Annotated in this window: 57 protein-coding genes (2 of these 57 running past the window's edge); 23 read left to right on the forward strand and 34 right to left on the reverse strand. The window is 60.2% G+C overall.

Annotation, left to right across the window (positions count from 1 at the left end; genetic code table 11):
- Positions 1-356, forward strand: the end of a protein-coding gene (locus CAK95_RS17035) for a nitrate reductase (RefSeq protein WP_086088984.1). Its footprint begins 2,347 nt before the window's first position; 356 of the gene's 2,703 nt are visible here — the last part of the coding sequence; the start codon falls outside the window, past its left edge; it ends in the stop codon at positions 354-356.
- Complete coding sequence (gene cysG / locus CAK95_RS17040; RefSeq protein WP_425349707.1) at positions 331-1,797, forward strand: siroheme synthase CysG; 1,467 nt, start codon at positions 331-333, stop codon at positions 1,795-1,797. The genes CAK95_RS17035 and cysG overlap by 26 nt, the downstream gene beginning before the upstream one ends.
- Positions 1,798-1,828: 31 nt before the next feature.
- Here cysG and CAK95_RS17045 read toward each other — a convergent pair whose 3' ends face one another.
- From CAK95_RS17045 to CAK95_RS17095, 11 genes are all read right to left on the reverse strand, one after another.
- Positions 1,829-3,262, reverse strand: coding sequence for an OmpA family protein (locus tag CAK95_RS17045; protein ID WP_183044143.1), 1,434 nt, complete (start codon positions 3,260-3,262; stop codon positions 1,829-1,831).
- 267 nt (positions 3,263-3,529) lie between these two features.
- The gene (locus tag CAK95_RS17050) at positions 3,530-4,429 is read right to left on the reverse strand and encodes a 3-hydroxyacyl-CoA dehydrogenase family protein (protein WP_086088986.1); all 900 of its coding nucleotides are present in this window, start codon (positions 4,427-4,429) and stop codon (positions 3,530-3,532) included.
- Positions 4,430-4,431: 2 nt separating this feature from the next.
- Positions 4,432-5,247, reverse strand: coding sequence for an SDR family NAD(P)-dependent oxidoreductase (locus CAK95_RS17055; protein WP_086088987.1), 816 nt, complete (start codon positions 5,245-5,247; stop codon positions 4,432-4,434).
- 104 nt (positions 5,248-5,351) lie between these two features.
- Entirely contained in the window at positions 5,352-5,693 is a 342-nt protein-coding gene (locus tag CAK95_RS17060) for a cupin domain-containing protein (protein WP_086088988.1), read from the reverse strand.
- Positions 5,690-6,532, reverse strand: a complete 843-nt coding sequence (locus CAK95_RS17065) for a cyclase family protein (RefSeq protein WP_198343729.1) — start codon at positions 6,530-6,532, stop codon at positions 5,690-5,692. Before CAK95_RS17065 ends, CAK95_RS17060 begins: the two co-directional genes overlap by 4 nt.
- A 26-nt stretch (positions 6,533-6,558) precedes the next feature.
- On the reverse strand, positions 6,559-7,353 hold the full coding sequence (locus CAK95_RS17070; RefSeq protein ID WP_086088989.1) for an IclR family transcriptional regulator: 795 nt from the start codon (positions 7,351-7,353) through the stop codon (positions 6,559-6,561).
- Positions 7,350-8,366 carry an amidohydrolase family protein gene (locus tag CAK95_RS17075; RefSeq protein ID WP_086088990.1) on the reverse strand — a complete coding sequence of 339 codons (1,017 nt, stop codon included), beginning with the start codon at positions 8,364-8,366 and terminating at the stop codon, positions 7,350-7,352. Before CAK95_RS17075 ends, CAK95_RS17070 begins: the two co-directional genes overlap by 4 nt.
- A 182-nt stretch (positions 8,367-8,548) precedes the next feature.
- The gene (locus CAK95_RS17080) at positions 8,549-9,310 is read right to left on the reverse strand and encodes an SDR family NAD(P)-dependent oxidoreductase (RefSeq protein WP_157699655.1); all 762 of its coding nucleotides are present in this window, start codon (positions 9,308-9,310) and stop codon (positions 8,549-8,551) included.
- 65 nt (positions 9,311-9,375) lie between these two features.
- Positions 9,376-10,362 (reverse strand): Bug family tripartite tricarboxylate transporter substrate binding protein, encoded by a 987-nt coding sequence (locus tag CAK95_RS17085; RefSeq protein WP_086088992.1) that lies wholly within the window; start codon positions 10,360-10,362, stop codon positions 9,376-9,378.
- 154 nt (positions 10,363-10,516) lie between these two features.
- A complete protein-coding gene (locus CAK95_RS17090) occupies positions 10,517-11,314 on the reverse strand; it encodes an enoyl-CoA hydratase-related protein (RefSeq protein ID WP_086088993.1) in 798 nt (265 codons plus the stop codon).
- Positions 11,311-12,684 (reverse strand): MmgE/PrpD family protein, encoded by a 1,374-nt coding sequence (locus CAK95_RS17095; RefSeq protein WP_086088994.1) that lies wholly within the window; start codon positions 12,682-12,684, stop codon positions 11,311-11,313. The genes CAK95_RS17090 and CAK95_RS17095 overlap by 4 nt, the downstream gene beginning before the upstream one ends.
- Before the next feature lie 129 nt (positions 12,685-12,813).
- Between CAK95_RS17095 and CAK95_RS17100 the strand changes: the two genes are divergently transcribed.
- Complete coding sequence (locus CAK95_RS17100; protein ID WP_086088995.1) at positions 12,814-13,617, forward strand: IclR family transcriptional regulator; 804 nt, start codon at positions 12,814-12,816, stop codon at positions 13,615-13,617.
- Between the two features lie 108 nt (positions 13,618-13,725).
- Here the strand turns inward: CAK95_RS17100 and CAK95_RS17105 are convergent, their stop codons facing one another.
- Positions 13,726-14,664 (reverse strand): hydroxymethylglutaryl-CoA lyase, encoded by a 939-nt coding sequence (locus CAK95_RS17105; RefSeq protein ID WP_086088996.1) that lies wholly within the window; start codon positions 14,662-14,664, stop codon positions 13,726-13,728.
- Positions 14,661-16,112, reverse strand: coding sequence for an oxidoreductase (locus CAK95_RS17110; RefSeq protein WP_086088997.1), 1,452 nt, complete (start codon positions 16,110-16,112; stop codon positions 14,661-14,663). Before CAK95_RS17110 ends, CAK95_RS17105 begins: the two co-directional genes overlap by 4 nt.
- A gap of 149 nt (positions 16,113-16,261) precedes the next feature.
- Here CAK95_RS17110 and CAK95_RS17115 point away from each other — a divergent pair, with 149 nt between their 5' ends.
- Positions 16,262-17,872 (forward strand): AMP-binding protein, encoded by a 1,611-nt coding sequence (locus CAK95_RS17115; RefSeq protein WP_086088998.1) that lies wholly within the window; start codon positions 16,262-16,264, stop codon positions 17,870-17,872.
- A gap of 246 nt (positions 17,873-18,118) precedes the next feature.
- Positions 18,119-18,376, forward strand: a complete 258-nt coding sequence (locus tag CAK95_RS17120) for a hypothetical protein (protein WP_086088999.1) — start codon at positions 18,119-18,121, stop codon at positions 18,374-18,376.
- A gap of 75 nt (positions 18,377-18,451) precedes the next feature.
- On the opposite strand, the gene CAK95_RS17125 is transcribed toward CAK95_RS17120, so the two are convergent.
- Positions 18,452-19,156: a Crp/Fnr family transcriptional regulator gene (locus CAK95_RS17125; RefSeq protein ID WP_198343730.1), complete on the reverse strand. Its 705-nt coding sequence runs from the start codon at positions 19,154-19,156 to the stop codon at positions 18,452-18,454.
- Positions 19,157-19,618: 462 nt separating this feature from the next.
- Here CAK95_RS17125 and CAK95_RS17130 point away from each other — a divergent pair, with 462 nt between their 5' ends.
- The 6 genes from CAK95_RS17130 (at position 19,619) to CAK95_RS17155 (ending at position 25,570) form a co-directional block, all read left to right on the forward strand.
- Positions 19,619-20,443 (forward strand): ABC transporter permease, encoded by an 825-nt coding sequence (locus CAK95_RS17130; RefSeq protein WP_086089001.1) that lies wholly within the window; start codon positions 19,619-19,621, stop codon positions 20,441-20,443.
- Positions 20,440-21,231 carry an ABC transporter permease gene (locus tag CAK95_RS17135; RefSeq protein ID WP_086089002.1) on the forward strand — a complete coding sequence of 264 codons (792 nt, stop codon included), beginning with the start codon at positions 20,440-20,442 and terminating at the stop codon, positions 21,229-21,231. The genes CAK95_RS17130 and CAK95_RS17135 overlap by 4 nt, the downstream gene beginning before the upstream one ends.
- Before the next feature lie 34 nt (positions 21,232-21,265).
- A complete protein-coding gene (locus tag CAK95_RS17140; protein ID WP_086089003.1) occupies positions 21,266-22,027 on the forward strand; it encodes an ABC transporter ATP-binding protein in 762 nt (253 codons plus the stop codon).
- Positions 22,028-22,064: 37 nt separating this feature from the next.
- A complete protein-coding gene (locus CAK95_RS17145) occupies positions 22,065-23,063 on the forward strand; it encodes an ABC transporter substrate-binding protein (protein WP_086089004.1) in 999 nt (332 codons plus the stop codon).
- A gap of 138 nt (positions 23,064-23,201) precedes the next feature.
- Complete coding sequence (locus CAK95_RS17150) at positions 23,202-24,440, forward strand: LVIVD repeat-containing protein (RefSeq protein WP_086089005.1); 1,239 nt, start codon at positions 23,202-23,204, stop codon at positions 24,438-24,440.
- 98 nt (positions 24,441-24,538) lie between these two features.
- Positions 24,539-25,570 (forward strand): CobW family GTP-binding protein, encoded by a 1,032-nt coding sequence (locus tag CAK95_RS17155; RefSeq protein WP_183044144.1) that lies wholly within the window; start codon positions 24,539-24,541, stop codon positions 25,568-25,570.
- 287 nt (positions 25,571-25,857) lie between these two features.
- On the opposite strand, the gene CAK95_RS17160 is transcribed toward CAK95_RS17155, so the two are convergent.
- The 7 genes from CAK95_RS17160 to CAK95_RS17190 form a co-directional block, all read right to left on the reverse strand.
- Complete coding sequence (locus CAK95_RS17160; RefSeq protein WP_086089007.1) at positions 25,858-26,688, reverse strand: sugar phosphate isomerase/epimerase family protein; 831 nt, start codon at positions 26,686-26,688, stop codon at positions 25,858-25,860.
- 8 nt (positions 26,689-26,696) lie between these two features.
- On the reverse strand, positions 26,697-28,232 hold the full coding sequence (locus tag CAK95_RS17165; RefSeq protein WP_086089008.1) for a tripartite tricarboxylate transporter permease: 1,536 nt from the start codon (positions 28,230-28,232) through the stop codon (positions 26,697-26,699).
- A 4-nt stretch (positions 28,233-28,236) separates the two neighbouring features.
- Positions 28,237-28,743 carry a tripartite tricarboxylate transporter TctB family protein gene (locus tag CAK95_RS17170; RefSeq protein WP_086089009.1) on the reverse strand — a complete coding sequence of 169 codons (507 nt, stop codon included), beginning with the start codon at positions 28,741-28,743 and terminating at the stop codon, positions 28,237-28,239.
- Between the two features lie 55 nt (positions 28,744-28,798).
- Positions 28,799-29,803: a Bug family tripartite tricarboxylate transporter substrate binding protein gene (locus CAK95_RS17175; RefSeq protein WP_086089010.1), complete on the reverse strand. Its 1,005-nt coding sequence runs from the start codon at positions 29,801-29,803 to the stop codon at positions 28,799-28,801.
- A gap of 263 nt (positions 29,804-30,066) precedes the next feature.
- On the reverse strand, positions 30,067-30,726 hold the full coding sequence (locus tag CAK95_RS17180) for a TetR/AcrR family transcriptional regulator (RefSeq protein ID WP_086089011.1): 660 nt from the start codon (positions 30,724-30,726) through the stop codon (positions 30,067-30,069).
- Positions 30,727-30,735: 9 nt separating this feature from the next.
- Complete coding sequence (locus tag CAK95_RS17185) at positions 30,736-31,971, reverse strand: acyl-CoA dehydrogenase family protein (protein WP_198343866.1); 1,236 nt, start codon at positions 31,969-31,971, stop codon at positions 30,736-30,738.
- The gene (locus CAK95_RS17190) at positions 31,971-34,061 is read right to left on the reverse strand and encodes a 3-hydroxyacyl-CoA dehydrogenase NAD-binding domain-containing protein (RefSeq protein WP_086091485.1); all 2,091 of its coding nucleotides are present in this window, start codon (positions 34,059-34,061) and stop codon (positions 31,971-31,973) included. The genes CAK95_RS17185 and CAK95_RS17190 overlap by 1 nt, the downstream gene beginning before the upstream one ends.
- A 239-nt stretch (positions 34,062-34,300) precedes the next feature.
- Here CAK95_RS17190 and CAK95_RS17195 point away from each other — a divergent pair, with 239 nt between their 5' ends.
- Genes CAK95_RS17195 through CAK95_RS17205 form a run of 3 tightly spaced genes read left to right on the forward strand, consistent with a single transcriptional unit; the run spans position 34,301 to position 37,036 of the window.
- Complete coding sequence (locus CAK95_RS17195; RefSeq protein ID WP_245303440.1) at positions 34,301-35,095, forward strand: class II aldolase/adducin family protein; 795 nt, start codon at positions 34,301-34,303, stop codon at positions 35,093-35,095.
- Complete coding sequence (locus CAK95_RS17200) at positions 35,092-36,048, forward strand: ABC transporter substrate-binding protein (protein WP_086089013.1); 957 nt, start codon at positions 35,092-35,094, stop codon at positions 36,046-36,048. Before CAK95_RS17195 ends, CAK95_RS17200 begins: the two co-directional genes overlap by 4 nt.
- A gap of 25 nt (positions 36,049-36,073) precedes the next feature.
- A complete protein-coding gene (locus CAK95_RS17205) occupies positions 36,074-37,036 on the forward strand; it encodes an ABC transporter substrate-binding protein (RefSeq protein WP_086089014.1) in 963 nt (320 codons plus the stop codon).
- A gap of 25 nt (positions 37,037-37,061) precedes the next feature.
- Here CAK95_RS17205 and CAK95_RS17210 read toward each other — a convergent pair whose 3' ends face one another.
- The 7 genes from CAK95_RS17210 to CAK95_RS17240 form a co-directional block, all read right to left on the reverse strand.
- A complete protein-coding gene (locus CAK95_RS17210) occupies positions 37,062-37,952 on the reverse strand; it encodes an NAD(P)-dependent oxidoreductase (RefSeq protein WP_086089015.1) in 891 nt (296 codons plus the stop codon).
- On the reverse strand, positions 37,949-38,359 hold the full coding sequence (locus CAK95_RS17215; RefSeq protein ID WP_086089016.1) for a thioesterase family protein: 411 nt from the start codon (positions 38,357-38,359) through the stop codon (positions 37,949-37,951). The genes CAK95_RS17210 and CAK95_RS17215 overlap by 4 nt, the downstream gene beginning before the upstream one ends.
- Positions 38,360-38,391: 32 nt before the next feature.
- Positions 38,392-39,348 carry an ABC transporter substrate-binding protein gene (locus CAK95_RS17220; RefSeq protein WP_086089017.1) on the reverse strand — a complete coding sequence of 319 codons (957 nt, stop codon included), beginning with the start codon at positions 39,346-39,348 and terminating at the stop codon, positions 38,392-38,394.
- A 70-nt stretch (positions 39,349-39,418) separates the two neighbouring features.
- A complete protein-coding gene (locus tag CAK95_RS17225) occupies positions 39,419-40,261 on the reverse strand; it encodes an aldo/keto reductase (RefSeq protein WP_086089018.1) in 843 nt (280 codons plus the stop codon).
- Between the two features lie 6 nt (positions 40,262-40,267).
- Positions 40,268-40,597, reverse strand: a complete 330-nt coding sequence (locus CAK95_RS17230; protein WP_086089019.1) for a DMT family transporter — start codon at positions 40,595-40,597, stop codon at positions 40,268-40,270.
- A gap of 17 nt (positions 40,598-40,614) precedes the next feature.
- Positions 40,615-41,580, reverse strand: a complete 966-nt coding sequence (locus tag CAK95_RS17235) for a catechol 2,3-dioxygenase (RefSeq protein ID WP_086089020.1) — start codon at positions 41,578-41,580, stop codon at positions 40,615-40,617.
- A 202-nt stretch (positions 41,581-41,782) separates the two neighbouring features.
- Positions 41,783-43,126 (reverse strand): esterase-like activity of phytase family protein, encoded by a 1,344-nt coding sequence (locus CAK95_RS17240; protein WP_086089021.1) that lies wholly within the window; start codon positions 43,124-43,126, stop codon positions 41,783-41,785.
- A gap of 278 nt (positions 43,127-43,404) precedes the next feature.
- On the opposite strand from CAK95_RS17240, the gene CAK95_RS17245 reads away from it, so the two are divergent.
- Entirely contained in the window at positions 43,405-43,626 is a 222-nt protein-coding gene (locus CAK95_RS17245) for a hypothetical protein (RefSeq protein ID WP_086089022.1), read from the forward strand.
- On the opposite strand, the gene CAK95_RS17250 is transcribed toward CAK95_RS17245, so the two are convergent.
- From CAK95_RS17250 to CAK95_RS17260, 3 genes are all read right to left on the reverse strand, one after another.
- Positions 43,623-44,384 (reverse strand): ferredoxin reductase, encoded by a 762-nt coding sequence (locus CAK95_RS17250; protein WP_086089023.1) that lies wholly within the window; start codon positions 44,382-44,384, stop codon positions 43,623-43,625. The genes CAK95_RS17245 and CAK95_RS17250 overlap by 4 nt on opposite strands.
- Positions 44,371-44,994 (reverse strand): sulfite oxidase-like oxidoreductase, encoded by a 624-nt coding sequence (locus CAK95_RS17255; RefSeq protein ID WP_086089024.1) that lies wholly within the window; start codon positions 44,992-44,994, stop codon positions 44,371-44,373. The genes CAK95_RS17250 and CAK95_RS17255 overlap by 14 nt, the downstream gene beginning before the upstream one ends.
- A gap of 72 nt (positions 44,995-45,066) precedes the next feature.
- Positions 45,067-45,753 carry a DUF938 domain-containing protein gene (locus tag CAK95_RS17260; protein WP_086089025.1) on the reverse strand — a complete coding sequence of 229 codons (687 nt, stop codon included), beginning with the start codon at positions 45,751-45,753 and terminating at the stop codon, positions 45,067-45,069.
- 70 nt (positions 45,754-45,823) lie between these two features.
- Between CAK95_RS17260 and CAK95_RS17265 the strand changes: the two genes are divergently transcribed.
- Entirely contained in the window at positions 45,824-46,282 is a 459-nt protein-coding gene (locus CAK95_RS17265) for a CopD family protein (protein ID WP_198343731.1), read from the forward strand.
- Positions 46,283-46,401: 119 nt separating this feature from the next.
- On the opposite strand, the gene CAK95_RS17270 is transcribed toward CAK95_RS17265, so the two are convergent.
- Genes CAK95_RS17270 through CAK95_RS17280 form a run of 3 tightly spaced genes read right to left on the reverse strand, consistent with a single transcriptional unit; the run spans position 46,402 to position 48,537 of the window.
- Positions 46,402-47,094 (reverse strand): 4-carboxy-4-hydroxy-2-oxoadipate aldolase/oxaloacetate decarboxylase, encoded by a 693-nt coding sequence (locus tag CAK95_RS17270; RefSeq protein WP_086089026.1) that lies wholly within the window; start codon positions 47,092-47,094, stop codon positions 46,402-46,404.
- Positions 47,095-47,112: 18 nt separating this feature from the next.
- Positions 47,113-47,835, reverse strand: a complete 723-nt coding sequence (locus tag CAK95_RS17275) for a PIG-L deacetylase family protein (protein WP_086089027.1) — start codon at positions 47,833-47,835, stop codon at positions 47,113-47,115.
- A gap of 42 nt (positions 47,836-47,877) precedes the next feature.
- Positions 47,878-48,537 (reverse strand): GntR family transcriptional regulator, encoded by a 660-nt coding sequence (locus CAK95_RS17280; protein ID WP_086089028.1) that lies wholly within the window; start codon positions 48,535-48,537, stop codon positions 47,878-47,880.
- Positions 48,538-48,641: 104 nt separating this feature from the next.
- Between CAK95_RS17280 and CAK95_RS17285 the strand changes: the two genes are divergently transcribed.
- From CAK95_RS17285 to CAK95_RS17315, 7 genes are all read left to right on the forward strand, one after another.
- Positions 48,642-49,511, forward strand: coding sequence for a substrate-binding domain-containing protein (locus CAK95_RS17285; RefSeq protein ID WP_086089029.1), 870 nt, complete (start codon positions 48,642-48,644; stop codon positions 49,509-49,511).
- Positions 49,512-49,770: 259 nt separating this feature from the next.
- Entirely contained in the window at positions 49,771-51,087 is a 1,317-nt protein-coding gene (urtA, locus tag CAK95_RS17290; RefSeq protein WP_086089030.1) for an urea ABC transporter substrate-binding protein, read from the forward strand.
- A 118-nt stretch (positions 51,088-51,205) separates the two neighbouring features.
- Positions 51,206-52,813 (forward strand): urea ABC transporter permease subunit UrtB, encoded by a 1,608-nt coding sequence (gene urtB, locus CAK95_RS17295; protein WP_086091488.1) that lies wholly within the window; start codon positions 51,206-51,208, stop codon positions 52,811-52,813.
- A gap of 169 nt (positions 52,814-52,982) precedes the next feature.
- Positions 52,983-54,143, forward strand: coding sequence for an urea ABC transporter permease subunit UrtC (gene urtC, locus CAK95_RS17300; RefSeq protein ID WP_086089031.1), 1,161 nt, complete (start codon positions 52,983-52,985; stop codon positions 54,141-54,143).
- Between the two features lie 4 nt (positions 54,144-54,147).
- On the forward strand, positions 54,148-54,900 hold the full coding sequence (gene urtD, locus CAK95_RS17305; protein WP_086089032.1) for an urea ABC transporter ATP-binding protein UrtD: 753 nt from the start codon (positions 54,148-54,150) through the stop codon (positions 54,898-54,900).
- A gap of 65 nt (positions 54,901-54,965) precedes the next feature.
- Positions 54,966-55,661 (forward strand): urea ABC transporter ATP-binding subunit UrtE, encoded by a 696-nt coding sequence (gene urtE, locus CAK95_RS17310; protein ID WP_086089033.1) that lies wholly within the window; start codon positions 54,966-54,968, stop codon positions 55,659-55,661.
- A gap of 38 nt (positions 55,662-55,699) precedes the next feature.
- Positions 55,700-55,833, forward strand: partial view of an urease accessory protein UreD gene (locus tag CAK95_RS17315; RefSeq protein WP_086089034.1) — the start only. The gene runs 703 nt beyond the window's last position; the window shows 134 of its 837 coding nt (coding positions 1-134); its start codon is at positions 55,700-55,702; its stop codon lies beyond the right edge, outside the window.

Consider the following 55,833-nt stretch of genomic DNA (forward strand, 5'->3'; position numbering starts at 1 on the left):
CTATCTTCAAGGATGGCAAGCTCGATTTTTGCTTGTTCGTCGGTCCCGCCTCGCAGCGCCCGGAATGGAATGCGGCCAAGGCCGTGCTCGCGGCCGGTACGCTCGAAGAACAACAGCGGCGCGCATTGTTATCAGGCCAGTCGGCCGATGGCATGGCCGATCACGGACCGATCGTCTGCGCCTGCTTCGGCGTCGGCCTGAAACTCATCCGCAATGCAATTGCAACCGGTGAGGCGACGGACGTCGCGAGTGTCGGCAAAGCCTTGCGCGCCGGAACCAATTGCGGTTCCTGCCAGCCGGAACTGAAAAGGATCATCGCTCATGAGCAGCATGAACGCGCCGCGCACGCCGTCTGAGATCACGCCGGCGCGTATGGCGCCACTGGCACGATTGCCGGTGTTCTTTTCGCTGGCGGAAAAGCGCGTCGTTGTGGCAGGCGGCAGTGCCGCGGCTGCCTGGAAAGTCGAGTTGCTCGCAGCCGCCGGTGCGCGCGTCGATGTTTTTGCGGAAGATGTTTGCGAAGAGTTGCTGACATTGGCCGATCAGCCACCGGCTGGCACAGTCAATATCTACCGCAGCCGGTGGCACGACGCGGCTTTGCATGGCTACACGCTTGCGATCGGCGCTTTCGACGACAACACGGAAGCGACACACTTTCACGACGCGGCACGGCTGGCTGGCGTGCCCTGCAACGTGATTGACAAGCCGGACTTTTGCGACTTCTCTTTCGGCGCCATCGTCAACCGCTCTCCGATGGTGGTCGCGATCTCGACCGATGGTGCAGCCCCGGTATTCGCGCAGGCGATCCGCAGCCGCATCGAGGCGATGTTGCCGGCAGGCTTTGCGCGTTGGGCACAAGCGGCACGAAGCTGGCGCGACGCCGTGAAGCAATCAGGTTTGCCGTTCAACGGACGTCGGCTGTTCTGGCAGAACTTCACGCGCGCGGCTCTGCAAAATCCCAACGGCGTCCCGGCGGACGACAACTTCCGGACGTTGCTGCAAGAGACGAAGCAGGAAGCGCCATCCGCCGAACGGGGCTCGGTGACGCTTGTTGGCGCCGGGCCAGGCGATCCGGAATTGCTGACATTGCGTGCGGTACGCGCGCTGCAATCCGCCGACGTCATCCTATTCGACGATCTCGTGGCGAAAGAGGTGCTGGATTTTGCACGCCGGGAAGCAAGACGGATGCTGGTTGGTAAGAGAGGGCATGGCCCGTCCTGCAAACAGTCAGAGATCAACGCATTGATGGTCGGTCTCGCCAAATCGGGACGCCGCGTTGTGCGTCTGAAGGGCGGCGATCCGATGATCTTCGGGCGTGCGGGCGAAGAGATCGAGGCGTGCCGTGCAGCCGGCATCTCAATCGAAATCGTGCCGGGTATCACTGCGGCGCAGGGTGCGGCGAGCCGGCTTGGCATCTCCCTCACCCATCGCAAGGCAGCGCGGCGTGTTCAATATATCACGGGGCACGGCGAGGATGGCGCTCTGCCGTCGGATATCGATTGGCGTAGTATTGCCGATCCGACAGCGACCACGGTCATCTACATGCCGAAGAAGACGCTGCCGGCGTTGGTTGAAAGCGCAATCGCCGCCGGACTTGATCCTGCGACACCCGCGCTTGCTATCGCGCAGGTGACACGGCCGGATGAAACGATGATATCTGGCACGATCGCTGAGCTTGGCAAGGCACAGCTGCCGGCTGGCCCGACAATGGTGATGATCGGGAAAATGTGCGCGTCTTTCCAAAGCGATTATCGAAGGGACATGAAAACGGCGATGCAGACCAGTGCATCGCCGTAAGTTAAATCAAACGCGGCAGGTGTCTTCGGGGCTATTTCCCCGAACCTGTCGTTGCGCGGTTTTGATCTGAAACCTGGTAGCTGATGCGGCGGTTCTTGAACCGGCCTTCTTCGGTATCGTTGCTTGCAATCGGATCTGCGCTGCCATAGCCCTTGGCAACCAGCATGGCAGGATTTACGCCGGATTGTATCAGCGCATTTTTCACCGCGTCTGCACGATGCTGCGATAACTCCAGGTTCTTTGCCGGGTCACCGGTATTGTCGGTGTAGCCCGAGATCTGGATCACCGTCCCCGCTGGGAGCTGCTTGAACGGTCCTGCCGCCCGCTGCAAAAGGGCGCGCCCGGCCTCCGGAATTTCGGCGCTCGCGGTGGGGAAGTTGATGATCGAGTTGTTGAGGATGTTGAGCAGATCCTTCGTCTGGAACTGCGAGCCCAATCCGGCCAGCGCCGTCGTCACCTTGTTATTGGCATCGGAAATCAGGCCCATCAGCGGGTCGGTGGCCGCAAGGCTCATCCCGAGCGGCCCAAAGAGCGATTTCAGCGAATTCATGATGCGATCGCGCTCGGCATCATTCAGTCCGGCAAGATTGATGGTGCGGTCTTCAAACGAGGCCTGAATGCCGGGTGTTTTCATTTGTGCAAGAGCCGCCGGAAGATTGGCGAGCCACGGCGTCGGCGCCGCATTGGCATTCACTGCAATGTCGCCTTTGATCGCGTTGTCGCCGAATGTTTTCTTCAACGTATCGAGGATCGACTGGCGTGTTGCCTGATCCCGAACGGTGCCGGCGACTGTCACGACGCCGTTGTCGTTACGAAGGGTCAGGCGTGACGGTGTCGCGGCTGATGGGGCGGTGGCTGTCCCGCTGCCAGAGGTCGTTGCGGCAGGTTGAGGTGCCGGCGCGGTCGCGACTTGATCCGGTGCCCGATGGGAGAACAGATACCAGCCGAGGCCGGCGAGTGCGAGCAGACCGAGCAAAGGCGCAACCCATCGTCCGGACGATGCCGGTTGTCTGGCGGCGGCGGTGCCATAGGGCATTGCTTCGTCCAGGTCGTAAGCTGGCATTGACGGCGATGTTCGAATGAAGTCCGATACGGCACTCGGGATTCCGGAGCCGATAACGCCGTTGGGGGTCAGCTTACCGACTACTTTCGGGGTGAGATAGCCAAGAGCGGCAGCCGCTACGCCGCCGGGGATGCCGACTTTCCGTGCGATCATGTCGATGGTACTGCTACCCATGGCCTGTTCGACCTGCGAAGAGGTCAAGGGCGCAGCGTCGGCTTTTCCAAGCCACTTGTTGGCCTCATGCGAGAGGCCGGCGGTTTTAAACTTGTCGATGAAGCCACCGATCCCGCCCGGTGACGTCGTCATATATTTCAACAACTCACGCAGCAAAGTGCTCGCCTTGGCGCCATCGAGCCCAAACCGGCCGGCGACGTCGTCGATGATCGTGTCGAATTGCGACATAACATTCTCCTCTGCAGAACCCGTCGTCAGAATGGGAGTGACCGCGAAGAGGACGACGTGTCCTTCCGGGCCGGGTCTGCCGATCATGTCGCGTGGAGTGTAAAGCCAACTTTGCCCCTTCACTCGCAATCGTAATTTGATAAGCCTCGATATGGAGCGGATATCAGCGGCAATGTTTATGCAGTTGCAGGACAATAACGGTGCAAATGTTGTTAGAGATGATGCCAAAGGTGCCGCCCTTTGCAGATAGGCGGTGAAGCTGACGCGTCAGCGCGCCTGTTTCAGATGACGTGTCACCTTGGTGCGCAACTCTTGCTGCTGTTCCGGCGTCCACTTGCGAAAACCTTCGCCGGACTTGAAGCCGAGTTTTCCTTCGGCAACCAGTTGTTCAAGATAGGGGGAAGGACCGGGCCGGCTCTCGATGGCGGGCAATACTGTTTTGTGGATGGCGAGCGTCAGGTCGGTGCCGACAAGATCGGCATTTTCCAGCGGACCCAGTACTGCGAGCCGGCGGCCGAACGAGGCCTTGATCACAGTATCCACGGTTTCGGCATCGCAGATGCCATGTTCCACGAGGGCGACGGCCTCGCGCCACAGGGCATGCTGAAGCCGGTTGCCGACAAAGCCGGCGACATCCTTCTTCACGTGCACCGGTGTTTTGCCGATCGCCTTATGGAGAGCCATCGTCGTTTCAATGATCTTTGGCGATGTCCATTCCGTGCCGATAACTTCGACCAGCGGCACAAGATAGGGCGGGTTCCACCAGTGTGTGCCAAGTGCGCGCTGGCGATGCTGGAGCCCTTTCATGATCTCGGTGATCGGGATCACCGAGGTATTGCTGGCGAGGATGGTGTCCGGCCGCACATGCTTTTCGATTTCGGCGAACAGCGTCTGCTTCAGCGGCAGATCTTCCAGCACGGCTTCGACAACGTAGTCCGCATCACGCACGGCTTCAGCAAGATCGGCATTCGGGGTGATCCGATCTGTCGCCGCCGGATCGTCACCAAGATCGCGGAGGTTCGCGCTGACACGTTGCTTCACCGTATCCAGATTGGCGGTGAAGGAATCGGTGATCGCCACATCATGACCGGCAAGCGCAAACACCTGCGCGATGCCGTGACCCATCAATCCGGCGCCGATGACGGCAATGCGCGTCTTGTCTGCCATGGTCAGCCCGCCGTATAGCCGCCGTCGGCATAGAGGATATGGCCCGTATAGAAATCCGATGCGGCCGAAGCGAGGAAAAGCAGCGGACCCGCAAGATCGGAAGGCTCGCCCAACCGGCCTTTCGGCACGCGCGAGAGAAAGCCCTTGCGCACGTCTTTAGCCTTGTCGGTGTCCTCATACATCCACGCCGTCAACGCCGAGCGGAACACGGTCGGCGCGATGGCATTGACGGTGATGCCGGTATCACCCCATTCGCAGCCAAGCGCCTTGGTGATGCCATCCACCGCCGATTTCGATGCGCAATAGGCTGTGTACCCGGCCGGATGACCGAGCAAACCACGCGCCGACGACATCAGCACGATCTTGCCGGACGTCTTGCCGTCCTTGCCCTGGGCTAGCATCTGCTTGCCGGCCGCGCGCGCCATCAGCCAGGATTGCGTGACATTGGCGTCCATGACATCGAGAAAGCGCTCGGGTGCCATATCGACGATTTTGGAAACGTCATTTTTGCCGGAACCGACGACGAGAATGTCGAGACGGCCGAATGTGTCGACGGCGGCTTTGACGATCTTTTCGCAGTTGGCTTCCGAACTCGGCCGCAGCGCGATGCTCTCGACCTTTGCGCCCAGCGCTTCGCAGTCGGCAGCCGTCTTTTTTAATTCATCGGCTTTCCCTGCGGCGATCACGACATTGGCGCCGGCACCGGCGAGCACCTGTGCAGCCAAGGCACCGAAAGCGCCGGATGCGCCGGTAACGATTGCGGTCTTGCCGCGGACATCGAACAGGGAGAGGGGATTTTTGAGAAAGGTTTCTGACATGACGATGTTCCTCCATCGTCATGCCCGGCCTTGCGCCGGGCATCCACGTCTTTGTTCATATCAAGGCGTGGATGGCCGGGTCGAGCCCGGCCATGACGGAATATTTAGACGCGCGGCGGCAGCATTGCCACCACGATGGTACAGACCTCGTTGCTGCGATTGATGATCTCGCGGGTCTCGTTCGCGCCGATATAGCAACTGTCGTTCGCCTTCAGCACGTGTTCCTTGCCGTCGACGATCACCGTCAGTTCGCCCGAGATGACGAAATAGACCTTCTCAGGCGGCGATGCATCCGGACCCGCGCCACCGCCGGGCAGGAAATGCGACAGCCCGACGATCATCTCTTTCGATCCGCCGGCTTCGGCGCCGAACAGGCGCAATGACGAATAGCCGCGATGGTTCGGCGCCTCGTAAGGTTTCGCGTCGGAAAATCTGCGGACGATCATGCGAATGTCTCTCCGCTTTCGATGCGGTACGAACCCTTCGGATCAATCATCGCGACAAGACGGATAATGCAGCCGTCGCCGCGATCCCAGTTCCAGGGGAAGAACGCGAAAGTGCATCGGCGGCCGGTGACCTTGTCGAGATCGCCGCCGACATTCTCGATACCGAGAATACCGTTGTTGAAGAGAATGCGGTGCACCGGCTCCCATTCCGGGAAATCGTCCTTCCAGTCGCGACCGCCGGACCATTCCTTGTATTCTTCCGCGAGATGCGGATGCAGCGGGCCGTTGCGCTGCGGACCGATCGCCGTCGCGAGCGGATGGTCGTTAGCCTGGGTGTCGTGGCCGACCACTTTCACCTGCTTTTCGACGAACCATTCGCCGGCCGATTTCACGAAGCCGGGTGCGCGGCAGAAATAGTCTTCCGAGTCCTCGTATTGGTGATGCCAGCCGGTATTGACGATGACAACATCGCGCGGCCGCACGATCTTGCCGGCCGCTTTCTCCATGTCGTCATAGGTGATGGGTTCCCACTTCTTCTTCGGGATCGAGACTACGATGCCGGAGCCGAAGAAGTGCGGCAGCGGCACTTCATCGATGAACGGCGTGCCCTGAACCACATGCGCCGGCGCGTCGATATGCGTGGTGTTGTGCATCGATGTCGTGATGCGCTGCGACAGCACGCCGGACTTGGCCATATAATGAATGCGCTCAATCTTCACGTCTTCGAAGTAAGGCCAGTTCGGGGACTGGTAGCCGAAGCGATGTGACAGGTTGTAGAATTCCAACCCCATCGCGTTGTGCAGGTTTTCTTCGAACTCGATGCCGCGGATCTTCGCCATGCATCATCCTCCCTTTTTACAGTGTTCTATGTGTTGACGGTGGAAAAGCGGTCTTCCAGCACGCGCTTGGTGGCGAGCAGTCGAGCGCAGATATTTGCGCGTTCGCTCTCGAACCGTTGCGTCGGTACCGGCACTGAGATCGCAACATAATTTCCGAGCATGTCGCGCATCGCCACGCCTGCGGCGCAAATGCCAAGGGCGTGCTCCTCGCGATCGATGGCGTAGCCATCCCGGCGAGCGGCTCGAATATCGTCGAGCAATTGCGAAAGCTTGGTCAACGTGCTCGGCGTGCGTGCCTTATAGATTTTGCCGATCAGAGTCTCGATCTGTGCATCGTCCAGCTGGGCGAGATAGGCTTTGCCATTGGCCGTGCAGTAAAGCGGGAATGCTTCGCCAACGGCGGAGACGGTGCGCAGGCGCTGTGACCCGATCACCTGATCGATGAAGACGAGGTGATCACCCTTGATCGAGGCCAGATCGACCGTCTCGTGCAGTTCCTTCGAGAGTTCTACGAGGAATGGTTTGGCAATCGTGGCGAAATCGGTGCGCACCGAACCGGCAAGGCGCAGGATCGTCGGACCAAGCCGCACACGCCCGGCCGGCGAGGCCGCTACGACGAGTTTCTCGGTTTCCAGTGCTGCGACGATCCGCTGAACGGTTGAGCGGGCGAGGCCTACCTTGAGCGCAATCTCACCAAGGCTGAGGCCGGTCGTCGTATCCTCCAACGCCCGCATGATCGCTGCCGCACGCGCAATCACCTGCACCTGACTTTTTTCGATGGTGGCGGTTTGATCGGAGATGGGCTTGGCGGCGACAGTCATGATGTTTTTCCGATCCCGAACAGCCGACTGGCATTGTTATAGGCGATGTCTTCCAGGACCTTGGGATCGAGCGGCAGCTCATTCATGAAGGCGCCGGCCTCGACCGGATTTTCGAACGGATAATCGGCCGAATACATCACGTGCTCATGGCCAAGCGCCTTGATCGCGCAATCGATCGGTTCGAACGAGAACATGCCCGATGTCGTCACGACGATATTCTCGCGAATATAATCGGACGGCCGCCTCTTCAGCTTCACGCCATAGAGCTTCGCACGGCTGTCGAAGCGCCAGAGTTGATAGGGAAGGGTTTCGCCAAGATGGCCGAGCGCGAGTTTGGCCTTTGGAAAGCGATCGAACAATCCGCTGAAAACCAATCGCAGGGCATGCGAGCCGGTCTCGACCGTCCATTCCCACGTTGCACGTTTGAGGCCGCGATAGCCGTCCAGGACCGGCATCGGCGAGACGGGGTCGGCCGGATGCAGATAGATGACGGCACCCAAAGCTTCGGCGCGTTCCCAAAGCGGATAGACCGCCGGATCGTCGAGATACAGGCCATTGGTATGGCCATTGATCATGGCGCCGCAGAACTTGAAATCGCGCACGCAGCGCTCGAGTTCGTCGGCGGCCGCTTTTGCGTCTTGTACGGCGAGATGGGCGAAGCCGCGATAGCGGTCCGGTTGCTTGCTGATTTCTCCGGCGAGGAAGTCGTTGGCTGTGCGGGCCCGTTTTGTTGCGACGGCTACGTCGTGCTCAACCTGAACACCGGGACCGGCGAGCGACAAGATTGCTGTTTCGATGCCCGATGTTTCCATCGCGCCGAGACGCTGCTCGCCGAAATCCTTCAGCCGCGACAGCACCTGGCTATAGAGCGCGGGATCGACATCCTCGACCGTCTTCAGCCAGTAGTCCTCGAAGCCAGGTGCAAGGAAATGCTCTTCAAGCGCGATCTTTTTCATGCCGTTGACACGGATGGCGCCGGGAACGTGCCCGCAACCGCCATCAACCTCCCTCATTCTAACTGTACCGAATTGCGATACATCTGTATTGTTTTATGGTCATCTTATGCAGGAGGCCGCCTTTGTCAAATCGGGCTTTGGCGGCGGCATGGAAGTCGCGGTGGCAGCCAAAATGAAAATGCCCGCGCGAACGCGGGCATCATGGGCGGAAAGCGGAGGTCGAGAGACGTCAGATCACATCAGATCATATAATGGCCGCCATTGACGTGCGTCGCTTGCCCCGAGATGAAGCCGCCACCGGGAGAGGCGAGGAAGGCAACGGCTGCTGCAACCTCGTCAGGATCGCCGAAACGGCCGAGCGGAATTTCGGATTCGATCTTTTGCTTGGCCTGATGCGGATACTGGCTCCAGTCGCGCTCGGTATCGATGGCGCCGGGAACGACGGTGTTTGCGGTGATATTGTCCGGACCGAATTCGCGGCCGATGGCCTTGGCAAGACCGTGCATGCCGGCCTTGCAGGTAATGTTATGGGCGCGGTGCGTCACCTGCCCCCAGAAGCCATCGAAGCCGGAAATGAAGATGACGCGGCCCCATCTATTCTTCTGCATATGCGGGATGGCATTGCGGCTGAGATAGAAGGCAGAGCTGAGATTGGTGCGCAGCACATTGTCCCATTCGTCCGGCGTGATTTCGAGAAACGCCTGATAACGGCGGATACCGACATTCGACACAAGGATGTCGACCGAGCCGAAGGCATCGGCGCAGGCTTGTATGAGTTCTTGCGTTTCCTCAGGCTTTGATACATCGGCCATGACTCCGATCGCCTTGCCGCCGGCCGCGTTGATCTCTGCAACGACATTGTCGACGGCGTCCTTATTTGACGAGCCGTTGACGACAATCGCCGCACCCTTCCTGGCAAGAGCGTGCGCGATGGCGCGGCCAATATTGCGGCCCGATCCGGTGACGACCGCAGCGCGGCCTTTGAGGTCTTGCTCAGACACTTTGCAACTCCAATAGAGACGGCGCCTCACAGTGTGGGGCGCCGCAGTTGAGAAAGTCCTTCTTTCTATTCCGGTTTGAGGCCGATAGAAGGAATGACCTTTGTCCAGTGGGCGTATTCGGCTCTCATGGATTTTTCCAAATCCGCAGGCGAACCGCCGGCCGCCGTTGCGCCTTGAGTCTTCAGCTTGGCGGCGGATTCCGGTGTCTTGATCGCCTCTGCGATGATGCCATTGATCCGATCGACGATCGGCTTCGGCGTTCCGGCCGGTGCGAACACGCCGACCCATGTGTAGGTGACGACGCCCGGCACCGTTTCCGCGATGGTCGGTACACCTGGCAGATCGGGCGAGCGTTTCTCTTCGGCAAGGCCGAGCACGCGAATGGTGCCGCCCTGGACCTGCGGCAGCACCGCTGGCGTCGTTCCGAAGCTGATCGGGATGTGACCGGCGACGAGATCCTGAATGGCTGGACCGCCCCCGCGATAAGGCACGTGCACCATGTTGAGGCCAGTCTTCTGCTTCAGCAGTTCGCCGGCAATGTGATGCGCCGAACCGATGCCGGCGCTGCCGAAGCTCATCTTCTGATCGGGATGTTTCTTCGCGTAATCGATCAGCTCCTGCACGGTCGTGACCGGGAGTTTTGCATTCACTGCCAGCGTCATCACGACATCGGCGACCTTGATCACCGGCGTGAACGCCTTCATCGGATCGTATGGGAAGTTCTTCTGCATGAAGGAGTTCATTGTCACCGGCGCATTGACCGTGACCAGCAGCGTGTAACCATCCGGTGCCGAATGCGCGACCTGCGCGGCGCCCGTCGTGCCGCCGGCGCCGGGGCGGTTTTCAACGACGATCGTCTGGCCGAGTTTCTCGGCCAGCGGATCGCGGATCAGCCGTGCGATGAAGTCGGTCGATGCGCCGGGCGGGTAGGGCACGATGAGGGTGACCGGCCGTGTCGGCCAGTCCGGTGTCTGCGCTAAGGCCGCGCCTGTTGCCAACAGCAAGCCAGTCAACGCCACGCCGTAACGCGCGGCGCGATTGAAAAGCGTCATCGTTATTCCTCCCGATGTCCGCGGCTTTGCGCCACTGGACTTGATGCCGGCGTCTTGTCGCGCCGTTCGTTATTGTTAGAGGCATCTTATCAGTGCATCTTGCAGCATCAATCAAGGTGTTGGCTGATCAAACACCTTGATTGCGTGCCCAATGTCAGCGCCCTTTGAATTGCGGCTTGCGTTTCTCGTTGAAGGCCAGAACGCCTTCATGCCGATCTTCGGTCGAGATCATGCGCTCGTAGCATTGCACCTCGAAGGCAAGGCCGGTCGTGAGATCGGTTTGCGTTGAGACATTGATCGCCTTTTTGATCTGGCGGACTGAAATAGGCGCATTGTCGCAGATGGTGCGCGCGAGTGAGAGCACTTGCGGCATCAGTTCGGCCGCATCGCAGATCTCATTGACCATGCCCCATTCGTAGGCCTGCTCTGCGGTGAAGGGCAGCCCGCTCATGATGATCTGCTTGGCTCTGCGGACACCAACGGCACGCGGGAGATTCTGCGTCGCGCCGGCACCGGGCATGATGCCGCGCGTGACTTCCGGCAAGGCAAAGCGTGCATGCCGCGCGGCGTAGATGAAGTCGCAGCATAAGGCGAGTTCGCAGCCGCCGCCAAAGGCGACGCCGTTGACCGCCGCAATCACCGGCACCGAGCAATTGATGATCGAATAAGCCGCTTCCTCAATGATGGCGTGTTGCGCGCGCCAGGCATCGTCAGTCATGCCCTGACGTTCCTTCAGATCGCCGCCGGCGCTGAAGGCTTTCTCGCCGGATGCCGTGAGGATCACGCAACGCAGATCGCCCCGCGTGAAGGCAAGTTTGCCGAACACTTTCAGCAGGTCTTCCGAGGTCGCGGTGTTCAGCGCGTTATGCACCTCCGGCCGGTTGAACCGAACGACCATCAGGCCGGGTTCAGGCCGCTCGACCAGAAGATGCGCCAGCCCGTCACTGCTCATGCCGCATTCACCGCGCGTTTGTCAGAGGGAAACAATCCGAAATCCGCAACCGAATTCATGCGGTCGAGATTCAGGCATGCGTCGAACAATGTACGCGCGCCGCGCTCGCCAAGCGTCGGCTTGGTGCAGTCCGCGAACTTTTCCCACATTTTCTCGGTCTCGACGCCGCGCTGGAAATGACCGCGGGGCCGGGTGACCGCCTCGGTCGTCAGGACACTGCCATTGCCCAGCACCAGCGAGACGCGATCGAACGGCGAATGCGCGGGTTCGTGCTCGTCCTTTTCGGCGATCGTGCGGACCCGCACCTTGCCGATGAGATCCTGGACGTCGGGCCGGTTCACGAATTCATCGGTCAGTTCGGCATGGCCGCAGGCGCCGGCGACGATGGCGGACGCCATGGCGAATTCGCCGGAGATCTTGGCATCAAGCCCGTTGGTTGGGCGATGAATCCGCAGGATTTCCGCCTGTGTTTCGCCGATTTCCAGATCAATCGTCTCCACATCCTCCGGCTTAACCTGTGTTTTCGCGCGCATGTCGATGACGGCGTCGAGTGCGCGATGAATGGCGTAACAGACCGGATAGAGCTTGATATTGATGCCGCTGCGCAGGATCGCCCAGTCCTTGCCGAGTGCCGATGGGCTCTTGGTATCCACAAATCCCTTTGGCGAGATCGCGCGCATGAAGCCAAGATCGTCTTCAATCGCAGTGTCCGTCGAGGTCAGTCCCGCCTCAGCAAGGCGAGCGGCCAAGAGGCCCGACTGCGCCGCACGGCCGACCTGATAGGGTTTGGTCATCGAACCGAAATTGCCGACGATGCCGCCGGCGAGCGAGGCGGCGATGCCGATGGTGCGCGTCGCCATCTGCGCGTCATGCCCGCGCAGGGACGACACCGCGCCTGCGGCGGCGATGGTTCCGAACATGGCGGTCGGATGCCAGCCCTTGCGGTGATGCTGATCGGGATCGCGCCGCATCATCTCGGCCCAGAGTTCGTAGCCTGCCACATAGGCGGCGATCATCGCGCGGCCGTTGGCTCCCGTTTCAGCGGCCTCCGAAAGGATGGCGGGAACGAGGATCGCGCTGGGATGACCGGCAAGGCCGGTGTCGTCGTAATCGATCGCATGCGCGGCAACGCCGTAGATCAGCGCGCGTTCGGGTGCAGGCGCCTGTAATGCAGAAATCGGCGTGTTATCGCCATCATGCACGATGCCAAGCCCGCGCGCGGTTGTGCGTGTGACGGCCATTGGCCAGCCTGTAACCATCACTGCGATGCAGTCAGTGAAGCCGAGGCGTACCGTTTTCACCGCGTCGGGCGGCAGGGTTTCATAGCGAACCGAGGCGATGAAGCGCCCCATCTCGACCGTCAGTCCCATGCTGGCGCTTTCCGTTTTTCCAAGCTTCAGCGCTCCTAGAGATGAGGGTTTGTCATGTCAACGTTGTGTTTGATATAGGAAACATCGAGTGTGCAGTGATGTTCGGGACTTGAGGGAGACGCGTCCATAATGCCGAGCCGTACAGAACAGACTTCAGACCGCATTGACCTCCGCTACATCGTGCCTGGTCTTTCGCGGGGACTAGCGGTGCTGCAACTGTTCCCGCGCAGTAAGCCGGCCAAGACATTGGCGGAGCTTGCCGCCGGTCTCGGACTTTCACGTTCGGCCGCCTACCGGCTGGTCTACACACTCGAAGCCGATGGTTTCATCGCGCGCGATTCCGAAACGCGCCGCTATCGGCTGACGTCGAAGGTCCTCGATCTCGGCTTCGAATATCTGCATGCGCAGCCGATCACGGAAACGGCCCAGCCTTTCCTGCGCGTTCTCAGCGATCGCAGCAATGCAGCCGCGCATGTGGCAATCCTTGATGATTGGCACGCCGTGTATCTCGCGCGCGCGTTGCCGAATGCCGGTCTCGTCAGCAACCTTCAGCTCGGCGCCCGCTTGCCGGCGCATACGACGTCCAGCGGTCGTATCATGCTGGCCTTTCAGGACGAGGCGCGCCTGAATTCAATCTATGAGAAACTGAAGAGCGAAACGCACGGTGCGCTGGCAGCTCCGCCGCGGGAAGATTTCAATGCGCAGATTGCCGCTGATCGCAAGCGCGGTTATGTCTTCCACCGCTCGACGGTCGATCCCGGTCTTGTCAGCCTTGCCTTTCCGATCCGCGATCATGACTCGCTTGTGATTGCCGCTGTCACGGTGATCGTGCCGGAAAAGATCGCCAATGCGATGGGCGGTGAAAGGGCGCTGCGGCCGATGGTCCAGGAAACGGCAGCCGGGATTTCAAGGAAGATCGGGTATCGGGGATAGACGACACTATCGCATTTTACTCCGCTCATTCCCGCGAAGGCGGGAATCCAGCGAGAGACTCTGGGTCCCCGCCTATGAGCGGTGGAGAGATCGCTGTTACGGCGAAGTCTAGTCCACCTTCACCCGTTGCGCGTCCATGGCGTGCAACTCCGATGCCTTGCCGGACTTCATCACCATGCCGGGCAGGGTGCGGCCGAGCATCTCCTGCGCCATCCGCGCGGCATCGATCAGCGCGTCAAGATCGATGCCAGTATCGATGCCCATTTCATGCGCCATGTGCACGAAATCCTCGGTGCAGATATTGCCGACCGCACGGGGAGCGAAAGGGCAACCGCCAAGCCCGCCGATCGATCCTTCGAAATGGCGAATGCCGCAATCGAGCCCGGCCAGGGCGTTGGCGATGCCAAGGCCCCGCGTGTTGTGCAGATGCAGCCCCAATGTCGCGTCCGGGAAATGCTTGTTCAGGTCCTCGATTGTCCGCCGGATCCGATCCGGATTGGCGACGCCGGTGGTGTCGGCGAGATAGATGATCGGCGCATCATGGCCGAGCAACTGATCCATCATGCGATGCATGCGGTCGCGTGACACTTCGCCCTCATAGGGGCAGCCGAAGGCGGTGGCGATCATACCGACAAGGCGGCTCTGCGTGCCTTTCGTAGCGGCGGCAATCTCGTCGGTCGCCTTCATGCCCTCTTCGGTGGTCATGCGAACGTTGAGGCGGTTGAAGCTGTCGCTCACCGCGACGCCGGCTTTCAGATCGTCGATGCCGGCCTTGATCGCGCGCTCGGCACCGCGGGCATTCGGCACGAAGGCGGCATAGCGTACGCCCGGCTCACGCTTGATCCCCGCAGCAACCGTTTCTGCATCGGCCAGTTGCGGAATCACTTTCGGATGCGCGAAGCCGGTGATCTCGATCTTCTTCAAGCCCGTCTTCGACAATGTGTCGATCAGTGCGATCTTCTGCTCGGCCGGAATCATCGTGCGCTCGATCTGCAGACCGTCGCGCAATCCCACCTCGCTGACGTCGATCGTGCGCGCCGCGCTCATTGCGGCGGCGTCCAGTCCGGCGGCGTCAGGCGGCGCTTGCCGTCCGATGTCCTGCTGACATTCGGATTCTTGAGATCGTCCTTGTCCCAGAGCTGGCAGGTCACTGTCTTGTGCTTCTGGTCGAGGCCTTCGCAGTAATTGGTGAACTCGCACATGCGGATGCTTTGGCCCAGGCCCAGTTTGGTTTTCAGGAACCAGTCCGGATCGGCCAGCGTCTGCCGCGCGGAGCCGACAATGTCGCAGACGTCGTCTGCCAGCATCTTCTCGGCGAATTCGAAATTGTGAACGCCGCCGGTGCAGACGATCGGCGTTTCCAAACCCTCGGCATGAATAGCTTTGCGGATCGCCGATGTCGCATCGACGTTGCGGCCGAAGGGGCCGCGCTCATCTGAGATATATTGCGGCATGCATTCATAGCCGCTCGGCCCCGTATAGGGATAGGCGGCGCCGCCGACGCCAGGCTGCTTGGCATCGTCGAACTTGCCGCCGCGCGAAGTGGAGATGAAATCCATGCCCGCTTTCGCGAATTCAACGCCGAAATAGACGGCATCGGTGACATCGCTGCCGCCTTCGATGCATTCATCGGCGAGGAATCGACAGCCCACGGCGAAGTCGGCATTGGTGCGCTCACGCACGGCCTTGAATACCTCAAGTGGCAATTTCACACGGTTCTCGCGCGGGCCACCGTATCCGTCCTCGCGCGTATTCTTGCGCGAGAGGAAGGATGACATCGTATAGGCATGCGCATAGTGAAGCTCGGCGCCGTCGAAACCGGCCTCCTGCGCGCGCCATGCCGCATCGGCAAACAGGTCCGGCAGCACCTTCGGCAGGTCACGAATATGCGGCAGGTCCATGTCGGTGACACGCTCGCGATAGCCGAATTCCAGCGACTCGAGCTCCCGCTCATTCAGGATCTTGGCGAATTCGTCGCGCTTCATGCCGGCGAGTGTGGCGCGAATATCAGCATCGCTCAGCCCGGGCAGGGCCGCGCGGTGTTCGTCAGTGATGGCAAGAAACCGCTCGAAATATTTCTTCGCATCGGGCCGGCGGCGGATGCTCAGAAAATCGATGAGCTGGATGAACAGCCGGGTTTGGCCGTCGCTCGCCTCGCGCACCGCGTCGGCGAGCCGCTTCAGGCCCGGGATGAACCGATCGTCGCCGATCCGCATCAGTGGCCCGCTCGGAACATCACGAATGCCGGTGGCTTCCACCACAATCGCGCCGGGGCGCCCCTTCGCGAAACGCGCATACCATTCAACAACGGCGTCGGTGACGAAACCATCCTCGGTGGCGCGCCAGGGGACCATGGCGGGAACCCATGTGCGCTGTTCGAGTGTCACAGGGCCGGTCGTAACCGGTGAAAACAGGCGTGAACCCTCCGCCTCGGCCCGGGTCGGGATCCGGCCATGCTTCGGTTCGAATTGGATTCGCTCTGGTGGGCGCCACATTATTCGCTTCACTCACATTCAGGGGGCCAGCCTGTAGTCGATCTATGCGGGTGGAACAGGGGCGTCAATCGTGCTTTCCGTTATCGCGGGTTGTCATGGTGCAGTGCGGGCGGATAGGTTGGTTCCATCGTCCTGCCCGGCAAAGCCCCATGCTCGATCCCAGCGTTTATCCCGACACGTTCGCTCGCGACGGCCTGCCGCCTTTTGCACTTTGGCCGGAATTCGAGGGACTGGAGGCGCTAGGCTATCCGAAGCGGTTCAATGCCGCTGTCGAACTGCTGGACAAGGCCGTTGACGCGGGATTCGGGTCTCGCCTTGCGATCCGTACGTTACCCGCGACCTGGACCTACGACGAATTGCTGGACAAGGCGAACCGCATCGCCGCGGTGCTGGTCAATGACCTCGGTCTCGTGCCGGGAAACCGTGTGCTGCTTCGCTCGTCCAATAACGCGATGAAGGCGGCCTGCTGGCTGGGCGTGCTGAAGGCCGGCGGGATCGCCGTGGCAACCATGCCGCTGCTGCGCGCGCAGGAATTGTCCTACATGCTCCGCAAGGCGAAAGTGCAATTCGCCTTTTGTGATGCGGGGCTTGCTGATGAACTTGAGCAAGCCGCATCGCCCGATCTCAAGACCGTCTATTTCCACACCAATGCCGCCGATGGCCTTGAAGCCCGCATGGCGAGGCAGAGTGGGGCGTTTGAGAATGTCATTCCCTCGCATGACGATGTCGCGCTGATTGCCTTCACATCAGGGACAACCGGTCTGTCCAAGGCAACGGTGCATTTCCACAGGGATATTCTGGCGATCGCCGATAGTCTGCCGCGCCATGTGCTGAAGCCGACACCGGACGATGTCTTCCTGGGCTCAGCGCCATTCGCCTTCACCTTCGGCCTTGGCGCCATGCTGGTGTTTCCGCTGCGCTACGGCGCGTCGGCGGTGATGCTGGAAAAGCCGACAGCTGAAAACATGCTGTCAGCGATCGAACGCGAGGGCGTCTCTCGCCTCTTCACGGTGCCGACGCTTTATCGCGGCATGACGCCGCTTGCCGCTGGCTATGATGTTTCGACGCTGAAGACCTGTATTTCCTCCGGCGAGCATATGCCTGTTGCGGTGTTTGAAGGCTGGTTCCGTGCCACCGGCCTCCGGCTGGTTAACAGCATCGGTTCGACGGAGATGTTGCACGCCTTCGTCGCCAATCTCGAGACCCACCGTATCCCCGGTTCCGTCGGCCAGCCAATTGCCGGCTATCGCGCCATGGTCGTTGACGATGATATGAAGCCGTTGCCGGCCGGGCAGGTGGGACGTCTCGCCGTGCGCGGACCCACCGGCTGCCGCTATTTCGATGATCCCGAACGGCAGGCGAGATATGTGCGCGATGGCTGGAATCTCACCGGTGATGCATTCGAGACAGATGACGAGGGGAACCTCTGGTACCACGCCCGCACCGACGACATGATCATCAGTGCCGGCTACAATATCTCCGGTGCCGAGGTGGAAGGCATTTTGTTGCAGCACCCGCTGATCGCCGAATGTGCGGTGGTCGGACTGCCGAACGAGGAGCGCGGGCAGATCGTCGCTGCTTATGTCGTGATGCGCGACGGTGCGCAGACCGACGATGCGATGAGGCGCGAATTGCAGGATCTCGTGAAGTCGCAGATCGCGCCCTACAAATATCCGCGTTCGATCGATTTCGTTGCCTCATTGCCGAAGACGATCACCGGGAAAATCCAGCGCAGCGCGCTGCGCAATGAGAGGCAGTGATTTTTTCTGCCGCAATTTTCCTCATCCCTTCTGTCATTGACCACGAGAGTAGAGAATCAATTCTACGGGCGGCCTTTTGCGCAGCATGATTGATCTCTCACTCATGGGAGCGAGAGCATAAGCTGGACTGATCCAGGCCTGACTCATTCTGTCATCGACGGAGTGTGTATTTTCGCACACTCGATCATCACTCAAGACACTAGCTCCGTGGCACAGGCAAAAGCCCTCGTAAAACGGAGATACATCATGTCGAAATTATCAACTGCGATTCTTGCAGTGGCGATTGTCGCTGGGACAACGGCTGCGTCATATGCCCAGACGCATGCGACCCGGCACGATCATCATCGGATCAGCGGGCCGGCCGCCAAGTCACGGGCGCAGGCCGCACCGCGCTACACAAATGGCGCGGCTCGATCCAACGAAGTCTACGAGTGGGGAAAGTATCAGGGCCAGGATCCGGACATCAATGTCCGCCTGATGCTGCGGAGAGATGTCCACAATTGATGCAACGTGGCTCGCTGCTTATTGCGTTGTCACACAAGACGGATGGCCGGTTTTCGATACCGGCCATCCATCCTGTTAAACAAACTCCACGTCGAAATCCGTGTCGTCGCCGGTGCAAGCGCGTTTGATCATTCGGCGCAACTGAACTGTATCGTTCAACAGAAGCGCGCCGCGCGTTCGTTCGATCAAGCCGGCCCGCTCCAGTGCCTTCATTTCGCGCGCGACGGCCTCGCGGCGCGTGCTGACGCGTGCGGCGATGGCGGCCTGGGTCGGCGGCGGCGAGATAGAGGCCCGATTCTCTGCACCAGCTTTGGGCTGCGCGAGCCGCAACAGCTCCGCATAGATCCGGTGCCGGACGTCGAGCATTGAGAAGTCGCGGACGCGATCCGTAAGGGCGTGAATGATTTTGGCCGCGCGGAGCAACACCTGATCGCGCACATCGGGATGATGATCGAGAACGGTGCGGAACACGCCTCGCGGCATCCGTGCGATCACCACGTCAGTATATGCTAGAATTCCGGTCGCGCTGGGCTCGCCATCGATAGCGGCGATCTCGCCGATAAACCCGCCCGCGTCGAGGTCCTTGAACAACACCTCGCGCCCGGAGGCTGCAGGGATCTTCAGGCGTACAACACCGCTCAGGACAAAGAAAACGTCGGTTGTGGCTTCATGATATTCCACGACCCATTCATTGCGGGAATATTTGCGCCAGGTGCATTGCGTGTCCAGGATTGCGATCGCCTGGGGACCGAGCGAACGGAATAGATCGATCTTCGCCAAAGTTTCGCTTCGGCGGCTTGGTCTCACGCCGCGTCTGGAGGGCTCGGAACTCGGGACCGGTGAGCCGGTCACAGCGTCTTCGAGGATCATGCAGTCAAGTCATCCCTTTTACCGGCGCTTCAACAGGAAGCCCGGTGAATCGCCGCCGATATGGCGATCGGTCGGCCATCGTGTAAGTGGCGAGTCTGCCGTGCACTGCCGCTATGCAGAAAATGCGGCTGTCCCGATGCTTTTATGTCACGGTGAGTTCCGTCTATTCGGGTACAGGTCTGGCAACGCCATGACCGATCGGGTAGCCGTCCGCGTTTCACCATGTCGCAGCGGCGTTTGGGGCAAATAGAAAAAATTGCCGCAGGCGGTTCGAGCGGTTGTCCGCCGATCGTTTGGTGAATATCCTGTTAACCGATCCGGTTCGCCGCCAGAGCATCCAATGAGGCCGGATCGTGGAAACGCCAGATCGCCATGACCGATGCTGTTCAGGCTGCATCCGTGCGCGAGGCCGCCTCAGCCGGTTCGGCCGAGGCGTGGTGGCGTCCCGTTGCGCGCAACGCATTCCCGTTCATCGTCGTCGGCATCGCCTGGGAAATCGTGGCGCGGTCCGGCATGTTCCCGCGCAAATTGTTCCCGACGCTGGGCGACATCGCCGAAACATTCTGGGCGCTCACCATCTCCGGTATCCTGCCGCATCACGCCGCTGAAACGATCCTGCGTCTGATCGCGGGATTCGCGCTGGCCGCCGCTGTCGGCGTTCTGATCGGCATCATGATGGGACGCTCGCGGCGCGCCGAGGATTACACGCTGCCGCTGGTGGCTATTCTCGCGCCGATTCCCGGCATTGCGTATGCGCCGTTGTTTCTTCTCTGGTTCGGACTCGGAAATTTCTCAACGATCTTGCTCGTCGCCTTCGTCTCCTCCTTTCCCATCGTGTTCAACACCTGGACCGGCGTGAAAGCCGTGAAGGAAATCTGGCTGCGCTCCGCGCAGGCGATGGGCGCAAATGACCGGCGGTTGTTCCGCCATGTCATCCTGCCCGGCGCATTGCCTTACATCCTCACCGGCTTGCGGCTCGGTCTTGCGCAAGCGTGGCGCGTTCTCGTCGGCGTCGAAATGCTCGCCGCCGTGTCGTGGGGGCTTGGCTGGCTGATCTTCGGCGCCCGCGAATTCCTCAATACCGATGTGATGCTGTGCGGTGTCGCGGTGATCGGCCTGATCGGGCTCGCGCTGGAGAAACTCGTCTTCCAGAAACTGGAAGACTACACGCTGGTGCGCTGGGGGATGATGCGATGACGCTGACGTCCGAACGCCTCACATCGTGGCGCAGAGCGGCAACATCGATTATCGGCGTGCTCGTCCTGTACGAGATCGTGGCGCGCAGCGGCTATTTCCCGGCCGTGCTGTTGCCGCCGTTATCGAAGGTTGTCGTCACATTGTACACCTCGCTGATCGACGGCACGATGCTGCATCACGCGGCTGCGACGCTCTATCGTGTGCTGTTCGGCATGGTGCTTGCGACCATCGTCGCCGTGCCACTCGGCGTATTGATGGCGCGCTTCAAGCCGGTCGAGAATTTCTGCCTGCCGCTTGCCAGCGCATTGATGCCGATCCCTTCGCTCGCCTGGGTCCCGGTTTTCATTCTTTGGTTCGGCCTTGGCAACACGGTCGCGATCCTGATCGTCTTCTATGCCTCGACATTCCCGATCCTGCTCAACACCTGGTCCGGCGTGCGCTCGGTCAATCCTTTGTGGCTGCGAGCAGCGGGCGCGATGGGGGCGGGCGGGCAATCGCTGTTCTGGAAGGTGATGATCCCGGCGGCGTCGCCTTTCATCATCACCGGCATCCGTCAGGCGTTCCTGCGTGCCTGGATCGCCGTTATCGGCGCGGAGTTTCTCGCGGCGTCCGACTTCGGTCTTGGCTGGGTGATCTTCGACGCCAAGGAATTCCTCAATGCCGATCTGATGCTCGCCTCGCTCGCAGTCATCGGTTTCATCGGTTTTGTGTTCGAACGCATCGTCTTCGGATCGGTCGAGAAAGCCACTGTCATGCGATGGGGCATGGTGCGCGCCGCCAAAACTTAGCTTCCGATACTGAGCGACTTTATTGGGAGAAGACATGTCCGAGATTGAAATCCGCGAGGTCTCCCTGAGTTACGACACGCCGGCCGGCCGCGTGCAGGGCGTGCAGGAAGTCTCGCTCGATATCGAGCGGTCGGAATTCCTGTGCCTCGTCGGTCCCAGCGGCTGCGGCAAGTCCACATTGCTGAATATCATTGCCGGTTTCATCCCGCCGAGCGGCGGCGAAATCCGCATCGGCGGCAAGGCGGTGAACGGCCACGGCATGGATCGCGGCGTCGTGTTCCAGGATTTTGCGCAACTCTTCCCGTGGCGCACGGCGCTCGGCAATGTCGCCTTCGGTCTTGAGATGAAGGGCGTTGCCAAGGACGAGCGCGAGAAGATCGCGCGTGAGCAATTGCGTCTCGTGAAACTGGAGAAGTTTGTCGCGTCCTATCCGCATCATCTCTCTGGCGGCATGCAGCAGCGTGTCGCGATTGCGCGGGCGCTCGCTTACAATCCGGCCGTTCTTCTGATGGACGAGCCGTTTGCGGCACTCGATGCCCTGACGCGAGATGACATGCAGCGCCTTCTGGCTGATGTCTGGCATGAGACGAAAAAGACGGTGATCTATGTCACCCACAATGTCGCCGAAGCCGTCTATCTCGCCGATCGCGTGATCATCATGACGCCGCATCCCGGCACGGTGAAATCGGAAATCAGGATCGATTTGCCGCGTCCGCGGGATCCGCTGAGCGTCGAATTCCTCGATTACCAGAAGCGTCTTTTGCGTGAACTAGGACAGGACAAGGCCAACAACTGACACGATAAAGGCGAAAACGCCAAAGGGAGGATAACGCATGACGACCGACAAGAACGGGATCACCCGCCGTCACTATCTCGCCGGCACGGGCGCCGGGCTCGTTGCTGCGGGCCTCGGCATCACGCCCTCCGCTGCGGAGGACATGATGGTGCGGCAAGGTTACCAGACCAACATCTGGGGCATGCCGACCTATTATCTCATGCGGTCCGGCCTCCTTGAAAAACGTGGCGTGAAATTCCAGGAATTCGCGGTGCCGTCCGGCAACCTGACGATGCAGCAGATGGTGGCGCGTCAGGTCGACCTTGGCACCTATGCCGCGCAATCGCTGATCCTTGGTCACGACAAGGGCGGCATGATCGGCATCGCCCAGATCGAATATGTCGGCAAGACCGCCGCCGTGCTGGCGCGCAAGGATCTCAACATCACCAAACTCGAGGAATTGCGCGGCAAGAAGATCGGCAATCAGGTCGGATCATCCGTCGGCAATGTCTTCACCGATACCATCGGCCCGTCGGCCGGCCTGAAAAAAGGCGACTGGCAGGAAGTGCGCATGAACGTCAATGACATGGTCGCGGCGCTGGCTGCCAAGACCATCGATGCCGCGGTGCCCGTCGAGCCCTACAACTCCATCGCCGAGGCGGACGGCATCGCCAATATCGTCACCGACTTCTCGCCCTATGACAGAATGCCGGTCTTCATGGCGGCGACGCCGGATTTCGTCGAGAAGAACCCGAAGGCCATGATCGCTTACCTGCAGGCTTGGCTCGACGTGGCGAAGGATTTCAAGGAACAGCCGAAAAAGGTCGCTGAGGTGATCTACAGCTTCTACACCGAGAAGGGCTACAAGATGTCGCCGGAGACCTTTCAGAAGGCCTTGGCGCGGGTGGAGGTCAATCCCGGTTTTCCAAGCGATCTTGCGCCCTACATGCAGCAGCAGGCGGAAGTCCTCCTGCGCGAGAAAAAAATCTCCGCAATTCCCGATTGGAAGAAGGTGCTGCGGCCGGATTTGATGGAAAAGGCAAGGGCGGCATCGTAATAGTCCTGCCATCTAACAAATCCGCTCGTCCCCGTGCAGGCGGGGACCCAGGCCTCCATGCGACACAGGTCGTGTCATGCTGGGTCCCCGCTTTCGCGGGGACGAACGGACCAATGATGCTTGTGTCTGGAGAATGCCATGTCCGAATCCCCCCTGAAGTCCCGCGCCTCCGATTCCATCCTTTGGAATTTCAAGCTGCTGGCTCACCATGAACTGGCCGGCTTCGGCGGCATGGGCGAGGGCATGTCGATCCAGATGACCAAGGATGGCCGGCGCATCATCTATCTCGCGCATGAAAGCGCGCCGAAGAATTTCACCGGCGTTGATGTCACCGATCCGCGCAATCCGAAGATCGTGGTGCAGACCGAATTGCCCGAGGCCTTCATGCGCTCCAATTCGCTCGAGGTCGTCGGCGACATCATGGCGGTCGCTTACCAGACCCAGAAGGTCGGCCAGAAGCCGGCGGGGTTCGAACTGTTCGACATTTCGGTTCCGGAGAATCCGAAGTCCATCGCGCGTGTCGATCGCTCCGGCCCGCATTCGCGCGGCGCGCACCAGTTGTGGTTCGCCGATGGGGAGTATGTGCACATCGCTTCGGGCGCGCCGGACTTCGAGCCGACCCATCCGCTCGACGACCAGTGCTACCAGATTTTCGATGTGCGCAATCCGTCCAAGCCGGTCGAGGCCGGGCGGTGGTGGATGCCCGGCACGCGCAAGGGCGACGATGTGCCGCCGCCGGTCCGCCACAAGGTGTTCGACATGGGCTTTCGCGCCCACAACACCAATGTCTATCCGCAGCGGCCGGACCGTTGCTATCTCGGCTATATCGATGGCGGCATGTACATCATGGACATTTCCGACATGTCGCGGCCGAAGCCGATCGCCCATTGGGACAACTCGCCGCCCTATCACGGCTTCACGCACACGATCCTGCCGCTGTTCGATCGCGGATTGCTCGTCGTCACCGATGAATCGGTGGTGGACGATGCCGCCGACTGGCCGAAGCTGATCTGGATTCTCGACGGCCGCGACGAAACCAATCCGGTGCCGATTGCGACCTGTCCGCTGCCCTACGACGCCTTCAAGAGCCGTGGCGGGCGTTTCGGCGCGCACAACATCCACGAGAACAAGCCGACGCCGTATACTTGGATGTCCGATCAGGTGGTGATCGGCACGTTCTTCAACGGCGGCATCCGCGCCTACGACATCTCCAATCCCTACCAGCCGAAGGAAATCGCCACCTTCGTGCCGGAAGCCCCCGCGCTGGCGCCGCAGGGCACGATCCAGCTCAACGACGTGTTCGTCGACGAACGCGGCATCGTCTACACCGTCGATCGCCATGTTGGCGGGTTGTATATTCTGGAGATGGGGTTCTAGTTTGGCCCGCAACGGGCAAACACTTTCCGTTCGTCCCCGCGAAAGCGGGGACCCAGAATCTGGATTCCCGCTTGCGCGGGAATGAACGGAGGATGGAAATGAACGATCTCTTCCGCTCAACTGACGCCGGATTGTTCGGGCGCAGGTTGCGCCATGAACGCGGCGCGCGAATTCCTGTGATCGTGGTCACGGGCTTTCTCGGCGCCGGCAAGACAACGCTGGTGAAGAACTTCATCGAGAGCGAGGCGGGCCACGGCACCGCCATCGTCGTCAATGAATTCGGCGCGGCTGGGATCGACGATGCCCTGCTGCGGTCGAGTGCCGACGAGACCGTGCTGCTCGGCAACGGCTGTCTGTGCTGCAACGTGCGCTCCGATCTTCAGGTGGCGTTACGGAAACTGGTGACGGATCGTGAGCGCGGGCTCATCCCGCATTTCCAGCGCGTTGTCATCGAAACATCGGGGCTTGCCGATCCCGGTCCGATCCTGCGCACGTTCGCGACCGACCGCGCGCTTGGCGGTGAATATTATGTCGAGGCTGTCGTCACCGCGGCCGATGCCGTCAACGGCGCAGCGACACTCGATGCATTTCCCGAGGCGCGGCGGCAGGCGATCATGGCCGACACGATTGTCGTGACCAAGACGGACATTGCGTCGTCAGGCCAGGATGCGGCGCTTGTCGCGCAATTGCGGTCGCTCAATCCACGCGCGCGGGTCGTGACGTCGGATCATGGCGATGTCGATGACAGCGTCTTCGCGAGCGATGGTGCTTCATCCTTGCATGACGGTGAGATTTTTATCGCCGAGGCCATGCATGCAGACAGGATCGTCAGCTTCACGCTGACATGGGACCGGCCGCTGGCATGGCCTGTGGTGGCACGGACGATGGAAACGCTGATGGCCCTGCGCGGCAGCGACATTCTGCGCGCCAAGGGCATCCTGAATGTGGAAGGCTGCGCCGGGCCTGTGATCGTGCAATTCGTGCAGCATCTGGCGCATCCGCCCGCTGAACTTCAGACCTGGCCGGATGGCGATCGCATCAGCCGGCTTGTCTTCATCACCCGCAATATCGGCGAACAGGATGTCAAATCGCTGTTTGAGGCGGTCGCCCGGTTGAATCCGTCACCTTGAAGGTGGGGGGTGGCGAGCATGAGCGAGAGGGTGGGGGTACATCGGCGTGACGTTGCACGACGAATGCCGCTGTCCGTCAGAGGATGCGCACGTCTACGAGCATGACAAGGCCGGCCAATGCCACGTAAATAGGAATATTTTCACGTGAAACGCGACTGCAAAGGACTGCATTTTCAAGCGTTTTGCGCCTTTCGTCCTGTCCACATCGGTCCGGCGACAACCAAAACAAAAGGGCCCGGCTGATCGCGCCGGGCCCTTTTTTCAATCCTTCAGAACTTATCCCCGCGTCAGAGCGTTTTTGCCTCCAGAACCCCGCGCATATAGCCGATCGCTCGCGCTGCGCAGGTTGCGCCATCCGGGATATAGATAAACGGCTCGATCGAGGCATCGCCGCGATAGCCGCTCTCATGCAATGCCCGCGCGATGGGTGCGAAGGCGAGTTCGCCTTCGCCGGGTCCGCGGCGGTTCGGATCGTTAAAGTGAATATGGGCGATCAGCCCCGTCGGCACCCATTGCCGGATCAGGTCGGGCACCGATTGCTTTTCCGTCAGCGCCGCGGCCGAGCAATCGATCATCGTGCGGACCGCCGGACTGCCGATCTGGTTCACGATAGCGGCGGCCTCCTCGACGGTGTTGACGAAATTGGCTTCCGGCTGATGCAGCGCCTCGATGCAATAGGTCACGCCGGCCTGTTCGGCGTCTTTCGCGATCGCCTGCCAGCAGGCGACACCATGTTTGCGGCCTTCGTCTTCGTGTCCGGTTTCGAGTCGCCGCTGCGCCGGCGAGCCGTGCACGATGATGCCGGTGCCGAGGTCATGGGCGAGTTCGATCAGCCGCCGGATGACATCGACGCTGCGAGCGCGCTGCGCGTCATCTGACGATGTGATCGATAATCCCTCCGGCGCGCGCAGGAGATAATGCAGGCCGGTGATGGCGATCCCCTGATCCGCGGCAATCTTGCGGATTTCGCTCCGTCGCGCCGCCGGCAGAAGATGCGGTTCCGGCGAAAGCGTGAAGGGCGCAATCTCCAGCCCGTCATAGCCAAGATGCCTGGCGAGATCGCATTGCCGCGCGAAATCGAATTCGGCCAGCACTTCGTTGCACAGGGAAATTCTCATATCGGTTCTTATGCGCCGCCGCTGGATTTGCCGCGCAAGCTTCCGGTTGCGCTGGTCCAGATGCGGCTGACGGCGTTTGTCACGGCGGGGACATTCATCAGGATCGTGCCGGCGACAAGGCAGAACAACGCGAGACTGATCGGCCGGGTGAAGAAGGGCGAGAGGTCGCCGTCCGACAATGTCAGCCCGCGCCGCAGATTCTTGTCCAGCAGGTCACCCAGCACAATGCCAAGGACCAGCGGTGCCATCGGGTAATTAAGCTGGCGCAGGAAGAAGCCGATGATGCCGAAAGCCAGCATCACATAGATATCGAAGAAGCGCGATGCGATGGCGAATGAGCCGACGGCACACAGGACGAAGATCACCGGCATGACCAGCGTCTGCGGCACCTGCAGGATCTTCACCATCAGCTTGGTCAGCGTGAGGCCATAGATGAGGATGCAGATGCTGGCGAACAGCATCATCGCCACGACGTCGTAAACAAATTGCGGGTTCTGCACCATGATCAGCGGACCAGGCTGAACGCCGTGGATCAGCATCGCTGCCAGCAACACAGCGGCCGGCGCCGAGCCGGGGACGGCCAGTGTGAGCACCGGGATCACCGCGCCGGGAATGCAGGCATTGTCGCCGGTTTCCGCCGCCATCAGTCCTTCGACCGAGCCCTTGCCGAATTTCTCCTTTTCCTTGCTGGCGCGCCGCGCGGCGGCATAGGAACTCCATGCTGCGACATCTTCGCCGACACCGGGGACGATACCGATGCCGGTGCCGATCAGACCGGAGCGGATGATGGTGCGCCAGTATTTCAGCACGTCCTGGAGGCGCGGGATCACCGTGTCGAAGGTGTTGATGACGAATTTCGGTGGCCGATCCTTGATCACCGTCAGCACCTCGGCGAAACCGAAGGCGCCGACCAGCGCCGGGATCAGCGAAATGCCGCCGGACAGGTCGTGAATTCCAAAGGTGAAGCGGTCATAGGCATACATGCCTTCCTGGCCGATCGCGGCGACAAACAGGCCGAAGAAGCCGGCGATCCATCCCTTCAGCGGATCGTTGCCGGTGAGGTTGCCGGAAATGACAACACCGAACACCGCCAGCCAGAAAAATTCATAGGCGCCGAATTTCAGCGCCATTTCCCCCAACACGGGCGTGAACAGCGCCAGCGCGATCATGCCGATCCATGTGCCGAGGATCGAACCCGAGGTCGCGATACCCATCGCCCGGCCGGCAAGTCCCTGACGGGCCAGCGCGTACCCGTCGAGACAGGATGCGGCGGAGGCGGGGGTGCCGGGAATGTTGAGCAGGATCGCACTGCGGCTGCCGCCATAGATCGCGCCGACATAGGTACAGATCAGGATCAGCAGCGCTGTGGCGGGTGGCAAAGCGATCGTCAGTGTCGTCATCAGCGCGACGCCCATCGTGGCGGTCAGGCCGGGCAGGCCGCCAATGATCAGCCCGACGAGCGAGGCGCCGAGTGCATAGAGAATGGTCGTCGGTGTCGCGAAATTCGCGATTGAATGGCCGAAAAGAAAGAGACCGTCGAGCATCGGATTACGGGAGCCGGACCAGGAATAATTCCTGGAAAATGTAGTGGATGGTGCCACCGCAGATCAGCGCGAATACAATGGCGACCGCCGCGCCGCGCAGGATCGTTCCGGCACGCTTGCGATCTTCGAATTGGAATATGAACACAAAAACGGCGATGAAAATCGCCGCAGCCAGCCAGAATGGCAGGCCGCTGCCGAGCAGGCCGAGCGAAAAGGCAAGGCATAAGGCCAGTGCGGTCAGCAATCTCCAGTGTTCAAGCGGGTTCAAGGCCGGAATTTGCATTTGAGCCAACGCGCCGGCCCGCAGCGAACGCACGATCAGGAGAATGCCCATGATGGCGATCGCAATCCCGAGCAGGCCAGGAACGACACCGGGGGCGGTATAGGTGCTGACTTTCAGGTGCTCGAGCCGGTCCATCGTCCAGCTTCCGATCACGATGCTGATGGCGAGTGCAAGCCAAAGGCACCCTGAAAGCAAATCGGCAAATGGCGTTGGTTTTTGGTCTTCCATGCTGTCCCGTCAGGAAAAAGGCCGCGCTGCGACGCGCGGCCTGTAACGTCTGTCGTCAGGGCTTGGCGATACCGACTGTGTCGGGCGAGACCTTCGCTTTTCCGGCGGCATGAAGCTGCCACGCCGTCGACTGGATGGCAGGCATCGCCGCTTTCGTCCCTTCGTCGCCATAGACCGGCGAGAATTGGGCACCGTTGGTTTGCGCGTATTTCTTGATCGAGTCGGATTTTGCGATCACGTTCTTCCAGACCATATCCATGGTCTCGCGCACATTGGCCGGCACATCCTTATGGATGAAGATGCCGAAGTAATTTGCATCCGGCTTGAAGCCCGACACAGATGACGTCACCGCAGGAATTGTGCCAAACCCCTCCAGTTCAAGCGGCTTGTCTGAGAGAACGGCGAGCGGACGAAGGCGCTTGGCGCGGATCATGGCTGCCTGTTCGACTGCGAGCTGGGTGGTGAGCTCGGTCTCGCCTGCCACCGTTGCATTCACGGCCGGATTGCCGCCGTCGTAACTGACGTGTTTATAGGTGACGTTCAGCGCGCGGGTGAAACCTTCGATTGCCGCATGTCCCGACGAGTTGATGCCGGCCGTGGCGACCGACACACCGTTCGGCTTCGCCTGCATCGCCTTCACAAGATCCTGCGCATCCTTATAGGGTGCGCTCGGATTGGCGCCGAGCACCGACACATTGATCACGCTGAGATAGGGACGCCAGTCGGCGAAACGCGTGTCGAGCAATCCGCTGACCGCATAGGTGCCGATATCCTTCGCTGCTCCAGACGTCCAGGTGTAGCCGTCCTTGGCTGCTTCCAGCGCGCTCTTCGTCCCAATCGAACCGGAGGCGCCGGGTTGATTGATGACGACGATTTTCTGACCGAGCGCCTTCTCGACCTCGGCGGCGGTGACGCGCACCACCTGATCGGTCGAGCCGCCGGCAGCCCAAGGTACGATGATGGTGATCGGGCGTTCTGGCTTCCACGGATAGTTTTGTGCCGATGCCGTGCCGGCCATTGCCAGAACGGCAGACGCAATAAGGGCGCCTGTTCGCAACATCGAAAATCCTCCCAAAATCCTTTTGTCCGGCTTTTGCCAGTTTGGATCAGGTTACCCAGCGGCCGCAGCGATGGGCAATCCCGCCCACTACGACCTTCCGCTAAGTAACCGTCTAGTTAAAAGTGCAACATGCCGGCGGAAAGTGCAAGAGGGAACAGGCTGGCAAAATGCTGTTCGTCCCCGAGAAAGCGAAAAGCCTCTCTGGATTCACGCTTTTGTGGCAGTGAGCGGAGATCGGACGCGTCCGCCTCTAACGCTGGAGGTTAAGGCCGCAAATAACCCAGCACGACGTCTTCGATATGTTTGCCGCGTTCGGCCAGAGCCTCGCGTTCGCTGAGATCTCGCCCGAAAATCGTCGACAGCGTGAAGCGGTTCGACATGTAGAAAAATCCAAGCGATGCGATGCTGACGTAAAGCTGCACCGGATCAACACCGGTCCGGAATACCTTCTCCCGCACCCCACGCTCCAGCAGGGCGGTAATGATTCCGACCAGCGGCGAATGCAATTCGCGGATTTTCTTTGACGTCTTCAAATGGCGTGCACGATGCAGATTTTCGGTATTCAGGAGGCTGAGAAATTCCGGATGTTCGATAAAGTAATTCCAGGTAAAAGCGACCAGTTCGCGCATCGCATCGGCAGGATCGCGATCAGTTAGATGCATGTTAATCTCGGCGTTGCGGATATCGGCATAGCTGCCTTCCAGCACGGCGAGATAAAGCCCGTTCTTGTCGCCGAAATAATAATAGATCATCCGCTTGTTAACGCCGGACCGCCGGGCGATCTCATCCACCCGTGCGCCGTCGAGGCCATGCGCGGTGAATTCTCCGGTCGCGGCGGCAAGGATCGAAGCGCGCGTTCGCTCGGGGTCGCGCTCGCCAGGCGGGCGGCGTGCCGCCTTGGTTTTCGGAATGGCAGCGTCCATCAGTGAACTCTATACGTTAGAGCCAGCGTCGACACCACCCGTCGCGTGCTTGCGCAATTCCATCTTGGCAATTGTCTCGCGATGCACTTCGTCCGGTCCGTCGAGAATGCGGATCGAGCGGGCACGCGCATAAGCGTAGGCCAGATGAAAGTCCTGAGATAGGCCGCCGGCGCCACAAATCTGGATGGCGCGGTCGACGACTTTCTGCGCCATGTTAGGCGCGACCACCTTGATCATCGCAATCTCAGCGCGCGCAGCCTTGGTACCGAACTCATCGATCATGCGTGCTGCATGGAGTGTCAGCAGCCGGGCCTGATCGATCTCCATTCGTGATTCGGCGATCCAGTGCCGCGTCACACCCTGATCCGCCAGCGGCTTGCCGAACGCCTTGCGCGTCAGTGCTCGCCGGCACAGCGTTTCCAATGCGCGCTCCGCCAGCCCGATCGTGCGCATGCAATGGTGGATGCGGCCGGGACCGAGCCGGCCCTGTGCGATTTCGAAACCACGGCCTTCGCCAACCAATATGTTCGAGGCTGGCACGCGCACATTCACGAACGAAACTTCCGCATGGCCGTGTGGCGCGTCGTCATAACCGAACACCGTGAGCGGCCGGATCACCGTCACGCCGGGGGTATCCATCGGTACAAGGATCATCGATTGCTGCTTGTGCGACGGGGCGTCCGGCTCGGTACGTCCCATCATAATCGCGATTTTGCAGCGCTTGTCCGGTGCACCTGTGGTCCACCACTTGCGGCCGTTGATGACGTAAGTGTCGCCGTCGCGCGTGATCTCCGTGCGGATATTGGTGGCGTCGGACGACGCAACGTCCGGCTCGGTCATCGCAAAGCAGGAGCGGATTTCTCCCTCCATCAAGGGCGGCAACCAGCGCTGTTTCTGTTCCTCGCTGCCGTAGAGGATCAGCGTTTCCATGTTGCCGGTATCGGGGGCGGAGCAATTGAATGTCTCCGGCCCGATCGGCGAGCGGCCCATGATTTCACACAAGGGCGCATATTCGAGATTGGTCAGGCCTTCGGCGAAATGTGCCTTTGGCAGCCACAGATTCCAGAGCTTCGCCGTTTTGGCCTTGGCCTTCAGTTCCGTCGTAATCGGCAGTTCAGACCAGTGGTCCGATGCTTCTTTCAACTGGCGTTCGAAAACAGCCTCTGCCGGATAGACATGCTCGTTCATGAACGCTGTCAGCCGCTTCGCCAGATCATCGGCTCGCGGTGACGAAGCGTTCATGATCAATCGTCCTTGCCTAAAGAACCAAAGCCGCGGCCTTCGGTAGCCAGCTTCACCAGCAGCGGTGCGGGTTCGTGCTTCTTGTCGCCGGTCTGCTTGGCGAATTCGGTCAGCCGGTCGCGGATATAAGGCAAGCCAACCTGATCGGCATAATACATCGGACCGCCGCGCCAGATCGGGAAGCCATAGCCATAGACCCAGATGACGTCGATGTCGCCCGGCCGCTGCGCAATGCCCTCTTCAAGGATGCGTGCGCCCTCGTTGATCATCGGGAACAGCAGGCGTTCGAGGATATCATCGCGCGAGAGCGTGCGCCGTTCGATGCCGAGCCGCTTCGATGTTGCGACAATCAAGGCTTCGACTTCAGGATCGGGCTTTGGCGTACGCGAGCCGGCCTCATAGAGATAGAAGCCTTTGCCGGTCTTCTGACCGAAGCGGCCCATTTCGCAAAGCTGGTCGGCGATCTCGGCCTTGGCGCCTTGGGCCTTGCGCATCCGCCAGGAGATGTCGAGGCCGGCGAGATCGGTGACGCCGAAGACGCCGAGCGGGAAACCGAACCATGTCAGCGCGCCGTCGATATCCTGCGGTAGCGCACCTTCCAGCAGCAGCCGTTCCGCCTCGGTCGAACGCACGCGCAGGATGCGGTTGCCGACAAAGCCGTGGCACACGCCGACCACAACCGGCACCTTGCCGATCTTGCGTGCGACGGAGATGGCAGTTGCCAGCAATTCCGGCTTGGTGTCGGCGCCGCGCACGATTTCGAGAAGGCGCATGACATTCGCCGGGCTGAAAAAGTGCATGCCGAGCACGGACTCGGGCCGCTTGGTGAAATGCGCGATCTCGTTGACATCGAGATAGGAGGTATTGGTCGCGAGGATCGCGCCCGGCTTGCTGGTGGCATCCAGCCTGCCCATGACATCGCGCTTGACGCCAATATCCTCGAATACGGCTTCGATCACCATGTCGGCGTCGGCCACGGCGCTCACATCGGTCGTACCGTTCATCAGACCGAGACGGATATCGACGTCTTCCGAGCTCATGCCGCCGCGCTTGGCGGACGCCTGGTAGTTTTTCGCGACCAGATCGAGGCCGCGCTTCAACGCTTCGTCGCTTGTTTCAAGAATCGTCACGGGGATGCCGGCATTGGCAAAGCACATGGCAATGCCGCCGCCCATCGTGCCGGCGCCGATCACCGCGGCGCGTTTGATATCGAGCGGCTTTACGCCCTTTGGCAGATCGGCGATCTTTGCCGCCTCGCGTTCCGCAAAGAAGATGTGGCGCTGCGCCTTGGATTGCTCGCCGGTCTTCAAGTCCTGGAAAACCTCGCGCTCGCGCACGAGTGCCTCATCCACCGGGACATCGAGCGTCCAGCGGAGTGCCTCGATCGCCTTTGCTGGAGCATGCAGTCCGCGCGATCGCTTCAGGTAGGGCGCCGCCAGTTCGTCGAATTTCGAAGGGGTCGCGCGCAGCTGCGTGAGCTTGTCGTCACGGTCGCGCGCGCGAATGAGAGGGCGCTTCTCGGCGACCACACGTTTGGCGAACGCAATCGCAGAGCCGACCAGATCATCGGAGACAATCTCATCGACCAAGCCAGAACTCAGCGCGTCCTCTGCGTCGATCGGGTCGCCAGACAGGATCATGGCCATCGCCTTGTCCATGCCGACGAGGCGCGGCAGACGCTGGGTTCCGCCCGCGCCCGGCATCAGGCCAAGCTTGATTTCCGGCAGGCCCAATTTCGCACCCGGCGCTACGACACGGAAATGGCAACCAAGGGCGATCTCCAGCCCGCCGCCCAAAGGCGTGCCATGCAGCGCCGCCACGACCGGCTTTGGCATCGCGTCAATCGTGTCGATCACATCGCTTGTTGTCGGCACCGTCGGTGGCTTGTTGAATTCGGTGATGTCGGCGCCGGCGATGAAGGTTCGGCCCGCGGCCGTCAGCACCACGGCATCGATGACAGTATCCTCGCGGGCTTTGGCTAGCGCTTCGGCGAGACCTTTGCGCATCGCCGAAGTGAGCGCATTCACAGGCGGATTGTTGACGGTGATAACCGCGACTGAATCTTCGCGGCGAAACTCGACGATTTCAGACACAATTTGATCCCGGACAGAGCGGCCATGTAGCCGCAGCAAGGCCATGGGGCCGGTGGGCCGCATGTTTATGAACGAGGGGCGGCGGTGTCAAACCGGCTCTCAGCCATGCAGGTCCGGTATCTTAGTGTCCTAAGTTTCGTGGCATATAGCAATTGCCGTTCCGGTACAGGCGTGCATGATCCGCGCCGTCGTGAGAATGAAAGGGAAGGCCAGTGGCTTCGATAATAGAACAGACACGGGTGGATGTCGCCCTCGGCAACCGGATCCTCGCCAATGAAGGCATCCTCGATGCCTTCGGACATGTCAGCATCCGCAACCCCACCAATCCAAACCGCTATTTCCTCTCGCGCTCGCGCTCGCCGGAACTGGTGGAGCCGGGCGACGTGCTGGAATACGACCTCGATTCGAACCCCGTGAAGTCGACCAAAGAGCGCCTCTACGCCGAGCGCGTGATTCATGGCGAGATGTACAAGGCGCGGCCCGATGTGATGGCGGTGGTGCATCACCATGCGCCGGCCGTGATGCCCTTCGTCATCGCCGGTGTGGAGTTGCAGCCGGTGATGCATCTTGGCGCGGTAATTGGTCCGAAGGTCCCGTTCTGGGATCAGTATGACGAATTCGGCGATACGAACCTGCTGCTGGTCAAGCCGGAAGAGGGGGCCTCGCTCGCTCGCGCGCTCGGCCAGGCGCCGCTCGTGCTGATGAAGGGGCACGGGGCGACCGTGGTCGGCAGCAACGTGCAGGAACTGGTTTTCCGCACGATTTATTCCTGCCGCAACGCCGAGTATCAGTTCCTTGCCAAAATGCTGGGCAATGTTTCGACCCTGCGCCCGGGTGAGGTGGAGAAATCGGCGCAAATCCATTCCATGCCGACCTCCAGTTTCAGGACCTGGGAATATTGGACGACGCGACTTGAAAAGGCCGGCAACGGTCTGCGGGCCCGCCGCAGCGGCAAAAAGCCGGTTGGCGCCAGCCGCAAGCGTGCTAGCGTCGCGAAAGCGAAAGCAAAAAAAGTAAAAGGGAGGAAACGATGAAGTCCGCCAAGGCGCTGATCGGCGCAGCGATACTCGCTACACTGGCTAATGCTCCAGCATTCGCGCAGGACGCGCTGAAAATCGCCATCGGCCAAATCAATAATTGGGAAAACCAGCCGCCGACCCTCGGTCAGGACGCTGGCATTTTTGCCAAGCAAAATCTCAAGGTTGAGGCGGTCGGTACTGCCGGTGCTGGTGAGACCATCCAGGCGGTGATCTCCGGCAGCGCCGATCTCGGCGCGGGCGTCGGCGTCGCCGGCGCAATGCGTGCGTTTGCGAAGGGCGCTCCGGTGCGAGTCCTGCTGCCTGCGTTCACCGGCACTGGTGACCTTTATTGGTATGTGAAGGCAGATTCGCCGATCAAGTCGGTGAAGGATATCACCGACAAGAATACGATCGCCTATTCGACCAACGGGTCGTCGACCAACAATCTCGTGCTGGCGTTCGGACAGGAACTGGGCGTCAAGGCAAAGCCAACGGCGACCGGCGGCCAGCCTGGTACACTGACATCAGTGATGAGCGGCCAGATCGATATCGGCTGGGCCGCGCCGCCATTCGGCGTCAAGGAGATCAAAGATGGCAAGATCCGCATTGTTCTGCGCGGCAGTGATGTGCCTTCGCTGAAGGGTCAAACAGTGCGCGCCATCATCGTCAACGCCGATGCGCTGAAAAACAAGAAAGACGCGATCATGCGGTTCGTGAAAGCCTATCGCGAGAGCGTGGACTGGATGTATTCCGATCCCAAGGCCGTCTCGATGTATGCACAGAAGATCAAGTCGGATGAAGGCTTGCTGAAGGAATCGATCGCCGAATTCCATCCGAAGGAGACGATGCAGTCCGACAAGATGGCCGATCTCGACGGTGCAGTCGCCGATGCGGTGAAGCTGAAATTCCTTGAGGCTCCGCTGACAAAGGAACAACTAGTTGAGTTCTTGCAAATTCCTCCGCGTTAAACGCTGGGATAGCAGGAGAGCGAACATGATCCGTATGGTGACGGCCGCCGCAGCACTTGCTGTGCAAGTCGTGTGCATGTCGGGGGCGTTCGCCGCCGACACGCTTAAAGTCGCGATCGGCCAGATCGATGCGTGGGCGAATATGGCGCCCACGCTCGGCATGAAAGCCGGCATTTTCCAGAAGCACGGTATCGTGCTGGAAAATTTTGGTACACAGGGCGCTGGAGAAACACTGCAAGCGGTGATCTCCGGCTCTGCCGATATTGGTATTGGTGTCGGCACCTCCGGCGCGATGCGCGCTTTCGTCAAAGGCGCGCCGATTCGCGTCATCTCATCCAGCTATACTGGCGTTCAGGACCAGTTCTGGTATGTGCCGGCCAATTCGCCGATCAAGAGCATGGCGGATGCGACCGACAAGAACACGATGTCGTATTCCACCAACGGCTCGACCTCGCACAACATCGCCCTCGGTTTCGTCAAGCAGCTTGGTGTGAAAGCCAAGCCGACCGCGACCGGCGGGCCACCCGCAACACTGACCATGACGATGAGTGGCCAGATCGATATCGGCTGGGCTGTTGTGCCGTTTGCATTGACGGAAGTGCAGGAAGGCAAGATTCGCATCATCGCCCGCGGCAATGATGTGCCCTCGCTGAAGGATCAGACGGTGCGGGTGCAGATCGTCAACGCCAATGCGCTCAAGGCAAAGAAGGATGTCTTTATTCGTTTCATGCGGGCTTATCGCGAAGCGCTGGACTGGATGTATACCAGCCCCGACGCGGTGAGAATGTATGCAGAGATCATCAAGAAGCCCGAGAGTCTTGTGATCCTGCAGCGTGACCAGTTCAATCCGAAGGAGGCGATGTCGCCAGACCGGCTTTCGGATCTGGACGGCGTCATGAAGGATGCCGTTGACGTGAAGTTCCTCGACGCGCCGCTGACCAAGGAACAACTCAACGAGTTGTTCCAGATCCCGCCGGCGGGGTCATAACCCGGAAAGGTGAGCCGACGAAAACTTACTTGCGGTTCCCAGCCGCTTCGCTGATCGCCGCCAGCATGTCGTCACGGCCTTTGGCAACCGCGTCCTTGACCTGTGGCAGGCGGCCGATCTCGCCGAGTTGCTGCTGGCGTTCGATCGTGCCGTCCGTCATGAGCGGCGCGACGCCGAGCTCGCGCAATGTCTCCGCGACCTCGCGCATCTCCGCGGCCCGCCGAATGCCGTGGCTCGCCATGCGCTCGATGTTGTATTCGGACAGCTGGTTCCAGTCGAGCGTCGGGTAATTGTTTTTCAGTGACGCTGCGACCTGATCGACTACGCCAGCACGTGTTGCAGCAAGGAAGCATTCCAGCGTCAGCGCCTCGATACCCTTGATCATCACGCTGCGCACCATCTTGATCGCCGCCGCAGCACCGACCTCGTCGCCGACGATCTGCGTGCGCATGCCGAGCGGCGTCAGCAGCGGCTCGACGGCTTTGGCATAAGGTCCCGCCAGCATCATCGGCGACTTGTGCCGCGCCGGATAGACCGCCGCAACGATGGCGACGTCGACATAGCGTGCGTCGTCGCCCAGCAGCTTTGCCGTCGCCAGCTTGCGTCCGGGCGAAACCGAATTGACGTCGAGATAGAAAGGCTTTCCCTTCAGATGCGCGGCCACCGACTGCGCCGCGTCATAGCTCGACGCCGCGGTGACGGCGGCAATCACCATCTCGGTATCGCGCACGGCCTCCTCCGCAGAGGTTGCGACCCTCACACCAATGGCTTTGGCGGATTCGACCAATTTTGCGCCGGCGGCTTGCGGAAACAGGATGTCCCAGGCGGCGATGTTCGTCACACCTTCCTCGCGCAGGCCAGCGGCGATCGCCTGACCCGCCTCGCCAAAACCGATGAAGGAAATCCGTGGACTCATACCTCGCCCTTCAGTTTCTTCTGGATGCGCAGATCGAAGCGCTCGACATTGACGACCACGCGGCTATGCGTGCCGTCGCCGACGCGTTCCCGGTCATCGAAGGCTTCGACCCGGAAGGTGACGTTACGGCCATCGACCTTGGTGACTTCAGCCGTAGCCCGTAATGTCATGCCGACCGGGGTCGCCGCGTAATGGCCGACGTCAAGATGCGTGCCGAGACTTTGATGACCGGGCGGTAGCAGGCTCTCGATCGCATCCAGCGCCGCCGCTTCCATCATATTGATCATCACCGGCGTCGCCAGCACCCGTACGCGGCCGGAGCCGACGCGCGGCGCCGTCTGCTCTTCGCCAACCAGAATCTGCGCGTGCCCTGTGAGGCCGGGCTTCAGCTTCGAATAATCTGTCATTCGGAGGTTATGCGCGGTGCCAAGGACCGTCGTCAATACGATCCGGGCAACTTCAGCAATTCGTCGAGCTGCTGCTGGGTGAGCGGCTGGGGGATGAACTTGAGGGCAATCGCATCCTGCATCATCTCCGGGATGCCGTGGATCTTGTCCAGTTGCAGCATCGACTTGGGATAGAATTTGTCGCGCACCAGTTGCGCCATTTGCGGGGTGATCTTGGCATACTCCGCGAACATCGACGGTGCCTTGGGATCGGAATACATCCAGTCGATCGTTTCCTGATAGGCCTTGATGAAGCGCTTATACACATCGGGTCTGCGTGCCAAATCGGTCGCATTGGCGATAGTGACCCTTACGGTCTGCGTGCGCACGCTTTCGAGATCATTGGCCAGTGAGATGATGCGGATTTCACCCTTTTCCTGTGCCTCCAAGCCAAAGGGCGGAGTCGAAAAACCGACATCGACCTGACCTGACATTACCGAAGTAAACGTGGCCGGCACGTTGCCGGTCGCAACCAGCCTGGCCTGTACGTTGTGCTCCTTGAGCAGCCGCTGGGCGGTGAGGAAGGTTCCGGAGCCTGCCGTCGAATAGGCAAGCGTGTTTGCGGCTGTGATATCCTTCGGTGTTTTGATAGGCGACGACGCTTTGACGAAATAATATTCGGCGGTGCCGGTCGCTTCGCCGGCGATGATGCGGATCGGCGCGCCTTTTGCGAAAGCGCCGAAGACGCCGAGGGTGCCGGGAGACACGCCGATATTGGCACTTCCGGATATGATGGCTTGCAATGTCTCGCCACCGCCGGATGTATAGAACAGCTGCAATTCGAGATCGTATTTCTTGAAGATGCCGATCTTCTGGCCGATCTCGCCAAAGGAGCTGTCCCATAAGCCCGGCTGGCCGACCGCCACGGTGAGCCTATCGGTTGCATGTGCGGACATGACCAGCATCGATGAAAGACTGGCAGCCGCAAGACAGGCGTTCATAGTCCTCATGCTGTTCCTCCATCGTTTGTTATGTCGTGGCTTGTTTGCGTCAGCCCGATCAAACGTCGCGCGCCATCCTTCAGAGCATTTCGAGGCCGTATTTCTTGTGTGGAGGCGGGAAGGCGCGGTCGAGCGCGGCGAGGTCGTCGGCCGTCAGTTGCAGGTCGAGCGCTGCGCGGTTCTCGCGCACATGCGCCGGGCTGGTCGCCTTTGGAATGACGATTGTATCAGGTTGCCGCAGCAGCCAGGCGAGCGCGACCTGCGCCGGTGTCGCGCGGCGTTGTTGGGCAATGGCCTTGAGAATGGCCGCATTCAGCAGCCGGCCTTGTTCGATTGGCGAATAGGCCATGATTGGTATTTTGCGCTCGCGGCACCACGGCACCAGATCGTATTCGATGCGACGGCGCTTGAGATTGTAGAGCACCTGATTGGCAGCGCAGGCATCGCCGCCCGGCAGCGCAAACAATTCTTCCATGTCGCCGGTGTCGAAATTGCTGACGCCCCAATGCCGGATCTTGCCCTCGAATTGCAATTGCTGGAAGGCGTCGAGCGTTTCGGTGAGTGGTTCACCGCCACGCCAGTGCAGAAGGTAAAGATCGATACGATCGGTCCGCAGCCGCTTCAGGCTGCGTTCGCACGCGGCAATGGTGCCTTTGCGGGACGCATTGTGCGGCAGCACCTTGCTAACGAGAAATATGCCGTCACGTCGCTTGGCAATGGCTTCACCGGTGATCGTCTCGGCTTCACCATCGCCATACATCTCAGCGGTGTCGATCAGTGTCGCGCCAAGATCAAGCCCGAGCTTTAGCGCTGCGATCTCGTCTGCGCGCTTGCTTTTGCTCTCACCCATCATCCACGTGCCAAGACCATAGACCGGGATTTTTTCGCCCAAAGGCAAGGTCGTGGTCGGGATCGTTGCCATGCGTCTCTAATGGACAGTCGATTGCGAAAGTGTGTTGATGACGATTACACCGACAATGATCAGCGCAAGGCCGATCAAGGCCGGCGTATCGAGGGGCTGGCGAAACCAGAATACGCCGACCAGCGAAATCAGCACGATGCCAAGCCCGCTCCAGATCGCATAGGCGATGCCGACGGGGATGGTCTTGAGCGTCAGCGCCAGGAAATAAAAGGCGATCGCATAGGCAAGGAGCGTCACCAGAGCCGCGAGCGGTTTGGTGAACGATTCCGAAGCCTTTAGCGCGGACGTGCCGACGACCTCTGCAACGATCGCGACTGATAGAAAGACGAAGTTCACGTTCGCGCCCTTTATTCCTAGTGGTTCTTTACCTCGACAGGCGGTGTGCCATGGGTGTGGAACGACTCGATGGTCTTCAGCCCCCAGGCCTGACCCTTGGCGCGCTCGGCCGTGGTCCAGCGGATCGGCTTCCAGTCCGGCGCGAGGATCAGACGGGCGCCGGCATTGGCCACTTCGACGCGGTTACCGCCTGGTTCGTACACATAGAGGAAGAAGGTCTGCTGAATCGCATGCTTGTGCGGGCCGGTTTCGATGAACACGCCGTTCTCCAGAAAGATATCGGCGGCGCGCAGAATTTCCTCACGGCTGTCGAGGGCGTAGGTGACGTGATGGAAACGGCCCTTGGTGCCGGTATGATCCTTGGTATAGGCAAAATCGTAGGATTTATTGGTCGCGGTCATCCACATCGCAGCTTCGGTGCCATCATCGAGCACGATCTGTTCGGTCAGCCGGAAGCCGAGATAGTCCTCATAGAATTCACGGTTCGCCTTGATATCGACTGCGAGCCCATTCCAGTGATCGAGCCTGCGAACATTCACCCCCCGGGCCGGGAACCGCTGGGCCTGGTTTTTCAGCGCCGGCTTTTTGTCGGCAGGAGCTTCGTACCATTCGGTCTCGTAATAAAGTTCGATCGTATGATCGTCTGGATCCTTGCAGACGAAGGTCTTGCCGTGGCCGAGATCGCCATCGGTCCAGCCCACGTCGAAGCCGGAACCCTTCAAGGCGGCGGCGCGGCGTTCCAGCGCCTGCGGCGAGCGGACGCGGTAGGCAACGTGGGCAAGCCCCGACGTCTTGGATGCGGTGAGCTTCAGCGAATAGCGCTCGTAATCATCCCACCCGCGCAGATAGACGCTGTCTCCCTTCTCGCCGCTCTGGGTCATGCCGAGTACGTCGATGAAGAACTTGCGACTCTCCTCGAATTTGGGCGTGAGGATTTCGAGGTGGGCAAGGTGGGCAATATCCAGGATGGGTTCTTTGATCATGGGCCGTGTCGCATGCGTTGAAATGACGACAGCGACCTAACACGCGCGGCGGCGCGCGTCGATGGTCGAGATAACCGATAAACTGCACCCACCGCCCTTATCTTGAGGAGGCTGCGAAGCAGACGTTTCGAAGGAGGAGGGCGGCCCCCTTCGAGACGCATCGCTGTGCGCTGCTCCTTGGGGGGGAGCCCGATTTAAGAGTTTACTTCGCCTTCAAGAAGTCCGTCACCTTAAGCAGCACGAACTCGTTATCATCGACCGTGTTGGGGGCGCGGCTTGAGGAGAAGGGAAGATTGTTGTCGTTGCCGACGACGATGTGCTCGGCATCGACGATGTCCACATTCTCGATGGTGAAGAACGGAAAAGTCAGCACGCCACCGTTTAATGCTTTTCGCGCCTTCTTGTCAGGATCGGCGATCTTCATCAGGTCGATATGTGCGATCTTCCGCACCGGGCTATTGGCATTAGCGTCCGACATCTCGATCTTGTAGATGCGCTTGAACTTGGCGATATCGTCAAAGCAGTCCGTCCGCTTTTCGCCCGCGGGGCAGGCCTTGTCCGCTGTGCCTTCGCCATCGTCACGCTCGATGATCAGACCGGTCGTGCCGTCGATCATGTTGAAATCGCCGATCGCGTTGCCGTTTTGCTCAAGCACGTATTTCCAGTGCCGGCCGGTCCAGCGCTCACCGGTGACATCGAATTCAAGAATCCGGAGATACGGCTTGCCGTCGGCGGTCTTTTCCCAATCCTTTTTCTCCGCATCCCAGGCCGGACCTTCCAGCAACGCGTAAAGAAATTTGCCATCGGGCGAAGCGGCCATGCCTTCGTAGCCTTTGGAACGGCGTACCGTGAAATTCGCCGGGCCACCGGGTACAGCAGGCGTCGTGACAGAGGGATGATCGGGTGATCGTGCGGGTTTTCCATCGATCATAGTTTCGAATACGGCTTCGATCTTGCCGCTCTTGTCGGTGCGAATGAGATAGGGACCGAACTCTTCCGCGATCCAGAACTTGTCGCCGATCGGCTGAAAGCTTTCGAGGTCGAAATCGGAGCCTGTGAGATAGCGCATGTCCGTGCCCTCATTGGCGATGCGGAATGGCACCTTCTTGTCGGGATCGTGCAGGAAAACAGTCGACAGTCGATCGGCGCTGCCGTTGTCCCAATTGAAACGAAACTGACTCAAAAACAGCATTGCATCGGGTGAATTGGCTTTGCTGCCGAAGCCGTTATCGGTAAGCACCCAGAATGTGCCATCGGGCATACGTTTGATGCCGGAATGGCCTTGTGCCGGCTGCCCTTTGAACGGCAGCTTCACGCCGGTCGGGCGTCCTCTGGATTGGCCTTCGATTGTGGCAATCACATCCACGCGTTTGCCGCTGGTGAATTTGCCGGAGACTTTCAGATCTGATGGTGCGTCCGCTGGCGCATCGATGAAGGTCAGCGCCGGAATGATGATATGCCCCGCAAGGGTTGCGTTGTTTGCATCTGCGAAAGCGGGCGGTGCGACGAATACCGACAGAGCCGCAACGAAAGTTGGTGCGCGCATCGAAGGCCTCCAATGAGAATGTGGCCGTTCTGCATCGTCTCTCGTGTAGTGCCGGTGACATTTGCATGACATCCGCGCGACAGCCCACAAACTGAAACAAAGCTGTTCATCGTTTGTGAACAAGACTCACGTATGCGTGACGCGCGTCTCGCTTCTGACACGTTGTCGACATTGAACCGTCTGGCGCGATGCCTAACACCTCGCGCATGCCGCCATAAGATTCGTGCGGTGATCGACGTACAGGTTTTAATTGTTCTCAAATGGACCGAGGGTGTGGCATGAATTACGTCAAGGCAGCAATTGGGGCTCTGGCCATCATGATGGCGTCTGGCATGATCGCGGATTTCGATGTGTCGGAACGCGATAACGATCTTTACATCACAGTCTGGTCTGTGGACGACCAGCCTGCCGGAAAGCTGCGAAAACATGTCGCAGCCATGCTGCCAAGCAACATCGATGAAGCGAGGATTTCTGTGCTTCGCGACAGCGTTGTCGTCTAGCGGCCCGTGGGGCCGAAGCGTTCGGTCTTGATCAGGGCGCGATCATGTCCGAAAGCGAGCAGGGCATTCGCGGCAGCTTCAACAAAGCCGGTCGGGCCGCAAATGAAGATCTTTGGTCTTTGATCGACGGTAAATCCGGTTTCAGCCAACATCGCAACATCGATGCGCCCTGAATGGCCGATCCATCCCGCTGGTTTTTCGCGGGTCAATGTGTGTGTCACCGCAAGACCGTCATTCCTTGACACCAGACGGTCCAGTTCGTCGCGATAGATGATGTCGCTTTGGGTGCGTGAGGAATAAAGGAGCCTCGCTGGTGTGTTGCTCGCATGTGCGGCCCGGTGGCGCAGCATTGCCATCAGTGGCACGATGCCGGAGCCGCCACCGATGAGAAACAGCGGGCCCTCCAATTTTACCGTCCAGACAAAGTATCGCCCGATCGGTCCGCGCATTTCAAACTTGTCGCCGGCGCGGACTTCATCGGTGAAATAGGGCGAGACCTCGCCGTCCTCGATGCGTTCGACAGTCAGCGCAACATGCTTGTCTTCCGGCGCCGAGGCGATCGAGTAGCTTCGCTGCGCCTGATAGCCATCGTCGGCGGTCAGGCGCACATCGACATGCTGGCCGGGCAGATATTTGGTGAAATCCGGAAGTTTCAGCAGCAGCGTTTTGACGCGTGCCGTTTCGCCGATGACGTCCAGAACTTCGGCGGTCTGCCAGCGCAGCGCCGGCCGCGGCGCCGCTGTATCAGTCACCATCATAACGCTGCTCACGCCACGGATCGCCGTAATTGTGATAGCCGAGCTGCTCCCAGAAGCCAGGCTCGTCCTCTTCGCGAAATTCGATGGCGCGCACCCATTTTGCGCTTTTCCAGAAATAGAGATGCGGCACCAGCAGCCGGGCCGGACCGCCATGCTCTGGCGAAAGCGGCTGACCGTCGAAATGCGTCGCAATCATCGCCTTGCCGTCAATCAGATCTTCCGACGGAACATTGGTCGTATAGCCGCCTTCGCAGGTGATGACTGCGAATGGCGCGGGCGGTTCATTCAAGCCAACGGCTTCCAGCAGGGTATCGATACTGACACCGCGCCAGCGCGTATCGAGCTTCGACCAGCTGGTGACGCAATGAATGTCCACGGTGATGTCGGTTTGCGTCAGCGCGCCGAATTGCGCCCAGTCCCATTCGCAGAGCTTTGTGTCGCCGTCGCCGAGCGAAAATTGCCAGTTGACGAGGTCAGGTTCGGGTGTCGGTCCCGCCGATAAAACAGGAAAGTCCGATGTGAGATGCTGGCCGGGAGGAATGCGCTTGGCATCGGCATCAGCGCGCCGGCGGCCGGAAAATCCACGTGAGATCGGTGTGTCATCATTCATCGGCTGGGCTCATGATCTATTTTTCAGTGGCAGATTACCGCATCTGCGGATGCGTGCCCAATAAGACTTGCGTTAAACTGAATCGTCTTGCGCAGATTCGAAGATCAGGATCATGTTATTGGCCGGCATGGGTGCAATATTGGCCAGCACCAGATTATATTTGTGCGCTTCGTCACGGATGTCGTTGATGTCGCGGACACCCCATTGCGGGTCGCGCGCACGGAGCGAGGCGTCGAAAGCTTCGTTGCTGGGCGCAGTATGCTGGCCATCCTGCTTGAATGGGCCGTAAATGAAGAGCCGTCCGCCGGGATGCAGCCGCTGGGCTGCACCCTGCATCAGGCCTTCAGTCGTTTGCCATGGAGAGATATGCAGCACGTTGGCGCAAAAGATCGCGGTAAGATCGCTGAGCGTCGCTGAATCGTCATCACTTAGTCCCCAATCGGGTGCTGATAGATCGATCCGTCGCGCCGCTTCGATATTCTGTACATGCGCAAGCTGCCGCCAGGCTTCGATACTTTCGAGGTTGCGTGGATGAAGATCACTCGGCCACCAGAGCAGATGCGGCGATCGCCGCGCAAATTCCACGACGTGCTGTCCGGTACCGCTGCCGACTTCGAGCACGTTGCCGGGCTTGTTGTGCAGCCATGGGGACAGCACGCTCCAGATCGGTTCGCAATTGCGATGGAAAGCCGCCGAATCGAGGCGAGCATCGCTCGCCCCAATGGGTGTCGAGGGATTCTGCGGTGGGACTTTGGTCATGCGCTCTTTGTAGACATTTCAATAAGGTTGCATCAAATAGGTCAGCAACGACGTCCGGGACGAGGATACCATGATGCTGATTTTTCTGCTTGGTGCGCACATCCTCGCCGCTGTGTTTTGGGTCGGGGGAATGGCCTTCGCCTATACTATTCTGAGGCCGGCTGCAGGCGCGATTGAGCCGCCGGTTCGGTTGATATTGTGGCGTGACGTCTTCAAACGATTCCTGCCCTGGGTTGCGCTTGCGATCGTTGCGCTGCTGGCGAGCGGTTACGGCATGATGTTTCTCACCTTCGGCGGTTTCCACAAAGCGCCGTTATTCGTGCATGTCATGCAGGGGACGGGCGTCGCTATGATGCTGATCTATCTGCATCTTTACTTTGCGCCCTGGCGGCGGATGCAGGTCGCGGTGCAGGATGCACAATGGCCGTTGGCCGGTCGGCAACTGGCCTCGATCCGCAAACTCGTAGCGATCAATCTCGTTCTGGGGATCGTCACCGTTCTGGTGGGCTCGACCGGCCGCTATTGGTGACGCCCCACTCTCGTCATTCCGGGACGTTCGCCGAAGACGGAAGAGCCCGGAATCCAGTTGTAGTGATCAGAAATGGCTTCCGGGCTCACTTGCTTTTGGCAAGTGCCCCGGAATGACCATCAGACATCTTCCGGATTGTCGACGTAAACGAGACCGGCTTTTTCCAGCGCCGGCCGCATGTTGTACATGTCGAGGCCAAGCACGCCGGAGGCGAGCTTCTCGCGCTTGGCCAATTCGTCGGCCTCGCGCTTCTGCGCCTTCTCGGCCACTTCACCGACCAGCTTGCGCGGGATGACGACAACGCCGTCATCGTCGGCGACGACCGCATCTCCCGGGATGACATTGACGCCGGCGCACACCACCGGAATGTTGACCGAGCCGAGCGTCGCCTTCACCGTGCCTTTGGCCGAAATCGCCTTCGACCAGACCGGGAAGCCCATCTCCTTCAGCGTCGCCACATCGCGGCAGCCGGCGTCGATAATCAGGCCCTTCACGCCGCGCGCTTTTAGCGATGTGGCGAGCAGATCGCCGAACATACCGTCGGTGTTGTCGGCGGTGCACCCGACCACCAGCACGTCGCCGGGTTTGCATTGCTCGATGGCGACATGGATCATCCAGTTGTCACCGGGCTGCGCGAGGATCGTCACGGCCGGGCCGCAGATCGACGCGCCCGCCCAGATCGGCCGCATATAGGGCTTCATCAGACCGGAGCGGCCGAGCGCTTCGTGCGCCGTGGAGACGCCAAGGCCTTCGAGCACGCCGCAGGCATTGGCATCGGCGCGTTGAATGTTGCGAACAACAACGGGTTTCATGTCGATGTTTCCTTAAGCTCAGCCGAGCGTATCGGTGACGACGCGCGGGAATAGCGTCTGATAGGCTTCGCCGTAGGTCATCGGGATGCCGGTGTTGCGCGAGCCCTGGATGCCGCGGTTGAGTGCCACGCGCTCGTAATAATGCCAAAGGTGCTTCTGCGCCGCGAGGATCTGGAACGCCTTGTATTTGGTCTCCCAGACGTCGTCGATCTTGAGGATCAGATCCGGCTTGTAGTCGCATTGTTCGGGCTGGTGCGGTTCGAACAGATAAACCGGCGGCGCGGAGTATTGGTACTTCGCCCCGGGCTTATGGCCCATCGCCTGCGCGACCACCCGCGTTTCCTGCGCAAAATGCGCGGCATTTGGATGATCGAAGTTGTAGGGATCCTTCAGCGCGTGCGTGAGCACGAATGACGGGTTAAGTTCGCGATAGATATCGACCATGCGGTCGAAATGTGCCTCGTTGAGTTTGAGCGGATAGTCGCCGCAATCGAAGAATTCGATCTCCGCGCCAAGCAATTCTGCTGCGCGCTCTGCTTCGTCCTTGCGGCCGGCCTTGACCTTTTCCAGCGTTGCGCCCGCTTCCTTCCAGGCGAACTGGCTCTCGCCGCGTTCGCCGAAGCTCATGCAGACGATCTTCATGCGATAGCCCTTCTTCGCGTGATGGGCGATAGCGCCGCCTGCACGCCAGACGAAATCGCCCGGATGGGCTGTGACGACGAGCCCGGTTTTCTGAGACATGTGAACTCCATCTTCCATTGTGAGGTGAGGCAGTGCGTCGGCTCAAAAATGGCCGCGCCTTGTGTCTTCAATCGCCTGCGTCAGCAGTTGTTTGAAATTGAGAAGATGCTGACGCATGGCCGTCTCGGCCGCATCGGCGTCACCGGCACAGATCGCATCGACGATGAGTTGATGTTCGGCAAGCGAGGTGGCGGGCCGGCCCGGCGCCAGGATCACCCGGTATTGCAGCCGCACGAGATGCGACTTGAGCGTTTGTAGGATACGATTGGCAGTTTCGTTGCCGGAGATCCGCTGAATCTCCCGGTGCAACGTCGCATTGCAAACGGAGAAAGCGGGGTAGTCCGCATCTTCGACTGCCCGCACCATCTCCGCTTCGCTCTGGCGCAGCGCGGCGTGGTCTGCCGGTGTGGCCCGTTCGGCCGCACGTCGCGCCACCATGACTTCGATGGCAAGGCGTGTCTCCGCGATCTCGACCGCCTCCGTGTCGGAGACGAGGCGCACACGGGCGCCGCGATTGGGCTCGCGCACGACCAGACCTTCCTGGTCGAGCATCGCCAGCGCCATACGGATATTAGCGCGGTTGACGGCGAAGGATCGCGCCAGGTCGGCCTCGATCAGCCGCTCATTCGGCAGCAGCTGGCCGCGTGCGATCGCCTCGCGCAAGCGCGCAGTCACGTCCGAAGAGGCGCCAGGAACATTCATCTGTAGTCGTGGTATACAATTTCGTTATCTAGATTGTTGACAATTTTGGCGCGTCTGTAAAGTTCTCATCCGGTAAACTGGCAAATACCCGGGAGTGCTCCGCAATGACCGATGGCCCTGTCACCCTGCGCGTCGCCATCGGCGATTATCCGCATACGCTGCCTTTGAAACGCGGGGAGATCACGTCGCCATTGCTGAATGTGGAATATATCGACGTGAAACCGATGCATCTGGCGGCCAAGCCGATGGTGCGGGAGCACGCCTATGACATCGGTGAGATGGCGCTGGTCACCGTGCTGCAGGCCAAGGCCTATAACAAGGGCCTCCGGCTGTTGCCGGCGGCGATGCTCTCGCGCTTTCAGCACCACACATGCCTTTACAACTCTGCTCGCGGTGAATTGCGCCCGGCCGATCTCGCCGGCAAGCGTATTGGTGTACGTTCCTACAGCCAGACGACCGGTGTTTATATTCGGGGCATCATCGAGAACGATTACGGCGTCGATCTCAGCGGCGTGCAATGGGTGACGTTCGAGAATGGTCACGTTGCCGAAGCCAAGGATCCTGACGAGGTGATCCGGGCACCGGCTGGCAAGGACATCACCCAGATGCTGATCGATGGCGAACTCGATGCGGCGATCTATGGTGCCGCTATGCCGAACGACCCGCGGCTCAAAAGCGTGATCCCGGACCCGCACGCAGCCGCGTTGGCCTGGTACGGCAAGCACCATGTCGTGCCGGTCAACCACATGGTAGTCACGACCGACGAAATGATGCAGGCGCAGCCGCAAGCGGTATCCGAGTTCTACCGGCTGCTGGAAGAGGGCAAGAAGGCCACGGGCCTGCCCAAGCCCGGCGAGATCGACACTGTGCTGTTCGGCCGCGAGGAAAACCGGCCCTGCCTTGAGATGCTGATCTCATTTGCCGTCCAGCAGAACCTGCTCCCGCGGCGGCTTTCGGTCGACGAGCTTTGGTGACAGCGGCTGGTTTCGTTAATCGGTCTTAAGGACTTCAATCAGGGACGCGCTTTTCGAGAGCCTAATAATTAGGCGAGTTGATCAAAACGAGTGCTGCCTACCACATTTGCATAATCCGCAGGCAGCGCTTTGCAATGAATCTCCTCTCAAACTCAGAGGCTTAGTAGCGGAAGCGGGGCTTGGCACAACCCTTGCGATCTCTGCTGCAGCGCGAGAATGCCGGGTTCGCTGGCGCGCGTGTCGAGCAGAGGAAACAACAATGATTCACTCTTTGCATGCGGTCGCTGAGCGACCGATTGCCCGCCGATGGCTCGCCGCCACGGCCGGTTTGGCACTATCGATGGCGGCGATTCTGCCCGCCAAGGCGCAGGAAACGATTAAGGTCGGTATTCTCCATTCATTGTCGGGCACCATGGCGATCAGCGAAACCACGCTGAAAGACGTGATGCTCATGCTCATAGAAGAGCAAAATAAGAAGGGTGGTCTGCTCGGGAAGAAGCTTGAGGCCGTTGTTGTCGACCCTGCTTCTAACTGGCCACTCTTCGCGGAAAAGGCGCGCGAGCTGATCACCAAGGAAAAGGTCGCTGCCGTGTTCGGCTGCTGGACCTCGGTCTCCCGCAAATCCGTCCTGCCGGTGTTCAAGGAACTGAACTCGATCCTGTTCTATCCCGTGCAATACGAGGGTGAGGAGAGCGAGCGCAACGTCTTCTATACCGGTGCTGCTCCCAACCAGCAGGCGATCCCGGCTGTCGACTACCTGATGAAGGAAGAGAAGGTGCAGCGCTGGGTGCTGGAAGGCACCGACTACGTCTATCCGCGCACCACCAACAAGATCCTTGAGGCTTATCTGAAGTCCAAGGGCGTCAAGGACGAAGATATCTCGATCAACTACACCCCGTTCGGTCACTCTGACTGGCAGACCCGCGTCGCCGACATCGTGAAGTTCGGTTCGGCCGGCAAGAAGACCGCCGTGGTCTCGACCATCAACGGCGACGCCAACGTCCCCTTCTACAAGGAGCTCGGCAATCGCGGTGTGCAGGCAAAGGACATCCCGGTCGTTGCCTTCTCGGTCGGCGAAGAAGAACTTGCCGGCATCGACACCAAACCGCTGGTCGGCCATCTCGCCGCCTGGAACTACTTCGAGTCGATCGATACGCCGGCGAACAAGGAATTCATCGCCAAGTGGAAGGCCTTCACGAAGAATCCGAAGCGCGTCTCCAACGATCCGATGGAAGCACATGTCGTCGGCTTCGCCATGTGGGTGGAAGCTGTGAAGAAGGCCGGCACCACCGATCCCGACAAGGTGATCGATGCGCTGCCTGGCACCAAGGCGCCGAACCTGACCGGTGGCGTGTCGGAAATGCTGCCGAACCATCACATCACCAAACCGGTGTTCATCGGCGAAGTGAGGGGCGACGGTCAGTTCGATGTGGTTTGGAAGACCGAAGGTCTTGTTCCGGGCGACGCATGGTCAGACGAACTTCCGGGCTCCAAGGATCTCGAAGCTGATTGGGTCAAGCTCAAGTGCGGCAACTACAACAAGGTCACCAAGAAGTGCGGTGGTCAGGGCTCTTGACGCTGACGCTATGAACAAGATCGAGGCGGCCAGGCCGCCTCGATCTTCTTTGGGGCGCGGTGCATTTTCCGTGTCCGTCTCGGTCCAATTCAAGTCCATGTCGGGGCTAGGCGCGATGATGAGATTCTGCGGCCGGTTTGTCGCTTGTGCGCTGACGCTGTTCTTTCTGGTGATCGTCACGGCGTCGTCCGGGATCAGTCAGACACTCGATGACGCGCTGACCAAGTTCTCCGCAGATTCCTTTGGTCAGACCGAAGAGGGCATTAACGCCGTTGCGGCGACAGGGTCGCCACGCGCGATTGCCGTCATCGAAGCATTGCAGGCCGGGCAACTTTTCTTCGAGCCCGCGAGCAAACGTATTTTCATTCGGCAGGGCACCAACACAATCGACGCCGCGACCGGCGCGGCAGCTGATGTTCCGGCCGCCGATCTTAAAACAGTACGCATCAACAATCGCCTGCGTCGTGCCATTGAAGCCGCAATCGGCACGTTGACCCTGATGTCGCCGGATGCTCGCCAGCGCCTGACGGCCGCGCAGGCCGTGTTCAAGTCGCGTGACGCGTCGGCGCTGCCAGCACTCGATGCCGCCATTGCCAAGGAAGCTGACACGCGCGTCAAGCGCGTGCTGAACGAAGCGCGCGCGGCCGTGATTCTCCACAAGGCTGATGCGTCAGAGGCCGACAAGATCAATGCTGTCGGCGTGATCCGCGCGCGCGGCGATCAGGAAGCCGTGGCGCTGCTGTCCAACTTGCCCGAAAACACTCCGGCTTCAGCTCAGAAGCAGGCGAAGGATGCCGTAGCCAGCATTCAGACCCGTCTCGCATTCTGGGAGGTGTTGCAGAATGCCTGGTACGGTCTGTCGCTCGGTTCGGTGCTGCTGCTGGCGGCGATCGGGCTTGCCATCACCTTCGGCGTAATGGGCGTGATCAACATGGCGCATGGCGAGATGGTGATGCTCGGCGCCTATGTCACATTCGTCGTGCAGGAACTGATCCGTGCTCACAATCCGGCGTTGTTCGATTATTCGCTCGCCATAGCCATTCCACTGGCGTTCCTGCTGACGGGGTTGATCGGCATCCTGATCGAGCGGACGGTGATTCAATGGCTCTATGGCCGCGCATTGGAAACCTTGCTGGCGACCTGGGGCATTTCGCTGATCCTGCAGCAGGCGATCCGCACCGCCTTTGGTCCGACCAACCGTGAAGTCGGCAACCCTTCCTGGATGAGCGGTGCATTCGAACTCGGCCAGATCACCATCACCTATAATCGCCTCTGGATCATTGTCTTCACGTTGGTGGTGTTTTTTGGTTTGTTGGGCATTCTTCGCTTCACCCGCATCGGACTTGAGATGCGCGCAGTGACGCAGAACCGCCGCATGGCCGCATCGATGGGGATCAAGACCGCCAATGTCGACATGCTCACCTTTGGTCTTGGTTCCGGAATCGCCGGACTTGCCGGCGTTGCGTTGTCACAGATCGATAATGTGTCGCCCAATCTCGGCCAGAGCTACATCATCGACTCATTCATGGTCGTGGTGTTCGGCGGTGTAGGCAATCTCTGGGGCACGTTGGTCGGCGCCTTCACGCTCGGCATCGCGAATAAGTTTCTGGAGCCCTATGCGGGCGCGGTGGTCGCCAAGATCGCCATCCTCGTCCTCATCATCCTGTTCATTCAGAAGCGCCCGCGCGGCCTGTTCGCGCTGAAGGGCAGGGCGGTGGAGGCGTGATATTGATGCGCGTGCAGCAGGCAAGGTTTCGTGTCCCGGACGCGGCGCAGCGTGGAACGGTGCGCTGCAGAGCCGGGACCCAAAGTCATTGGAAATGGGCCCCGGTTCTGCAGCGCATCATTGCATGCCGCGCTGCGCCCGGGGAGCGCCATCACGAAAGTGCGTTTGCATGACCGGCGGGCCAATCATTCGCACGCTGGATCGCAGCGCGATCGTTTTCCTGACGATTCTGGCGGCCGTCGGGATTCTCATTCCACTATCCAACCTGCTGCTGCCGCCGTCGTCGCCGCTGCATGTGCCGACCTATGCGGTTGCGCTGTTCGGCAAATATATCTGCTACGCGTTGCTTGCGCTCTCGATCGATCTGATCTGGGGCTATTGCGGCATTCTCTCGCTCGGCCATGGCGCTTTCTTCGCGCTTGGCGGTTACGCGATGGGCATGTATCTGATGCGGCAGATCGGCACCCGCGGCGTTTACGCCAATCCGGTTCTGCCGGATTTCATGGTCTTCCTGAACTGGAAGGAGCTGCCGTTCTTCTGGTACGGCTTCCAGTCTTTCCCTTATGCCATGCTGATGGTGCTGCTGGCGCCTGGCGTCCTGGCCTTTGTGTTCGGATGGTTCGCGTTCCGCTCGCGCGTCACCGGCGTGTATCTGTCGATCATCACCCAGGCGATGACCTTTGCGCTGATGCTGGCGTTCTTCCGCAACGATTTCGGTTTCGGCGGCAACAATGGCCTGACCGACTTCAAGGACATCCTCGGCTTCAACGTGCAGGCGCAATCGACGCGCGCCGCTTTGTTCGCGATCTCGTGTCTCGCGCTTGGCATCTGTTTCGTCATCTGCCGTAAGCTGGTGACCTCGAAATTCGGCAAGGTCCTTGTTGCGATCCGCGATGCGGAATCACGGACGCGCTTCCTCGGCTATCGGGTCGAATCCTACAAGCTGTTTGTCTGGACCGTGTCCGCCTGCATGGCTGGCGTTGCCGGCGCGCTCTATGTGCCTCAGGTCGGCATCATCAATCCGGGCGAGTTTGCACCGGCCAATTCCATCGAGGCGGTGATCTGGGTCGCGGTCGGCGGACGCGGCACGCTCACCGGTGCAGTGCTGGGAGCGATCCTTGTCAATTATGCGAAGACGACATTCACCACAGGCTTCCTCGCGCCTTACTGGCTGTTCCTGCTCGGCGGATTGTTTGTCGGCGTCACCCTGTTTCTGCCGCGGGGCATCGTGGGCACCATCTCCCATTGGTGGTCCGAGCGACAGGCGCGACGGGCCGCTGTGAGGGGCAGCGAGCCCGTCGCGGATGCCGTCGTGAAGCCGGCGGAGTGAGCGAATGGAAATGCGAACCACGAACGCCTTGCTGTATCTCAACGGCGTCTCCGTCTCCTTCGATGGCTTCAAGGCGCTGAACAATCTGTCGCTGGCCATCGAGCCCGGCGAGATGCGTGCGATCATCGGGCCAAATGGCGCCGGCAAGACCACGATGATGGATGTCATCACCGGCAAGACGCGGCCGGACGAGGGGGATGCCCTGTTCGAAGGTGAGCGCGATCTCACAAAACTTGACGAAACCGAAATTGCCTTGCTCGGTATCGGGCGCAAGTTCCAGAAGCCGACCGTATTCGAAATGCATTCGGTGGAAGATAATCTGTTGCTGGCGCTGAAGAGTAACAGGACCGCGCGTGCGGCCATCAGTTGGAAGCCCAATGCCGAAGACGCGCGACGCATTGACCGCATCCTCGATACCATTCGCCTGAATCCGGCCCGCGCGCGGCTGGCCGGCTCATTGTCACATGGCCAGAAACAATGGCTCGAGATCGGCATGCTGCTCGGTCAGGAACCTAAGCTGTTGCTGGTGGATGAACCGGTTGCCGGCATGACCGACGCGGAAACGATGCAGACGGCGGAACTGCTGAAGGAAATCAATCACGAGAAGAGCGTGGTCGTGGTCGAGCACGACATGCATTTCGTGCGCGAACTCGGCGTCAAGGTGACGTGCCTGCACGAAGGCTCGGTGCTGGCGGAAGGATCGATCGATCAGGTTTCGACCAACGAGCGGGTCGTCGAGGTCTACTTAGGACGGTAGCACATGGTCTCGAATAGTGGACGCCGGTCTACGGGTCAGGCCATGCGTAGCAAGGCAAAAAGATTATGCTCGACGTAAAGGCCATCGATCTTCATTACGGCGCGGCGCAGGCGCTGCGCGGCGTGTCGCTGGTTGCAAAACCGGGTGAGGTCACCTGTGTGCTGGGGCGTAACGGCGTCGGCAAGACCAGCTTGCTGCGTGCGATTGTCGGCCAGGAGGCCGTCAGCAAGGGTGCCATCGAGTGGGACGGCAAGAGCATCAACGGCCTTAAGCCTTATCAGCGTGCCCGTTCCGGCATTGCCTTCGTGCCGCAGGGCCGCGAGATCTTCCCGTTGTTGACCGTCGAGGAAAACCTCAAAACCGGTTTCGCACCGCTGAAGCGCGATCAACGTGACATACCCGACGATGTCTTCTCGCTGTTTCCGGTGCTGAACAACATGCTCCGCCGCCGCGGCGGCGATCTGTCTGGTGGCCAGCAGCAGCAATTGGCGATCGGTCGGGCTCTGGTGATGCGGCCGAAGCTGCTTCTGCTCGACGAGCCGACCGAAGGCATCCAGCCCTCGATCATCAAGGATATCGGCCGCGCCATTTCCTATTTGCGCGGGCTCGGAACGATGGCGATCGTGCTGGTCGAACAATATTACGATTTCGCGCGCGAACTGGGCGACCGCTTCGTGGCGATGGATCGCGGTTCGGTGGTCTATTCGTCTGGCAAGGATGACCTCGACGAGCCGGCTCTGAAGCGCGCGCTGGCGCTCTGAGCGTGAACTTCGTTCGCAGCTTGTGCTAAAAGGCAGTCATGACGCCAGCAACAGGCAAAGCCGACAGCGCAAGCATCTTTGCCAATAACCGCGCCCGCGGGCATATTGCCGTGTCGGTTACCGTGTCCGATGGCCGAACGCGGCGTCGGCAGGTGGAAGAATCCGGCTCCTA

This window comes from Pseudorhodoplanes sinuspersici, from assembly GCF_002119765.1.
Taxonomy (GTDB): domain Bacteria; phylum Pseudomonadota; class Alphaproteobacteria; order Rhizobiales; family Xanthobacteraceae; genus Pseudorhodoplanes; species Pseudorhodoplanes sinuspersici.

What these genes read in the sequence shown, in the direction of transcription:
- CAK95_RS17150 (WP_086089005.1), top strand. Translation starts at nt 23,202, where the DNA reads ATGTCCGAATCCCCCCTGAAGTCCCGCGCCTCCGATTCCATCCTTTGG.
- CAK95_RS17280 (WP_086089028.1), bottom strand. Translation starts at nt 48,537, where the DNA reads ATGAATGTTCCTGGCGCCTCTTCGGACGTGACTGCGCGCTTGCGCGAG.
- CAK95_RS17085 (WP_086088992.1), bottom strand. Translation starts at nt 10,362, where the DNA reads ATGACGCTTTTCAATCGCGCCGCGCGTTACGGCGTGGCGTTGACTGGC.
- CAK95_RS17100 (WP_086088995.1), top strand. Translation starts at nt 12,814, where the DNA reads ATGCCGAGCCGTACAGAACAGACTTCAGACCGCATTGACCTCCGCTAC.
- CAK95_RS17275 (WP_086089027.1), bottom strand. Translation starts at nt 47,835, where the DNA reads ATGTCTCAGAAAACCGGGCTCGTCGTCACAGCCCATCCGGGCGATTTC.
- CAK95_RS17200 (WP_086089013.1), top strand. Translation starts at nt 35,092, where the DNA reads ATGAAGTCCGCCAAGGCGCTGATCGGCGCAGCGATACTCGCTACACTG.
- CAK95_RS17180 (WP_086089011.1), bottom strand. Translation starts at nt 30,726, where the DNA reads ATGGACGCTGCCATTCCGAAAACCAAGGCGGCACGCCGCCCGCCTGGC.
- CAK95_RS17270 (WP_086089026.1), bottom strand. Translation starts at nt 47,094, where the DNA reads ATGAAACCCGTTGTTGTTCGCAACATTCAACGCGCCGATGCCAATGCC.
- CAK95_RS17060 (WP_086088988.1), bottom strand. Translation starts at nt 5,693, where the DNA reads ATGATCGTCCGCAGATTTTCCGACGCGAAACCTTACGAGGCGCCGAAC.
- CAK95_RS17240 (WP_086089021.1), bottom strand. Translation starts at nt 43,126, where the DNA reads ATGCGCGCACCAACTTTCGTTGCGGCTCTGTCGGTATTCGTCGCACCG.
- CAK95_RS17205 (WP_086089014.1), top strand. Translation starts at nt 36,074, where the DNA reads ATGATCCGTATGGTGACGGCCGCCGCAGCACTTGCTGTGCAAGTCGTG.
- CAK95_RS17075 (WP_086088990.1), bottom strand. Translation starts at nt 8,366, where the DNA reads ATGAGGGAGGTTGATGGCGGTTGCGGGCACGTTCCCGGCGCCATCCGT.
- CAK95_RS17235 (WP_086089020.1), bottom strand. Translation starts at nt 41,580, where the DNA reads ATGATCAAAGAACCCATCCTGGATATTGCCCACCTTGCCCACCTCGAA.
- CAK95_RS17160 (WP_086089007.1), bottom strand. Translation starts at nt 26,688, where the DNA reads ATGAGAATTTCCCTGTGCAACGAAGTGCTGGCCGAATTCGATTTCGCG.
- CAK95_RS17175 (WP_086089010.1), bottom strand. Translation starts at nt 29,803, where the DNA reads ATGTTGCGAACAGGCGCCCTTATTGCGTCTGCCGTTCTGGCAATGGCC.
- cysG (WP_425349707.1), top strand. Translation starts at nt 331, where the DNA reads ATGAACGCGCCGCGCACGCCGTCTGAGATCACGCCGGCGCGTATGGCG.
- CAK95_RS17045 (WP_183044143.1), bottom strand. Translation starts at nt 3,262, where the DNA reads ATGTCGCAATTCGACACGATCATCGACGACGTCGCCGGCCGGTTTGGG.
- urtC (WP_086089031.1), top strand. Translation starts at nt 52,983, where the DNA reads ATGACCGGCGGGCCAATCATTCGCACGCTGGATCGCAGCGCGATCGTT.
- CAK95_RS17115 (WP_086088998.1), top strand. Translation starts at nt 16,262, where the DNA reads ATGCTCGATCCCAGCGTTTATCCCGACACGTTCGCTCGCGACGGCCTG.
- CAK95_RS17155 (WP_183044144.1), top strand. Translation starts at nt 24,539, where the DNA reads ATGAACGATCTCTTCCGCTCAACTGACGCCGGATTGTTCGGGCGCAGG.
- CAK95_RS17095 (WP_086088994.1), bottom strand. Translation starts at nt 12,684, where the DNA reads ATGGGACTGACGGTCGAGATGGGGCGCTTCATCGCCTCGGTTCGCTAT.
- CAK95_RS17055 (WP_086088987.1), bottom strand. Translation starts at nt 5,247, where the DNA reads ATGTCAGAAACCTTTCTCAAAAATCCCCTCTCCCTGTTCGATGTCCGC.
- CAK95_RS17250 (WP_086089023.1), bottom strand. Translation starts at nt 44,384, where the DNA reads ATGATGGTGACTGATACAGCGGCGCCGCGGCCGGCGCTGCGCTGGCAG.
- urtB (WP_086091488.1), top strand. Translation starts at nt 51,206, where the DNA reads ATGAGATTCTGCGGCCGGTTTGTCGCTTGTGCGCTGACGCTGTTCTTT.
- CAK95_RS17065 (WP_198343729.1), bottom strand. Translation starts at nt 6,532, where the DNA reads ATGGCGAAGATCCGCGGCATCGAGTTCGAAGAAAACCTGCACAACGCG.
- CAK95_RS17285 (WP_086089029.1), top strand. Translation starts at nt 48,642, where the DNA reads ATGACCGATGGCCCTGTCACCCTGCGCGTCGCCATCGGCGATTATCCG.
- CAK95_RS17265 (WP_198343731.1), top strand. Translation starts at nt 45,824, where the DNA reads ATGATGCTGATTTTTCTGCTTGGTGCGCACATCCTCGCCGCTGTGTTT.
- CAK95_RS17245 (WP_086089022.1), top strand. Translation starts at nt 43,405, where the DNA reads ATGAATTACGTCAAGGCAGCAATTGGGGCTCTGGCCATCATGATGGCG.
- CAK95_RS17090 (WP_086088993.1), bottom strand. Translation starts at nt 11,314, where the DNA reads ATGAGCAGTGACGGGCTGGCGCATCTTCTGGTCGAGCGGCCTGAACCC.
- urtE (WP_086089033.1), top strand. Translation starts at nt 54,966, where the DNA reads ATGCTCGACGTAAAGGCCATCGATCTTCATTACGGCGCGGCGCAGGCG.
- CAK95_RS17070 (WP_086088989.1), bottom strand. Translation starts at nt 7,353, where the DNA reads ATGACTGTCGCCGCCAAGCCCATCTCCGATCAAACCGCCACCATCGAA.
- CAK95_RS17130 (WP_086089001.1), top strand. Translation starts at nt 19,619, where the DNA reads ATGACCGATGCTGTTCAGGCTGCATCCGTGCGCGAGGCCGCCTCAGCC.
- CAK95_RS17260 (WP_086089025.1), bottom strand. Translation starts at nt 45,753, where the DNA reads ATGACCAAAGTCCCACCGCAGAATCCCTCGACACCCATTGGGGCGAGC.
- CAK95_RS17225 (WP_086089018.1), bottom strand. Translation starts at nt 40,261, where the DNA reads ATGGCAACGATCCCGACCACGACCTTGCCTTTGGGCGAAAAAATCCCG.
- CAK95_RS17140 (WP_086089003.1), top strand. Translation starts at nt 21,266, where the DNA reads ATGTCCGAGATTGAAATCCGCGAGGTCTCCCTGAGTTACGACACGCCG.
- CAK95_RS17215 (WP_086089016.1), bottom strand. Translation starts at nt 38,359, where the DNA reads ATGACAGATTATTCGAAGCTGAAGCCCGGCCTCACAGGGCACGCGCAG.
- CAK95_RS17110 (WP_086088997.1), bottom strand. Translation starts at nt 16,112, where the DNA reads ATGTGGCGCCCACCAGAGCGAATCCAATTCGAACCGAAGCATGGCCGG.
- urtD (WP_086089032.1), top strand. Translation starts at nt 54,148, where the DNA reads ATGGAAATGCGAACCACGAACGCCTTGCTGTATCTCAACGGCGTCTCC.
- urtA (WP_086089030.1), top strand. Translation starts at nt 49,771, where the DNA reads ATGATTCACTCTTTGCATGCGGTCGCTGAGCGACCGATTGCCCGCCGA.
- CAK95_RS17050 (WP_086088986.1), bottom strand. Translation starts at nt 4,429, where the DNA reads ATGGCAGACAAGACGCGCATTGCCGTCATCGGCGCCGGATTGATGGGT.
- CAK95_RS17145 (WP_086089004.1), top strand. Translation starts at nt 22,065, where the DNA reads ATGACGACCGACAAGAACGGGATCACCCGCCGTCACTATCTCGCCGGC.
- CAK95_RS17165 (WP_086089008.1), bottom strand. Translation starts at nt 28,232, where the DNA reads ATGCTCGACGGTCTCTTTCTTTTCGGCCATTCAATCGCGAATTTCGCG.
- CAK95_RS17220 (WP_086089017.1), bottom strand. Translation starts at nt 39,348, where the DNA reads ATGAGGACTATGAACGCCTGTCTTGCGGCTGCCAGTCTTTCATCGATG.
- CAK95_RS17105 (WP_086088996.1), bottom strand. Translation starts at nt 14,664, where the DNA reads ATGAGCGCGGCGCGCACGATCGACGTCAGCGAGGTGGGATTGCGCGAC.
- CAK95_RS17120 (WP_086088999.1), top strand. Translation starts at nt 18,119, where the DNA reads ATGTCGAAATTATCAACTGCGATTCTTGCAGTGGCGATTGTCGCTGGG.
- CAK95_RS17135 (WP_086089002.1), top strand. Translation starts at nt 20,440, where the DNA reads ATGACGCTGACGTCCGAACGCCTCACATCGTGGCGCAGAGCGGCAACA.
- CAK95_RS17210 (WP_086089015.1), bottom strand. Translation starts at nt 37,952, where the DNA reads ATGAGTCCACGGATTTCCTTCATCGGTTTTGGCGAGGCGGGTCAGGCG.
- CAK95_RS17170 (WP_086089009.1), bottom strand. Translation starts at nt 28,743, where the DNA reads ATGGAAGACCAAAAACCAACGCCATTTGCCGATTTGCTTTCAGGGTGC.
- CAK95_RS17255 (WP_086089024.1), bottom strand. Translation starts at nt 44,994, where the DNA reads ATGAATGATGACACACCGATCTCACGTGGATTTTCCGGCCGCCGGCGC.